The organism is Polaromonas sp. P2_G11, assembly GCF_056403595.1.
The window spans coordinates 624,423-676,232 of sequence record NZ_JBFUFE010000004.1 but is presented as its reverse complement, the minus strand read 5'-3'; the positions used below and the strand labels follow the sequence as shown (position 1 = coordinate 676,232).

48 protein-coding genes, 22 tRNA genes and 1 pseudogene (1 of these 71 cut by a window edge) are annotated in these 51,810 nt (G+C 62.2%); 23 read left to right on the top strand and 48 right to left on the bottom strand.

The features are described 5' to 3' along the window. The 4 genes from AC1DWQ_RS17385 to AC1DWQ_RS17370 all read right to left on the bottom strand — a co-directional run. Positions 1-245, bottom strand: a 245-nt coding sequence (locus tag AC1DWQ_RS17385; protein WP_477650650.1) for a GTP-binding protein, incomplete at its 3' end; no start/stop codon positions are given. Between the two features lie 91 nt (positions 246-336). After that, positions 337-411: transfer RNA gene (locus AC1DWQ_RS17380), tRNA-Thr, on the bottom strand. 64 nt (positions 412-475) lie between these two features. Beyond that, a tRNA-Gly gene (locus AC1DWQ_RS17375) sits at positions 476-549 on the bottom strand. 101 nt (positions 550-650) lie between these two features. Continuing rightward, positions 651-736 (bottom strand) — tRNA-Tyr (locus tag AC1DWQ_RS17370). 342 nt (positions 737-1,078) lie between these two features. On the opposite strand from AC1DWQ_RS17370, the gene AC1DWQ_RS17365 reads away from it, so the two are divergent. Beyond that, positions 1,079-2,194, top strand: coding sequence for a patatin-like phospholipase family protein (locus AC1DWQ_RS17365; RefSeq protein ID WP_457282281.1), 1,116 nt, complete (start codon positions 1,079-1,081; stop codon positions 2,192-2,194). A 78-nt stretch (positions 2,195-2,272) separates the two neighbouring features. On the opposite strand, the gene AC1DWQ_RS17360 is transcribed toward AC1DWQ_RS17365, so the two are convergent. Both AC1DWQ_RS17360 and trpC read right to left on the bottom strand, forming a co-directional pair. Continuing rightward, positions 2,273-3,004: a uracil-DNA glycosylase gene (locus tag AC1DWQ_RS17360; protein WP_477670735.1), complete on the bottom strand. Its 732-nt coding sequence runs from the start codon at positions 3,002-3,004 to the stop codon at positions 2,273-2,275. 11 nt (positions 3,005-3,015) lie between these two features. After that, positions 3,016-3,822, bottom strand: coding sequence for an indole-3-glycerol phosphate synthase TrpC (trpC, locus tag AC1DWQ_RS17355; protein ID WP_477670734.1), 807 nt, complete (start codon positions 3,820-3,822; stop codon positions 3,016-3,018). A gap of 182 nt (positions 3,823-4,004) precedes the next feature. Here trpC and AC1DWQ_RS17350 point away from each other — a divergent pair, with 182 nt between their 5' ends. From AC1DWQ_RS17350 to AC1DWQ_RS17335, 4 genes are all read left to right on the top strand, one after another. Beyond that, positions 4,005-4,784: an inositol monophosphatase family protein gene (locus tag AC1DWQ_RS17350; RefSeq protein WP_477670733.1), complete on the top strand. Its 780-nt coding sequence runs from the start codon at positions 4,005-4,007 to the stop codon at positions 4,782-4,784. A 66-nt stretch (positions 4,785-4,850) separates the two neighbouring features. Continuing rightward, positions 4,851-5,891: an ABC transporter substrate-binding protein gene (locus AC1DWQ_RS17345; protein ID WP_477670732.1), complete on the top strand. Its 1,041-nt coding sequence runs from the start codon at positions 4,851-4,853 to the stop codon at positions 5,889-5,891. A 52-nt stretch (positions 5,892-5,943) separates the two neighbouring features. Continuing rightward, positions 5,944-7,863: an ABC transporter permease gene (locus AC1DWQ_RS17340; protein WP_477670731.1), complete on the top strand. Its 1,920-nt coding sequence runs from the start codon at positions 5,944-5,946 to the stop codon at positions 7,861-7,863. A 57-nt stretch (positions 7,864-7,920) separates the two neighbouring features. Continuing rightward, positions 7,921-8,982, top strand: a complete 1,062-nt coding sequence (locus AC1DWQ_RS17335; protein WP_477670730.1) for an ABC transporter ATP-binding protein — start codon at positions 7,921-7,923, stop codon at positions 8,980-8,982. Positions 8,983-9,015: 33 nt separating this feature from the next. On the opposite strand, the gene trpD is transcribed toward AC1DWQ_RS17335, so the two are convergent. Genes trpD through trpE form a run of 6 tightly spaced genes read right to left on the bottom strand, consistent with a single transcriptional unit; the run spans position 9,016 to position 14,261 of the window. Continuing rightward, entirely contained in the window at positions 9,016-10,056 is a 1,041-nt protein-coding gene (gene trpD / locus AC1DWQ_RS17330; RefSeq protein ID WP_477670729.1) for an anthranilate phosphoribosyltransferase, read from the bottom strand. 42 nt (positions 10,057-10,098) lie between these two features. Continuing rightward, a complete protein-coding gene (locus AC1DWQ_RS17325) occupies positions 10,099-10,749 on the bottom strand; it encodes a LysE family translocator (protein ID WP_477670728.1) in 651 nt (216 codons plus the stop codon). 9 nt (positions 10,750-10,758) lie between these two features. Then, positions 10,759-11,802 carry a low-specificity L-threonine aldolase gene (gene ltaE, locus AC1DWQ_RS17320; protein WP_477670727.1) on the bottom strand — a complete coding sequence of 348 codons (1,044 nt, stop codon included), beginning with the start codon at positions 11,800-11,802 and terminating at the stop codon, positions 10,759-10,761. A 60-nt stretch (positions 11,803-11,862) separates the two neighbouring features. Then, positions 11,863-12,441 (bottom strand): aminodeoxychorismate/anthranilate synthase component II, encoded by a 579-nt coding sequence (locus AC1DWQ_RS17315; RefSeq protein ID WP_477670726.1) that lies wholly within the window; start codon positions 12,439-12,441, stop codon positions 11,863-11,865. A 3-nt stretch (positions 12,442-12,444) separates the two neighbouring features. Continuing rightward, complete coding sequence (locus tag AC1DWQ_RS17310) at positions 12,445-12,765, bottom strand: chorismate mutase (RefSeq protein ID WP_477670725.1); 321 nt, start codon at positions 12,763-12,765, stop codon at positions 12,445-12,447. Further along, on the bottom strand, positions 12,762-14,261 hold the full coding sequence (gene trpE, locus AC1DWQ_RS17305) for an anthranilate synthase component I (protein WP_477670724.1): 1,500 nt from the start codon (positions 14,259-14,261) through the stop codon (positions 12,762-12,764). Before trpE ends, AC1DWQ_RS17310 begins: the two co-directional genes overlap by 4 nt. Positions 14,262-14,705: 444 nt before the next feature. Here trpE and AC1DWQ_RS17300 point away from each other — a divergent pair, with 444 nt between their 5' ends. Beyond that, positions 14,706-15,293, top strand: a complete 588-nt coding sequence (locus tag AC1DWQ_RS17300) for a chalcone isomerase family protein (protein WP_457282294.1) — start codon at positions 14,706-14,708, stop codon at positions 15,291-15,293. Between the two features lie 44 nt (positions 15,294-15,337). Here AC1DWQ_RS17300 and gph read toward each other — a convergent pair whose 3' ends face one another. The 22 genes from gph to AC1DWQ_RS17190 form a co-directional block, all read right to left on the bottom strand. Continuing rightward, a complete protein-coding gene (gph, locus tag AC1DWQ_RS17295; protein WP_477670723.1) occupies positions 15,338-16,048 on the bottom strand; it encodes a phosphoglycolate phosphatase in 711 nt (236 codons plus the stop codon). Between the two features lie 303 nt (positions 16,049-16,351). Beyond that, the gene (locus AC1DWQ_RS17290) at positions 16,352-16,912 is read right to left on the bottom strand and encodes an HNH endonuclease (protein ID WP_477670722.1); all 561 of its coding nucleotides are present in this window, start codon (positions 16,910-16,912) and stop codon (positions 16,352-16,354) included. A 32-nt stretch (positions 16,913-16,944) separates the two neighbouring features. Continuing rightward, a tRNA-Val gene (locus AC1DWQ_RS17285) sits at positions 16,945-17,020 on the bottom strand. Positions 17,021-17,045: 25 nt separating this feature from the next. After that, positions 17,046-17,120: transfer RNA gene (locus tag AC1DWQ_RS17280), tRNA-Lys, on the bottom strand. 7 nt (positions 17,121-17,127) lie between these two features. Next, positions 17,128-17,203 (bottom strand) — tRNA-His (locus tag AC1DWQ_RS17275). Between the two features lie 15 nt (positions 17,204-17,218). Further along, positions 17,219-17,293 (bottom strand) — tRNA-Ile (locus tag AC1DWQ_RS17270). A gap of 12 nt (positions 17,294-17,305) precedes the next feature. Beyond that, positions 17,306-17,381, bottom strand: a tRNA-Asn gene (locus tag AC1DWQ_RS17265). A gap of 27 nt (positions 17,382-17,408) precedes the next feature. After that, positions 17,409-17,606: a hypothetical protein gene (locus AC1DWQ_RS17260; RefSeq protein WP_477670721.1), complete on the bottom strand. Its 198-nt coding sequence runs from the start codon at positions 17,604-17,606 to the stop codon at positions 17,409-17,411. Between the two features lie 35 nt (positions 17,607-17,641). Continuing rightward, positions 17,642-17,720 (bottom strand) — tRNA-Arg (locus AC1DWQ_RS17255). Between the two features lie 14 nt (positions 17,721-17,734). After that, positions 17,735-17,820, bottom strand: a tRNA-Cys gene (locus AC1DWQ_RS17250). Positions 17,821-17,829: 9 nt separating this feature from the next. Further along, positions 17,830-17,906 (bottom strand) — tRNA-Trp (locus AC1DWQ_RS17245). A 75-nt stretch (positions 17,907-17,981) separates the two neighbouring features. Then, positions 17,982-18,066: transfer RNA gene (locus tag AC1DWQ_RS17240), tRNA-Leu, on the bottom strand. 12 nt (positions 18,067-18,078) lie between these two features. Beyond that, positions 18,079-18,156 (bottom strand) — tRNA-Leu (locus tag AC1DWQ_RS17235). A gap of 80 nt (positions 18,157-18,236) precedes the next feature. After that, positions 18,237-18,312: transfer RNA gene (locus AC1DWQ_RS17230), tRNA-Asp, on the bottom strand. 31 nt (positions 18,313-18,343) lie between these two features. Continuing rightward, positions 18,344-18,416: transfer RNA gene (locus AC1DWQ_RS17225), tRNA-Pro, on the bottom strand. Between the two features lie 27 nt (positions 18,417-18,443). Next, positions 18,444-18,523, bottom strand: a tRNA-Arg gene (locus tag AC1DWQ_RS17220). A 25-nt stretch (positions 18,524-18,548) separates the two neighbouring features. Next, a tRNA-Arg gene (locus tag AC1DWQ_RS17215) sits at positions 18,549-18,624 on the bottom strand. A gap of 21 nt (positions 18,625-18,645) precedes the next feature. Next, positions 18,646-18,720 (bottom strand) — tRNA-Ile (locus AC1DWQ_RS17210). Between the two features lie 8 nt (positions 18,721-18,728). Beyond that, a tRNA-Gln gene (locus tag AC1DWQ_RS17205) sits at positions 18,729-18,807 on the bottom strand. Positions 18,808-18,817: 10 nt separating this feature from the next. Further along, a tRNA-Ser gene (locus AC1DWQ_RS17200) sits at positions 18,818-18,908 on the bottom strand. Between the two features lie 129 nt (positions 18,909-19,037). Then, positions 19,038-19,114, bottom strand: a tRNA-Glu gene (locus AC1DWQ_RS17195). 266 nt (positions 19,115-19,380) lie between these two features. Next, positions 19,381-19,456, bottom strand: a tRNA-Gly gene (locus AC1DWQ_RS17190). A 475-nt stretch (positions 19,457-19,931) separates the two neighbouring features. Here AC1DWQ_RS17190 and AC1DWQ_RS17185 point away from each other — a divergent pair. Beyond that, positions 19,932-20,363, top strand: coding sequence for a hypothetical protein (locus AC1DWQ_RS17185; RefSeq protein ID WP_477670720.1), 432 nt, complete (start codon positions 19,932-19,934; stop codon positions 20,361-20,363). Positions 20,364-20,521: 158 nt separating this feature from the next. On the opposite strand, the gene AC1DWQ_RS17180 is transcribed toward AC1DWQ_RS17185, so the two are convergent. From AC1DWQ_RS17180 to rpe, 4 genes are all read right to left on the bottom strand, one after another. Further along, the gene (locus AC1DWQ_RS17180) at positions 20,522-23,050 is read right to left on the bottom strand and encodes a PAS domain S-box protein (protein ID WP_477670719.1); all 2,529 of its coding nucleotides are present in this window, start codon (positions 23,048-23,050) and stop codon (positions 20,522-20,524) included. Between the two features lie 42 nt (positions 23,051-23,092). Beyond that, positions 23,093-23,845, bottom strand: coding sequence for a response regulator (locus tag AC1DWQ_RS17175; RefSeq protein ID WP_477670718.1), 753 nt, complete (start codon positions 23,843-23,845; stop codon positions 23,093-23,095). A 125-nt stretch (positions 23,846-23,970) separates the two neighbouring features. Beyond that, complete coding sequence (locus AC1DWQ_RS17170; protein WP_477670717.1) at positions 23,971-25,551, bottom strand: adenylate/guanylate cyclase domain-containing protein; 1,581 nt, start codon at positions 25,549-25,551, stop codon at positions 23,971-23,973. 97 nt (positions 25,552-25,648) lie between these two features. Beyond that, positions 25,649-26,344, bottom strand: coding sequence for a ribulose-phosphate 3-epimerase (rpe, locus tag AC1DWQ_RS17165; RefSeq protein ID WP_457282302.1), 696 nt, complete (start codon positions 26,342-26,344; stop codon positions 25,649-25,651). A 98-nt stretch (positions 26,345-26,442) separates the two neighbouring features. On the opposite strand from rpe, the gene apaG reads away from it, so the two are divergent. The 5 genes from apaG (at position 26,443) to thiL (ending at position 32,637) form a co-directional block, all read left to right on the top strand. Then, on the top strand, positions 26,443-26,838 hold the full coding sequence (apaG, locus tag AC1DWQ_RS17160; RefSeq protein WP_457282449.1) for a Co2+/Mg2+ efflux protein ApaG: 396 nt from the start codon (positions 26,443-26,445) through the stop codon (positions 26,836-26,838). A gap of 21 nt (positions 26,839-26,859) precedes the next feature. After that, positions 26,860-28,821, top strand: coding sequence for a site-specific recombinase (locus AC1DWQ_RS17155; protein ID WP_457282303.1), 1,962 nt, complete (start codon positions 26,860-26,862; stop codon positions 28,819-28,821). A 399-nt stretch (positions 28,822-29,220) separates the two neighbouring features. After that, complete coding sequence (locus tag AC1DWQ_RS17150) at positions 29,221-30,480, top strand: cation:proton antiporter (protein WP_457282304.1); 1,260 nt, start codon at positions 29,221-29,223, stop codon at positions 30,478-30,480. After that, on the top strand, positions 30,470-31,609 hold the full coding sequence (locus tag AC1DWQ_RS17145) for a YbdK family carboxylate-amine ligase (RefSeq protein WP_477670716.1): 1,140 nt from the start codon (positions 30,470-30,472) through the stop codon (positions 31,607-31,609). Before AC1DWQ_RS17150 ends, AC1DWQ_RS17145 begins: the two co-directional genes overlap by 11 nt. Positions 31,610-31,644: 35 nt before the next feature. Beyond that, positions 31,645-32,637 (top strand): thiamine-phosphate kinase, encoded by a 993-nt coding sequence (gene thiL, locus AC1DWQ_RS17140; RefSeq protein WP_477670715.1) that lies wholly within the window; start codon positions 31,645-31,647, stop codon positions 32,635-32,637. Positions 32,638-32,679: 42 nt separating this feature from the next. Here the strand turns inward: thiL and AC1DWQ_RS17135 are convergent, their stop codons facing one another. Continuing rightward, positions 32,680-32,871, bottom strand: coding sequence for a hypothetical protein (locus AC1DWQ_RS17135; RefSeq protein ID WP_477670714.1), 192 nt, complete (start codon positions 32,869-32,871; stop codon positions 32,680-32,682). A gap of 147 nt (positions 32,872-33,018) precedes the next feature. On the opposite strand from AC1DWQ_RS17135, the gene AC1DWQ_RS17130 reads away from it, so the two are divergent. The 9 genes and pseudogenes from AC1DWQ_RS17130 to gshB all read left to right on the top strand — a co-directional run bounded on the left by AC1DWQ_RS17130 (position 33,019) and on the right by gshB (position 39,963). Then, complete coding sequence (locus AC1DWQ_RS17130; protein ID WP_477670713.1) at positions 33,019-33,933, top strand: LysR family transcriptional regulator; 915 nt, start codon at positions 33,019-33,021, stop codon at positions 33,931-33,933. A 2-nt stretch (positions 33,934-33,935) separates the two neighbouring features. After that, positions 33,936-34,475, top strand: coding sequence for a phosphatidylglycerophosphatase A family protein (locus AC1DWQ_RS17125; protein WP_477670712.1), 540 nt, complete (start codon positions 33,936-33,938; stop codon positions 34,473-34,475). Continuing rightward, positions 34,472-34,987, top strand: coding sequence for a CinA family protein (locus AC1DWQ_RS17120; protein WP_477670711.1), 516 nt, complete (start codon positions 34,472-34,474; stop codon positions 34,985-34,987). The genes AC1DWQ_RS17125 and AC1DWQ_RS17120 overlap by 4 nt, the downstream gene beginning before the upstream one ends. An 85-nt stretch (positions 34,988-35,072) precedes the next feature. Then, positions 35,073-35,564 (top strand): nuclear transport factor 2 family protein, encoded by a 492-nt coding sequence (locus AC1DWQ_RS17115; protein ID WP_477670710.1) that lies wholly within the window; start codon positions 35,073-35,075, stop codon positions 35,562-35,564. 17 nt (positions 35,565-35,581) lie between these two features. Then, complete coding sequence (locus tag AC1DWQ_RS17110; RefSeq protein WP_477670709.1) at positions 35,582-36,514, top strand: alpha/beta fold hydrolase; 933 nt, start codon at positions 35,582-35,584, stop codon at positions 36,512-36,514. Positions 36,515-36,529: 15 nt separating this feature from the next. Next, a complete protein-coding gene (locus AC1DWQ_RS17105) occupies positions 36,530-37,003 on the top strand; it encodes an OsmC family protein (protein ID WP_477670708.1) in 474 nt (157 codons plus the stop codon). Continuing rightward, the gene (locus AC1DWQ_RS17100; RefSeq protein WP_477670707.1) at positions 37,000-37,653 is read left to right on the top strand and encodes a DUF2238 domain-containing protein; all 654 of its coding nucleotides are present in this window, start codon (positions 37,000-37,002) and stop codon (positions 37,651-37,653) included. The genes AC1DWQ_RS17105 and AC1DWQ_RS17100 overlap by 4 nt, the downstream gene beginning before the upstream one ends. Before the next feature lie 100 nt (positions 37,654-37,753). After that, positions 37,754-39,001 (top strand): annotated as a pseudogene (locus tag AC1DWQ_RS17095) (benzoate/H(+) symporter BenE family transporter). Further along, positions 38,998-39,963 carry a glutathione synthase gene (gene gshB / locus AC1DWQ_RS17090; RefSeq protein ID WP_477670706.1) on the top strand — a complete coding sequence of 322 codons (966 nt, stop codon included), beginning with the start codon at positions 38,998-39,000 and terminating at the stop codon, positions 39,961-39,963. The pseudogene AC1DWQ_RS17095 and the gene gshB overlap by 4 nt, the downstream one beginning before the upstream one ends. 30 nt (positions 39,964-39,993) lie before the next feature. On the opposite strand, the gene AC1DWQ_RS17085 is transcribed toward gshB, so the two are convergent. From AC1DWQ_RS17085 to AC1DWQ_RS17075, 3 genes are read right to left on the bottom strand one after another with little or no spacing between them, the layout of a single operon-like run. Next, positions 39,994-40,788 (bottom strand): class II glutamine amidotransferase, encoded by a 795-nt coding sequence (locus AC1DWQ_RS17085; protein ID WP_477670705.1) that lies wholly within the window; start codon positions 40,786-40,788, stop codon positions 39,994-39,996. Position 40,789: 1 nt separating this feature from the next. Continuing rightward, positions 40,790-42,277 carry an MFS transporter gene (locus AC1DWQ_RS17080; protein WP_477670704.1) on the bottom strand — a complete coding sequence of 496 codons (1,488 nt, stop codon included), beginning with the start codon at positions 42,275-42,277 and terminating at the stop codon, positions 40,790-40,792. 17 nt (positions 42,278-42,294) lie between these two features. Beyond that, positions 42,295-42,486 carry a 4-oxalocrotonate tautomerase gene (locus AC1DWQ_RS17075; protein WP_411881369.1) on the bottom strand — a complete coding sequence of 64 codons (192 nt, stop codon included), beginning with the start codon at positions 42,484-42,486 and terminating at the stop codon, positions 42,295-42,297. Positions 42,487-42,767: 281 nt separating this feature from the next. On the opposite strand from AC1DWQ_RS17075, the gene AC1DWQ_RS17070 reads away from it, so the two are divergent. Beyond that, complete coding sequence (locus tag AC1DWQ_RS17070) at positions 42,768-44,156, top strand: zinc-binding metallopeptidase family protein (protein ID WP_477670703.1); 1,389 nt, start codon at positions 42,768-42,770, stop codon at positions 44,154-44,156. A gap of 133 nt (positions 44,157-44,289) precedes the next feature. Continuing rightward, positions 44,290-44,625 (top strand): hypothetical protein, encoded by a 336-nt coding sequence (locus tag AC1DWQ_RS17065; protein WP_457282321.1) that lies wholly within the window; start codon positions 44,290-44,292, stop codon positions 44,623-44,625. 21 nt (positions 44,626-44,646) lie between these two features. Here AC1DWQ_RS17065 and AC1DWQ_RS17060 read toward each other — a convergent pair whose 3' ends face one another. The 6 genes from AC1DWQ_RS17060 to AC1DWQ_RS17035 form a co-directional block, all read right to left on the bottom strand. Then, on the bottom strand, positions 44,647-44,925 hold the full coding sequence (locus AC1DWQ_RS17060; RefSeq protein WP_477670702.1) for a hypothetical protein: 279 nt from the start codon (positions 44,923-44,925) through the stop codon (positions 44,647-44,649). A 29-nt stretch (positions 44,926-44,954) separates the two neighbouring features. Next, on the bottom strand, positions 44,955-45,392 hold the full coding sequence (locus AC1DWQ_RS17055) for an OsmC family protein (protein ID WP_477670701.1): 438 nt from the start codon (positions 45,390-45,392) through the stop codon (positions 44,955-44,957). 187 nt (positions 45,393-45,579) lie between these two features. Beyond that, positions 45,580-46,398: a fused MFS/spermidine synthase gene (locus tag AC1DWQ_RS17050; protein WP_477670700.1), complete on the bottom strand. Its 819-nt coding sequence runs from the start codon at positions 46,396-46,398 to the stop codon at positions 45,580-45,582. A 75-nt stretch (positions 46,399-46,473) separates the two neighbouring features. Next, positions 46,474-49,008, bottom strand: a complete 2,535-nt coding sequence (locus AC1DWQ_RS17045) for a DUF1631 family protein (RefSeq protein ID WP_477670699.1) — start codon at positions 49,006-49,008, stop codon at positions 46,474-46,476. Positions 49,009-49,494: 486 nt separating this feature from the next. Further along, the gene (locus tag AC1DWQ_RS17040) at positions 49,495-51,729 is read right to left on the bottom strand and encodes a malate synthase G (RefSeq protein ID WP_477670698.1); all 2,235 of its coding nucleotides are present in this window, start codon (positions 51,727-51,729) and stop codon (positions 49,495-49,497) included. Positions 51,730-51,805: 76 nt separating this feature from the next. Next, positions 51,806-51,810, bottom strand: the 3' portion of a protein-coding gene (locus tag AC1DWQ_RS17035) for a haloacid dehalogenase type II (RefSeq protein WP_477670697.1). It continues 703 nt past the right edge of the window; only the last 5 of its 708 coding nucleotides appear in the window; its start codon lies beyond the right edge, outside the window; its stop codon occupies positions 51,806-51,808.

The window sequence follows — 51,810 nt, the reverse complement described above, 5'->3', positions numbered from 1 at the left end:
CAGTCGACGTGGGCGTAGTGGCGGTTGGCCGTTTCGTACTCGACGTGGGCGGTGTTGATGGTGATGCCGCGTGCCTTTTCTTCGGGTGCCGCGTCAATTTGGTCGTAGCCCTTGGCTTCGCCGCCGAACTTGGATGCCAGAACGGTCGTGATCGCCGCCGTCAGCGTCGTCTTGCCATGGTCCACGTGGCCAATCGTGCCTACGTTGACGTGCGGCTTGGTCCGCTCAAATTTGCCTTTTGCCATTTTTTCAACTCCAGAAATTTATAAAGAGTTACAAAACCAGTTACCACTACAGCCTGCAACAGCGCCTCGTACGCCGCACCGACTCAAAATTTGGTGCCCTTTGCGGGAATCGGACCCGCGACCTCTCCCTTACCAAGGGAGTGCTCTACCACTGAGCCAAAAGGGCTGAACTCAAAACCAAAATTGCAATCTGGCGCAAGATTCAAAAGCAGAACCATAAAGCAGCTTTATGGAGCGGGAGACGGGAATCGAACCCGCGTCATTAGCTTGGAAGGCTAGGGTTCTACCATTGAACTACTCCCGCGCAGCTCTGCCAATTCAACTCACACCAAAATCACTCACGACCCAAAACACGCTTTACGCGACTTTCTTGCGCCGCCCGCTTGCCAAAATCAAAACAAAATCTGGTGGATGAGGCTGGATTCGAACCAGCGTAGGCGTTAGCCAACAGATTTACAGTCTGCCCCCTTTAGCCACTCGGGCACCCATCCTTCAAGCGAACCTCGGATTATGCCACGGTTTTATGTCGGACGAAATGCCAAGGCATGGCAAAAAGCATTAAAAAAGCTGCCGCATGCCTCGCCAGCGCATCTCCCGACCACACCTTCACCCCGGGATGCCCCTGGGTACCGCGGAAAGCCCCCCGAAAACGCGGCATAACCCGGTCCGGCCCTAATCCCCAGACCCTGCCGCCCTCCCATGGCGGCTGCGGCCAGGCTTCGGGCATGATGTGTCAGCCTTTCATCAATGCCAGAGTGAATCGCATGGATATTGCCGTCCCGGGCACCCTCCCGCGCCACCGGCCAACCTGGATAACGTGAGACCGTCTACTCATGAGCACTGTCACCGTACCCGCACTTCCCTCCTCCCCCGCTGAGCCGTCTTCCCTGCGCCGGGTCAATCTTGCTTTGCAAGGTGGCGGATCACACGGCGCATTCACCTGGGGGGTGCTGGATGCCCTGCTGGCGGACGAGCGCATCGAGTTTGACGGCATCAGCGGCGCCAGCGCCGGGGCGGTCAACGCCGTGGCGCTGGCACACGGATTCGCTACCGCCCAAAAAGACAACTCCCCCGAAAAAACCAACCCGCGGGAGGCGGCACGTGCGTCCCTCAGCCGGGTCTGGCAGGGCGTTGCCGCCATGGGCAGCCTCGGCTCCATGGCTGACAGCATCAGCAAGATGCTCATTGGGGGCTGGGCCGCCAATAAAGTGAGTGCAAACTTAATGAATAGCGCAATGACACAGTGGATGTCACCCTACCAGTCCAATCCGCTGGACATCAACCCTTTGCGCAAACTGCTGGAGGCAGAAATCGACTTTCACGCCATTGCGGCCATGCACACAACCAAGGCCTTCGTATCGGCGACCCATGTCACCACCGGTCGGGCAGAGATCTTTGCCGGCAAGCGCCTGACTTTGCAGGCGGTGATGGCTTCCACCTGCCTGCCCACGCTGTTTCAGGCGGTTGAAATCGATGACCAGCACTATTGGGATGGCGGGTTCTCGAGCAATCCCTCGCTGCTGCCGCTCATCAGTGATTGCAGCAGCCGCGACATCATTGTTGTGCAGATCAACCCCTTGCGGCGCCCCGAGATTCCCCACACGCCTCACGACATCGCGGACCGGGTGAACGAGCTGACCTTCAACGCCAGCCTGCTGTCCCAGATGCGCACCATCGACTTCATCAACCGCCTGCTGGCCGATGGCCGCTTGCAGGAGGGCGAGAAATACAAGAGCCTGCTGCTGCACCGCATCGACGGCGGCGAGGCGCTGGAAAGCCTGCCCTCGTCCAGCAAGATGTCGGCCGACACGGCCATGATCGAAAAACTGTTTGAGATGGGCCAGGGCGCAGCCAAGCGTTGGCTGCGCCGTCATTTTGAGGCGCTGGGCCTGCAAAGCACAGTCAATATCCGGCGCGACTACGTGGGCAGCCTTCCGGCGGAGTTTTAGCCCATCTTCAGAATTTAAGACTTTTCGGCCTTCCGACCAGGCGGGACGAGCGCAAGCAGCTATCAAAACAATAGCAGCCTAGACCTTCGGATGTGCGTCACGCCATTCGCGCGCCTGTGAGAAATGGCCGCAACCGATAAAAGGCAAGGGTGGCCGCATCGCCGACAGCGGCGACGGGTGGTTGGCCACCAGCACCTTGTGGCGCTTCGCATCAATCAATGCCCGCTTGCTCTGGGCATGTGCCCCCCACAGCATGAAGACCACCGGGTGGTCGCCTTCCGCGACCTGGCGGATCAGTGTGTCGGTCAATACTTCCCAGCCCTTGCCGGCGTGGCTGGCCGGCAGCCCTTCCTCAACTGTGAGGCAGGTGTTGAGCAACAGCACCCCATGGGTCGCCCACTTCACCAGGCTGCCGCCGGGCACCGGAAACTGGGGCGGGGGCGTACCCAGGTCGCGTTGCAGCTCCTTGAAGATATTGCGCAGTGAGGGCGGCAGGGCGACGCCGGGGGCGACGGAAAACGCCAGTCCCTCGGCCTGCCCCAACCCATGGTACGGATCCTGGCCGAGGATGACCACGCGCACGTCTTCGGGCGGCGTGAGCTCCAGCGCGCGCAGCGGCTGGGGCGGGAAGATCGTCGCGCCTTCCGCCAGGCGGCCTCGCAAAAAGCCCAGCAACCTCTGGCCGGTCGGACTGCCAAAAAATGCATCGGTAGTCGGCCGCCAGCCGGGCGCCACCGGCCATGCGGCGGGGTCAGCAGTGGTGAGCCGATTGGGCAAGGGCGCCTTCATGGCGTCAAGCAGCTGGTTCATGGCTTTACAGCCTATCTTTTACCGAACAATTGAGCCAGCGCAAGGCCGGGTTCTTCCGCGCGCATGAATGCCTCGCCGACCAGGAATGCATTCACACCTGCCTGGCGCATGCGCTGCACGTCCGCTGGCGTGGCAATGCCCGACTCGGTAATCAGCAGGCGGTCCGCCGGCACCCTGGCCAGCATGCCCAGCGTGGTGTCCAGCGAGACCTCGAAAGTTTTGAGGTTGCGGTTGTTGATGCCGATCAGCGGCGTCTTGAGCTTGAGCGCACGCTCCAGTTCGGCTTCGTCGTGTACCTCGACCAGCACCGCCATGTCCAGCGACATCGCCAGCGCTTCAAGCGATTGCATCTGCGCGTCGTCCAGGCAGGCCGCAATCAACAGAATGCAATCGGCACCCATGACGCGCGCTTCATACACCTGGTAAGGATCCACCATGAAGTCTTTGCGCAGCACCGGCAGACTGCAGGAGGCCCGCGCCTGCTTCAGGTAATCAATGCTGCCCTGGAAGAACTGCTTGTCGGTCAGCACCGAAAGGCAGGCGGCGCTGATCTCGCCATCACCTTCGGCATAGCTTTGCGCGATATCGGCTGGAATGAAGTCGGCGCGCAGCACGCCTTTGGACGGGCTGGCCTTCTTGATTTCGGCAATCACCGCGGGCTGACCCGCTGCGATCTTGGCGCGCAGCGCACCCACAAAGTCACGCGTCAGGACACGCGATTCGGCATCTTCGCGCATCACGTCCAGCGGTTTGCGGCGGATGGCATCGGCAATTTCTTGGCGTTTGATGGCGATGATTTGGTTCAGGATATCGGACATGCCCCGATTTTGGCAGATGCGGCCAGACCTCCCGCAGGAGTCCGCCTTGGCGGTGTTAGCGCAAACCCGCTACAACCGGACGCGTCCCGGCACTAGTATTTCCCTTCGCCCGCTTTGACCGCCCTTGCCTGACCGGGCTCGCGCACAAGGTGTACCTCCATCGGATAGCCATACACCCTCTCATGACCGCACTTACTGATGCCATTGAAGAAATTGTCCGTTCGGCCGGCGCCATGATGCGCAACGCCTTCAACGCGCCGGACAAGCCTGCCTATTCGCTCAAAGGCCGGCAGGACTACCTGACCGTCACCGACGGCGCGGTAGAACAGTATGTGCGCGCGGAGATCGAACGGCGCTTTCCGGGAGATGCCGTGCTGGGGGAAGAAGCAGGAGGAGAAACCGGCGGCGCAGCTCGCCTCTGGATTGTCGACCCGGTGGATGGAACGGCGAATTTCGCCCGGGCCATCCCGCACTTCTGCATTTCCCTGTGCCTCATGGTCAACGGCGAGCTCGAGGCCGGCGCCATCTATGAGCCCATGCACGATGAGCTCTTCATTGCGCAACGCGGCCACGGCGCGTGGTGCAACGGCGTGCGGCTTCAGGTGAGCGAACAGGTCGAGCTGTCCGCCTCTTCCGTCGAAATTGGCTGGTCTCCGCGCCGATCACCGGATTCATACCTCGCGCTGGTCAGCCGGTGCATGCATGCGGGCTGTTCGGTGCGCCGCGCGGGTTCCGGCGCGCTGGGGCTGGCCTATGTGGCCGCCGGGCGATGCGAAGCCTACGCCGAGGCGCATATCAATTCATGGGACGTCGCAGCCGGCCTGCTACTGGTCCGGGAAGCCGGCGGCCGCGTCAACGACTTCTGGGCCGACAACGGCCTGGCCCAGGGAAACCCGGTGCTGGCGACCAACGCCAGACTGGCTTCGGAACTAAGCGTTTTAACGGGTATACCGCTGCGCTGACGGCTGCTAAGGTGGCTTCAACGCCGTACCGCAGGCGCCATTGACGACATAAAGAAGGAGACACAGATGAAACAGTTCACATTCAAATCACTTTTTCCAGGATTGGTTCTGGCGGCCGCGGCCTGCGCCATGTCGTCCCCCGCCCGCGCAGCCGAAGAACTGGTGGTTTACTGCAACGTCCAGGAAGAATGGTGCCGGCCCATGGTGACGGCCTTCGAAAAGGCCACCGGCATCAAGGTGTCGATGACACGCAAGAGCTCGGGCGAAACTTACGCCCAGATCAAGGCTGAAGCAGCCAACCCGCGCGGTGACGTGTGGTGGGGTGGCACGGGCGACCCTCATCTTCAGGCCGCCGAGGAAGGTTTGACCGAGCCCTACAAGTCGCCGAAGCTGGCTGATCTGCACCCTTGGGCCGTGAAGCAAGCCGAGGCCTCCAAGTACCGCACGGTCGGCGTTTATGCAGGCGCCCTGGGGTTCAGCTTCAATACCGTCGAGCTGGCCAAACGCAAATTGCCCGAACCCAAATGCTGGGCCGACCTGATCAAGCCGGAGTTCAAGGGCGAAGTCCAGGTCGCCAACCCCAACTCGTCCGGCACCTCCTACACGCTGCTCGCCACCCTCGTGCAAATCATGGGCGAAGACAAGGCCTTCGACTACCTGAAGGCCCTTCATCGCAACATCAACCAATACACCAAGTCGGGCGCTGCGCCAGCCCGTGCGGCAGCCACCGGCGAAAGCATGATCGGCATCACCTTTCTGCACGACGCCGTCACGCACGCCGTGGCAGGCGCTCCACTGAAGGTGGTCGCACCGTGCGAGGGTACGGGCTACGAGATCGGCAGCATGAGCATCATCAAGGGTGCCAAAAATCTGGCCAACGCCAAAAAATGGTACGACTGGGCCCTGACACCTGAAGCGCAGGACATTGCCACGGTCGCGCATTCGTACCAGAACCCCTCCAATAAAAAAGCATCCTTGCCGCCACAGGCGCCCAAGCTGGCCGACGTCAAACTGATCGACTACAACTTCGCCAAGTACGGCGCTTCGGCCGAACGCTCGCGCCTGCTGGGCAAATGGGACAAGGACATCGGGGCACTGCCCAAGTGAGTGCTGAACACATCCCGCAATTCCATTGCTCACTGATGAATCACGTCACACCTTGACTACACCCATTGCAGTGATGGCAGCCGCCCCACGCGTGCGGGCTGATCCGCTGAGCTGGCTGCTGGCAGCACTGGGCATTGCAGCGGGCGTGCTTCTGATGCCGTGGACCCAGAGCTCAGCTTACGTTGCCGGCGGGTGCGTGCTGGCCGCCGTCGCAAGCGTGCTGGCAACACGTGCCGGCGCATTCAAGAGCGATGCCGCCATTTCCGGCATCGTCTGCATCCTGTCGCTGCTGCTGGCCATTTTTGTCATCTACCCGATCGGGCGCATGCTGCTGGCGGCTTTCGTGGACGAGCGGGGCAACTGGCTGATCCAGACCGCCGCCGCCCGGTTTTTCAGCGAAGACATCTGGGGCACGGGCTGCATCGCCGGCAACGTCAGATGCGGCGTGGCCATCAACTCCATCGTTCTGGCCACCCTCGCCGGCATCGGAAGCACGCTTTTCGGTTTCGCGCTGGCCCTGCTGGCCGAGCGGGGCGGCAGGCGTTTTCGCGGCAGCCTTCGCGTGCTCTCCATCCTGCCGGTCGTCACGCCGCCTTTTGTCATCGGCCTGGCCATCATCATCCTGTTCGGCCGAACCGGCATCGTGACTCAGCTGATGAGCGACTGGTTCGGCATTGCCCGGTCGCGCTGGATCTATGGCCTGCCCGGCGTACTGCTGGCGCAAGTGGTGTGCTTTACGCCCCTGGCTTTCCTGTTGATCAGCGGTGCGCTGCGCCTCGTCAGCCCGACGCTTGAAGAAGCGGGCCAGGTGCTGAGGGGTTCGCCATGGCATGTGTTCCGCACCGTGACCTGGCCTCTGGTGCGCCCTGCCATTGCCAATGCCTTCCTGCTGGGTTTTGTGGAAAGCCTGGCGGACTTCGCCAATCCGCTGGTGCTCTCGGGAAATTTCGAGGTACTGTCGACGAAAATTTTCTTCGCCATTGCCGGCGCGCAGCACGATGCATCACGCGCGGCTATCCTCGCCGTCACGCTGCTGCTGCTGACGGTCGGCATCTTTGCACTGCAACAGCGCTGGATCGGCAAGGCCTCCTACACATCCGTGAGCGGAAAAGGCGACAGTGGCCTGCCCGCCGCGCTGCCCACAGGCGTCAAGTGGGGCGCACTGGCGCTGGTCCTTCCCTGGGGCGTGCTGACGGTGCTGTCGTACGGCATCATCCTGATCGGCGGCGTAGTCAAGGACATCGGAAGGTTCGACCTGACACCTTCGCTGCAGCACTTCGAGACTGGCTTTGGCCTGAGTTGGGGCGCAGGTGGCCTGGTGTTTTCGGGCTCGGCGTGGAACAGCCTCTTCACCACGCTCGGCGTCGCGGCTGTTGCCGCACCTCTTACCACCGCGCTGGGCTTGCTGGGAGGCTATGTCGTAAGCCGCCACGTCTTCAAGGGCCGGCGCGCCTTCGAATTCCTGACCATGGTGAACTTCGCCGTGCCCGGCACCGTGATCGGTGTTGCCTACATCGTCGCCTTCAACGTGCCGCCGCTTGAATTCACCGGCACCTTCGCCATCATCGTGCTGTGTCTGGTGTTTCGCAACATGCCGGTGGGTGTGCGGGCCACGGTCTCGGCCCTGTCGCAGCTCGATCGTTCGCTCGACGAAGCCTCCGCCACGCTGCGCGCGAGCACATCGCGCACGTTCGCGCGGGTCATCCTTCCGCTGCTGCGTCCCGCCATCATTGCCAGCCTTGTGTTCAGTTTTACGCACGCCATCACGGCCGTCAGCGCAGTGATCTTCCTGGCGACCGCCCAGCACAACCTTTCGACGGTCTATATCGCGGGGCGTGTCGAAGTCGGCGAGTACGCGCTCGCCATTGCCTATTCGTCGGTGCTTATCGTGATCATGCTGGCCTGCGTCCTGCTCATCCAGCGTTTCATCGGCAATGCGGAGCTGGGGCGGCGCGCGGTGTCCACCGCCTGAGCCTCTGGGTCATCGTCACATCTTTTTCGTTTCACTTTTTTTTAAGCAGGCCCTGCCATGAACCCGTCCCCCGCCGCAGTGGAGTTTCAAGGCGTCGTCAAGCGTTTCGGCAAGGTGGTTGCGCTGCATCCACTTGACCTCACCATCGACAAGGCAGAGCTGGTGACCCTGCTGGGGCCTTCCGGTTGCGGCAAGACAACACTGCTGCGGCTGATCGCAGGCCTCGAGCTACCTTCCGAGGGCGTGATCCGCATCGATGGCCGGGACGTCACCGGCAGGTCGGCGAACCAGCGCGACGTGAGCCTGGTTTTCCAGTCTTATGCGTTGTTCCCGCACATGAGCGCGCTGGAGAACGTGTGCTACGGCCTGCTCGCCTCCGGCATGAAGAAACCGCAGGCCGTGGCGTTGGCAAAAACCAAAATGGACCTGCTCGGCATTGCCGACTACGCCGATCGGCTCTCGTCGGAGCTGTCCGGTGGGCAGCAGCAGCGCGTGGCAGTGGCACGGTCACTGGTGCTGGAGCCGGCCGTGCTGATGTTTGACGAACCCTTGTCGAACCTGGATGCCAAACTGCGCCGCAAGGTACGCCAGGATATCCGCGACCTTCAGCAGAACCTGCAACTCACCGTGGTTTACGTCACGCACGACCAGGAAGAGGCGCTGGCGGTGTCAGACCGCATTGTGGTCATGCAAAAGGGACGCATTGCGACGATGGGCGCGCCGCGCGATTTGTACGAGGCGCCCGTCTCAAGTTTTGTGGCGGACTTCATCGGCGACGCCAACCTGATCAACGGCGAGCTGGTCACAGTGCAAGGCCAGCATTTCTTCCGCGCCGACCAGGTTGATGTGCGGGTTGTCCCGCCGCCAGGCATGCCGGACGGCGCCGTGGCCCTGGCCATACGCCCACACCGCATCCGTATCGGCGAACTGGAAGCAAGCACACTGACAGGAAAAGTCCTGCGGCAGGCTTACCTGGGTAGCCGGATCGAAAGCGTGGTGCTCACGCCGCTGGGTGAACTGCTGGTGTTCAGTGACGCCCTGCTGAGCGTGGCCGAGCCAGGCAGCACGGTCGGCCTGCATTTTGCCGCAACCGACGCGCGCGTGACCGCACGGGAATAGATAGCTGCGCAGCCATGCGCCGCCGGCAAGCCGTCAGGCGAGCTTCTGGCTGTGGCTGACCAGCTGATCGAGCTTGGCCCTGGCCGCGCCCGACTCCAGCGCAGCGCGGGCCAGCACGATGCCAGCCTTCATGGAATCGGCCACATTGGCGGCATACAGCGCCGCCCCGGCGTTCAGGACCACAATGTCGCGCGCAGCACCCGGCTGGTTGTCGAGTACACCCTGCAGCATGGCCTTCGACTGCTCGGGCGTTTCCACGCGCAACGCGCGATTGCTGGCCATAGGCATGTCGAAGTCTTCAGGGTGGATTTCGTATTCGGTGATTTCGCCGTTCTTGAGCTCGCCGACCACAGTAGCCGCGCCCAGGCTGACCTCGTCCATGCCGTCCTTGCCGTAGACCACCAGCGCGTGCTCGGCACCCAGGCGCTGCAAAGCGCGGACCTGGATACCAACCAGGTCCGAATGAAACACGCCCATCAGGATGTTGGGTGCACTGGCCGGGTTGGTCAAGGGGCCCAGGATATTGAAGATGGTGCGCACGCCGAGTTCCTTGCGGATGGGCGCAACGTTCTTCATGGCAGGATGGTGGTTGGGTGCGAACATGAAGCCCACACCGACCTCGTCGATGCACTTCGCAATGGCTTCGGGCGACAGGCCGATATGGATGCCCAGCGACTCGATCACGTCGGCGCTGCCCGACTTGCTGCTGACACTGCGCCCGCCGTGCTTGCTGACCTTGGCGCCGGCTGCCGCCGCCACAAACATGGAACAGGTCGAGATGTTGAAGGTGTGCGAGCCGTCACCACCGGTGCCGACGATGTCGACCAGATGGGTTTTGTCGGCCACATTGACCTTGGTCGAAAACTCGCGCATCACCTGCGCGGCGGCCGTGATCTCGCCGATGGTTTCTTTCTTCACGCGCAGGCCGGTGATGAGCGCAGCCATCATGACGGGCGACATCTCGCCGCTCATGATCAGCCGCATGATGTGCAGCATCTCGTCGTGGAAGATTTCGCGGTGCTCGATGGTGCGCTGCAGGGCTTCTTGCGGCGTGATCTTGTGGGTGTTGGGCATGACGCGTCTCGCTTCTTCGTTCTGGAGCTATATAGAACCGGTTCAGTTGGCCGGATGATCGGTAAAGGCCAGCTTGAGGCCGAATGCGATGAACATGGCGCCGGCCGCGCGGTCCAGCCAGTGCATGCCGCGCTGCACGGCATCGCGCCGGGCCATCCAGGCAGCCGCCAGGGCCCAGCCCGAATTGACCGGGATGGCGTTCAAATTGAACAGCACGCCCAACAACACAAAGGCCAGGGCCTTGTTGTCAGTGCCGGGCGCGATGAACTGCGGCACGAAGGCCAGGAAAAAAATCGCCACCTTGGGGTTCAGCACATTGGTCCAGAAGCCTCCCATGAAGACGGCTTTCAGGCGCCGCTCCGGCTGGGCGGCAGCCGCCGCGGCGAGGTCGGTGGTGGCCTGCGGCGCCCTGGAAAACAAAATTTTCGCGCCTATCCACAGCAGGTACGCCGCGCCTATCCACTTAAGCACGGTAAATGCCGTGGCCGAAGTCGCAAGCAAGGCACCGACGCCCACGGCCGCCGCGAAGATGTGGACGAAGCAACCAGCCGTAATGCCGAGGCCGGCAACAATGCCGGCGCGCGCGCCCGAGCGCAGTGAATTGGTCACGATATAAAGCACGTCCGGGCCCGGCGTCAGGTTCAGCAGCCAGCCAGCCGCGATGAAAATCAACAGGTGTTGAAAGTCAGGCATGGCGTACTCCTAATGGTTGAAGAATTGCCGGATGGCGGCCACAGCGCGGTCTACGCCGGCGGTGTCCACATCCAGGTGCGTGACAAAACGCAGGCGGTACATGCCGGTGTTGGCATCTATGCCGTGCGCAGCCAGGCTGGCCAGCAGCGCGTTCATGCGCTCTCGCGTGCCACCCACAACATCGGCAAAGACGATATTGGTATCGGGCGCCACCACCTGCAGTTCCGGAATGCCAGCGAGCCCGTCGGCCAGACGGCGGGCCAGTGCATGGTCTTGCGCCAGCCGGTCGACGTGGTGGTCCAGCGCGTAAGAAGCCGCGGCCGCCAGCAGGCCGGCCTGGCGCATCGCGCCGCCGGCCATCTTGCGCACGCGGTGCGCGCGGGCAATGAACTCCTTGGAGCCGCACAGGGCCGAGCCCACCGGGGCGCCCAGCCCCTTGCTGAAGCAGATCGACACCGAATCAAAACACTGGGCGATGCGGCGGGCTTCCGCTTTCACCTCACCGCCGGTCTGCTCAGCCTGGGCCGTGGCGGCATTGAAAAGGCGCGCGCCGTCCAAGTGCCGTGACAAGCCCTTGCTTTTGGCCAGTGTGGTCGCCTGCTCGACATAAGCCATCGGCAGCAACTTGCCGCCCAGCGTGTTTTCCAGCGCAAGCAAGCGGGTGCGCGCGAAATGCGCGTCGTCGGGTTTGATCGCGGCTTCAATGTCGGCCAGGGCCAGCGTGCCGTCGGGCTGGTGGTTCAGCGGCTGCGGCTGCACACTGCCGAACACCGCCGCGCCGCCGCCTTCCCAGCGGTAACAATGCGCCAGCTGGCCGACGATGTATTCGTCACCGCGCTGGCAGTGGCTCAAGATCGCGCAGAGATTGCTTTGCGTGCCTGTGGGCACAAACAGGGCCGCTTCAAAGCCCAGCAGGCCGGCGATTTTTTCCTGCAGCGCGTTGACGCTGGGGTCGTCGCCAAAAACGTCGTCCCCCAGTGGCGCCGCTTGCATGGCCTCACGCATGGCTTGCGTGGGCCGGGTGACGGTGTCGCTTCTCAAATCAATAGTCATTTCGGCCTCCAGCCCTTTTAAAATCTGCGTCAGCAGCTATAAAAACAATAGCAACGCAGGTCATGCTGTTTGCTCCAGGAAGTTCTTCAGCATGGCGTGGCCGTGCTCGGTGAGGATGGATTCCGGATGGAACTGCACACCCTGGATCGGCAACTCCGTGTGGCGCACACCCATGATCTCGCCGTCGTCGGTTCGCGCCGTGACAGTCAGCACGTCGGGGCATGAAGACTTTTCGATGGCCAGAGAGTGGTAGCGGTTCACCACAAACTGCTCGGGTAGCCCGGCGAACACGCCCTGCTGCGTGGTGGTGATGACACTGGTCTTGCCGTGCATGAGCTGCTGCGCGCGCACGATTTTGCCGCCGAAGGCCTCGCCAATGGCCTGGTGGCCCAGGCACACACCCAGAATCGGCAGCTTGCCGGCAAAGTGCTGGATGGCCGCGACGGAAATGCCGGCCACCGCCGGCGAGCAGGGGCCAGGCGACACCACCAGCAGGTCTGGCGCGCGCTCGGCGATACCGGCTACCGTGATTTCGTCGTTCCGAAAAACTTCCACCTCCGCTCCCAGCTCGCCAAAATACTGGACGATGTTGTAGGTGAAGCTGTCGTAGTTGTCGATCATCAAGAGTTTGTGCTTCATGATTCAGGTCTCCTGGCGCAGGCGTGTGAATTCGCCGCGCTCAAAGTCAATGGATGCGGCAATCATGGCGCGGTAAGCAGCCTCCACGATGGCCTCGGGGGCGCCGGCTTTGCGGGCCTGTGCGCGCACGCGCTCGATGATGAAATCGATGCGAGCCTGGTCGTACACCTGATCCGCGTTCTGCTTGATGCTCGCCGCCTGTGCCACATAAGCGCTGCGCTCGGCGATCAGCGGCACGATGCGCTCGTCCAGCGCGTCGATGTTGCGGCGCACGTCGGCCATGCTGTGGCAATGCTCGATGCCTGCGTGGGTTGGCTGGCTCATTCCAGGCCCTCCTCGACTAGCTCGGATGCCCGCAGCAGCGCGCGCGCCTTGGCTTCGGTTTCTTTCCATTCAAGTTCAGCCACCGAATCGGCCACCACACCGGCCGCCGCCTGCACATACAGCATCTGGTCCTTGATAATGCCGGTGCGGATCGCAATGGCGACATCCATGTCGCCGGCATAGCTGAGGTAACCGCAGGCGCCGCCGTAGAGGCCCCGCTTGGTCGGCTCAAGCTGGTCGATCAGCTCCATGGCATGGACCTTGGGCGCGCCGGTGAGCGTGCCGGCCGGGAAGGTGGCCTTGAGCACGTCCATGCTCGACATGCCGTCAAGCAGCGTGCCCTCCACATTGCTGACGATGTGCATCACGTGGCTGTAGCGCTCGACCGCGAAGGCTTCGGTGACTTTCACCGTGCCGGTTTTGGCGATGCGGCCAATATCGTTGCGCGCCAGGTCAATCAGCATCACGTGCTCGGCACGCTCTTTGGGGTCGTTCACCAGTTCGTGCTCCACGGCCTTGTCGGCCTCCGGCGAAGAGGCTCGGGGCCGCGTGCCCGCCAACGGCCGGATGGTGATTTTCTGCCCGTCGTCGATTTTTTCCTGGCGCACCAGAATTTCGGGAGATGCACCCACAACATGGAAGTCTCCGAAGTGGTAGTAGTACATGTAAGGCGAGGGGTTCAGTGAACGCAGTGCGCGGTACAGGCTCAGCGGCGACTCGGTGTAGCGCTTCTTGATGCGCTGGCCGACCTGCACCTGCATGAAGTCGCCCGCCTCGATCAGCCGCTTGGCGCGTTCCACGGCGGCAATGTAGTCTGCCTTGGCAAAATCGCGCTCGGCCGGATAACTCTGCGACGGTTTCACCACCGGCGCGCTGACGGAATACTTCAGCTGGTCCTTGAGCTCGCGCAGGCGCTTTTTGGCATTGGCATACGCCTCCGGCCTCGCCGGGTCGGCATAAACAATCAGGTAAAGCTTGCCCGACAGGTTGTCGATCACGGCGAGCTCTTCACACTGCAGCAACAGGATGTCGGGGCAGCCCAGCGTGTCCGGCGGACAGGAGGCTTCGAGTTTCTTTTCGACGTAACGCACGGTGTCGTAGCCGAAGTACCCCGCCAGGCCGCCGCAAAAGCGCGGCAGGCCGGGCCGCAGGGCGACCTTGAAACGCTTTTGGTAGTCGCTGATGAAGTCCAGCGGATTGGCTTTGGAGGTTTCCACAACCTTGCCGTCCGTCACCACTTCGGTCAGGGTATCTGGCCCAAAACCGGATGCCCGCACCAGCGTGCGCGCGGGAAGGCCGATAAAACTGTAGCGGCCGAACCGCTCGCCCCCCACGACCGATTCCAGCAGGAAGCTGAACTTGCCGCCGTCTCTGGAATGCGCAAGCTTGAGATAAAGGGAAAGAGGTGTTTCGAGGTCGGCAAACGCCTCGACCATCAAGGGAATGCGGTTGTAGCCCTGGCCGGCCAGGCTTTTAAATTCGAGTTCTGTGATCACGGATGAGTCCTTCGCAAGGAGGCAACGCGCTCAAAGGCGTAGCCACCTGTCATTCAAAATACCCCGAAGCATGGGGCCGGGATGCTCCGGCAGGGCCGGAGCGCATCAAGGGGGTGTCGCAAAAACCGCGGCAGATACACGGGCAAGTGGCAGTGTGCCAGCCCGCGTGCGCCTCAGGCGTGCGAGAAATGACAGGTACGCCAGGGCCAGGCTCCCCGGCCTGCACAACCTGTCTGAATGACGCGATGAATGAACATGAAGGACAAAGTGTAGCAAACAGCGGCCCATCAGGGCCTCCAGGCCAGCGCAGTTGGCAAAGTTACAACAACTGGTAGTAATGCTTATCTCGCAAACCCTCTTGTAAGGGAGGGTAGCCGCACCCAAAATGAACCCATAAAAAAAAGAACGCTCGTTCTATTTTCCCTATTATCTGGAGATAAATTCATGACTTTGACAACGCGATGCATGGCTGGCTTGGCCGGTTTGGTACTGTCGTTCAGCGCCCTGGCCGACCCTATGGAAGTTTCAGGCATCAAGCTCGATGACCCGGTCGAGGTGAGCGGCGCCAAGCTCCACCTGAACGGCGCAGGCGTTCGCTATAAAGCGGTTTTCAAGGTCTATGTCGGCGCGCTCTATCTCGGGAAAAAAGCAGTGACTCCTGAAGAGGTCTACGCGGCCCCAGGTCCCAAACGGGTCAGCATCACGCTGCTGCGCGAAATTGATTCGAACGAGCTCGGCAAGAGCTTCACCAAAGCCTTTGAAGAAAACACGCCAAAAAACGAGATGTCCAAGCTGATTCCCGGGCTGATCAAGATGGGACAGATATTCGCCAGCCAGAAAAAATTGGTGGCCGGGGACAACTTCACCATTGACTGGATCCCCGGCACCGGCACCATCATCACGGTCAAAGGCAAACCGCAAGGCGATCCATTCAAGGAAGCAGAGTTCTTCACCGCACTTCTGCGCATCTGGCTGGGCCCGCAACCGGCCGACTGGAAACTGAAGGACGCGATGCTCGGCAAACCCGCCTGAAGCGGCGCAAGTCACACTCTCTCAACGGGGCGCAAGCCCCGTTGTCATTTCTGGAGCCGCAGCTCCGCCAGCGAGTCAATGAAGCCATCGGCGTCCACAGCGCGAACCGGCTCGCCATGGTTATACCCATACGTCACCAGCAACACCGGACAGCCCGCGGCCCGGGCGGCCCGGGCATCGTTGCTGGAGTCGCCGATCATCAGCGTGCGGGCAGGCGAAGTGCCGAGGCATTCGCAGGTTCTCAGCAAGGGCAGCGGATCTGGCTTTTTGCGCTCGAATGAATCCCCGCCAAAAACCTGGGTAAAAAAGCCGTCGAGGCCTTTGAGCTTGAGCAGTTCGCGGGCAAACGCCAGGGGTTTGTTGGTCAGGCAGGCAAGCCGCAGTCCGTCCTGCTGCAACACATGCAAGCCTTCCAGGACACCCGGATAAACCGCAGAGTGCCGGCCATTGATGCGGGTGTAATGCCGTTGGTAAGCGACGTAGGCCGCATCGTAAAGCGCTATTAAATCGATAGCTGCCAGCGCAATGCCCATCTTCTCCTGGACATATTTCAGCGTGGTCCTGACGAGATGCTCCGAGCCTTTTCCAACCATGCGCTCCACTGCTGCAGCATCAAGCGCAAACGCCGGCAGGTGGCCCGGCAGCATTTCGGCCAGCATCAGGTTGAGGGCAGCCACAAAGTCGCCCAGGGTATCGACCATGGTGCCGTCCAGGTCGATGATGGCAGCGTCAAAACGGTCGTTGTCAAAAATCATTAGGGTTCAATACAAGGCAGTAACGCTCAAAACAGATAGCAGCCCGAACTGATGATACGGATGAGTCATTCCTGGCACAGGAATTCTCCCCAAGACCAGTCACCGCCAGTACCTCATCGGGTTGATCTTAAAGGCAGATAGCCTGTTGTCTTCTGCAGCCGTGAGTCCGGGCCGATCCTGCCATATGGCGGCGGCCGTGGGCCGCGCACAGGCATGCTGGACAGCATGCCGATGATCCAGGGAACTATCAGGAATAAAAAAGCGGCGCACCACTTTCGCGACGCGCCGCTTCGGCTGCTGAACTCAATTCAGCCTGGATTCCTTGGGCAGCCGGGCGGCCAGCCACTCATGGACGTCGGCCCGTACATTGCGGCCGCGCAGCAGGAAGTCTTCCCACAGCGACGGAACGTAAGGCAAGTAGACCAGCGGCATTCCAGCCTGCTCGGGGGTGCGGGCGCCTTTGCGTGCGTTGCACGACCGGCATGCACTGACCAGGTTGGTCCAGCTGTAGGCTCCACCCTTGCTGTCGGGAATGATGTGCTCGGCTTCGAGATCTTTTTCGAGGAAGATCTGAGCGCAGTAGGCGCAGGTGCAGCGGTCCCGGCGCAACAGCTTGGGTTTCGACACGGCCGGCGTGACCTCAAACAGGTTGCGCCGCGGCGAACCGCGCAGGGCAATGATGGGCTGAATGACCATCAGCGATTGCCGGCCACGCGCCACATTCCACCCACCGCGAAGCGTGGCGAGGGGGCTGTCACCCTCCTCCCACGCCACAGTACCGGTGGCATAGTGCAACGCCGCATCTTCAGCCGTGATCCAGGCCTGGGGCGTCCCCTGGATGTCGAGCTGCAGAACGTGATGCATCGTGGCCTCCTGTAAGGTGAAATGAATGAATTTGGTAGCTCTTGAGAGGATCGAACTCCCGACCATCGCCTTGTAAGGGCGCTGCTCTACCTGCTGAGCTAAAGAGCTGAACAACGAAGCGCTGAATGGCGAATGGTGCGGACAGAGAATTTCGAAATCTCGACCTACCGGTTAAAAGCCGGTTGCTCTGCCTCTGAGCTATGCCCGCATTGGAGTGGGGTGCAAGACCGGACTCGAACCGGTGACCCGCGGGGTCACATCCCGCTGCGCTGCCAACTGCGCCACTTGCACCGAAAAAAAAGAAACTGGTAGCCGCAGCCGGCATCGAACCAGCGACCTGTGCCTTATCAAGGCACTGCTCTACCACTGAGCTATGCGGCTATGAAAAAAAATTGGCTCCACGACCTGGGGTCGAACCAGGGACGACGCGATTAACAGTCGCGCGCTCTACCAGCTGAGCTATCGTGGAATAAGGGAGGCGGGAAATCAGGTGGGCTCACCACTCGCCGCATTCGCGGACACGCTGATCCAGGTCACGGTCATCTTGTGCATGCCCTCGCTTCTCCAAGGCATGACGATGCCGCGCGCTGCCGGCGGCGGCGATACCGCGCAGCAGGGCACGAACAATGCGGTTGCGGGGTGTGGTCGTCCGTTTGGCCATCCTCCTGGAGGCCGCTGTGTTTCTGGCTGTCATGGCAAATCTCCTTGAGGTTGGTTGAACGGGGAATGTGGCGCGCCTGGGCCGATTCGAACGGCCGACAAACTGGGGTAGAAGCCCAGCGCTCTTTCCTGGCTGAGCTACAGGCGCTGAAAGCAATGAGATGGAGGCGGTGGTCAGATTCGAACTGACGCGTGCTGACGCAGGCGGATTTGCAATCCGCTCCCTTCGACCACTGGGGTACACCGCCGGAAATCGCTGGCGGGCGCGAGAAGAATCGAACTTCTAACCTTCGGCTTTGGAGGCCGCTACTCTGCCTGGTTGAGCTACACACCCGTAGGAAACGTGAGTCCGGAGCCGCAGGACGGTTTTGATGCCGGCACCTTCGACCTTTCGAAAAATCTAAAAAAATGGTGCCCCAGGCCGGCATCGAACCGGCATGCCCGAAAGCGCTGGCTTCTAAGGCCAGTGTGTCTTCCCATTCCACCACCGGGGCTGAAAACTGTTCTGGTACTCAAGGGGAGACTCGAACTCCCAAAAGACCTGGTTTTGAAGCAGGCGCGTCTTCCGATTCCGCCACTTGAGCATTTATCTGGTGTCCAGCCCGGATTCGATCCGGCGCAAGGGGTTATCGATCCATCGACCGAGGTAGCACGGCATGAATGGTGGCGGCCTGTACGGGAATCGAACCCGTGACCACATCCTGGACAGGGAAGTGCTCTACCAGCTGAGCTAACAGACCAAAAGAATGAAGAAGACCGGAATGAAGATGCTCCATGTAGCAGGTCTCGAACCTGCGACCTCATGCTCCCAAAGCACGCGCGCTACCAACTGCGCCACACACGGCTTGAATCGAGCTGAATGAAAACTGAATGGCCTCGCGTGAAAGATTTGAACTTCCGACCCTCTGCTTCGTAGGCAGATGCTCTGATTCCGGACTGAGCTAACGCGAGAAAAATCTATTTGGGTTATTGCTGCTGCACGCAGGCAGACTCGAACTGCCAGCCTCGACCTTCGGAGGGTCGCGCTCTGAGTCCCGCTGAGCTATGCGCGCAAATGGCTTGGGTGATGCAGGTGGTGGTTGCAGTTGGGACCGAGCCAACGACCGGCGGGTTATGAGCCCGCTGCTCTACCACTGAGCTATGCAACCCGAAAAAATGGCAGGCCGTGATGGATTCGAACCACCGAAATGTCGGGATCAAAACCCGATGCCTTGGACCAGCTTGGCGAACGGCCCATCAAAGAGATGGCGGAAGATAGGGGATTCGAACCCATGAGCCCACTTTCATGGGCTCTCGCTTAGCAAGCGAGTGCCTTGAACCTCTCGGCCAATCTTCCAAAAATTCCCGGTTACGAGTTCCGGTGCCACCCTATCTTTGAGGCCGGTTTCCGCACTACGCTCTTGCGAGCACTGCGCTTCTTTACTGAACAGCTGCCAGCCAATTACCTGGCTGCCAGCGCTGGAATTGGCGTCACGTAGGGGATTCGAACCCCTGTCTACAAGAATGAAAATCTTGTGTCCTGAGCCACTAGACGAACGTGACAAATACCCTGGCGCCCACGGTCGCGATTTGAACGGCCGACCTGCTGCTTACAAGGCGACTGCCTTACCGCTCCATCGACTGAGCTACGCGGGCTAAAAACTGAATCCATTTCGGCTGTACCTGCATGTGAGCGGCCGGCATGAAGCCGAACCGGGGTCTCCCACTGCACTGCATTTCCGGGGCCATGAACCCCGGCTGCCAGCACACACGCCACCAGACCGTCTCCTCGGTCTCGCGCAGGTGACGTGAAACAGGCACACCCGAAATGGAGCGGACAGACGGCTTCGAACCGACGACATTGAGCCTGGAAGGCTCACGCTCTACCTACTGAGCTATGTCCGCAATTTTTGCGGAACTCGCTGCCATCCAGTGTTTGGCTGCTGTCCCGCTGCAAATTTTTAAAGACTCCCGCGCTTGAAGCGCATCGACGGCACGATCACCGTCAGGGAAAAACAAAAAGGCCCGGTTCCTTGCGGATACCGGGCCTCTGGGTGTCAGAGATTTAGAAGGTACGCTCAGGCGTCTCCTTCTCCCGGTTGTGTGGAATCCTCGTGGTTCTGCTTGGACATGGCGGTCCGCAAAATGGACAACGCAAAAGAACTCAGCCCACGACATTGGCCCAGATGAACGTCACGGCGACGCACGGCAGCACCACCCCAGACGGAGGGGTTGTTTCTTGCGTTGGCGGCTATCGGTTTCATGATGAGTGTGTGGAAAGGGTTGATGCCAAAGTAGCGATGAAAGGTAATGTAAAATCTTTTTACACCATCGTCAACGGGTCGATGCAAAATAATCTGGATTGTTGCAACCACGTCACATGGACTCCGAGAACGTCAATAGAAACCGGCGCAACAACCTGCTGATCATCATTCGGGAGTTCAGCGAGAAGGAGTTGGCCACCGGCGAATCACCTGTCGGCATGTTGGGCCGCATCGCCAGACAACTTGGCCTCAGCGCAGGGGGACTGAGCCAGTTCAAGGGTGACGCAAAGGGCACCGCGCGGAACATCGGCGATGCAGCAGCCGCGCAGATCGAGAGCAAGTCCGGAAAGCCAAAAGGCTGGATGGATACGGATCACGGCGGAGACGCAATCAATCCTGCAGAAAACGCTTTTATCGAACTCGCCCGCATTGCCTGGCGGACGACGGATGCCAAGGGCCGGCGGCTGCTGATGCAGCTTGCGAAGCGGGGCTTTGGTGGGCAGACTGGAGATGATCTCTCTCTCATGGCCAAGCCCGGTGACAAATGACGAATTTCTGCCGGACCAGATACTGAGGGGTGAGGACTGCAACAACACCGGCGGAACCTCATCTCCGCAAAATCTGCATTAACCGCTCAAAGCCTCGATTTGCAGGTACTTATTTCCTCATTCCAGATCGCAGTCCAGACGGCACAGCGCCGGTGCCATCAAAGAACGCCCCCGCGTTTCCCGTTGGAGCGGCTTTTGATGGCGCGCTTGATGCACTTCAGCAAGCGCTGCTCATCCAGCGGCTTTTCAAGCCACTCCGAGACGCCGAGCGACTGGTTTTCGGCATGCTGCCGGGCCTCTGCAGCGATAACCGACAAGACCAGCACCGGTAGCGTGGCGGTGCGCTTGTTGGCGCGCAGCTCACGAACAACGGTGAGGCCGTTTTCATAAGGCAGCTTGATATCCATCGTCATGGCGGCATACGTCTCCATCTTGAGGTAGTCGCGTGCCTGGTCCGCGGTATGCGCCATGTCCGCGTCGTACCCGCCCTTGTCCATGATCATGCCGATAAGCTTGGCGACATCCGGGTCGTCCTCGCACACCAGCACGCGGGGACGTGCATACAGCCCCACCGGTGCGGTGACAGGGGGTGCTTCGCGCCATTCGGGCAAATCAAAGTAAAACGTGGTTCCCGCATTGCTCTCGGTCGTGAAACCGATGTTGCCTTCCATGCGCTCAAGAATGGCTTTGGAAATGCTCAGGCCAAGTCCGGTCCCGCCTTTCTGGCGGGTGTCGGAGGAGTCGGCCTGCGAGAACTTCTGGAAAATGCGCTGCCGGAATTCGTCGGGAATCCCGGGGCCCTTATCGGAGATCTCCACCCGGGCGCGACGGCCACGCTTGCGCACAGTCACATCGACCGTCCCCTCCGGAGGAGAAAACTTGATGGCATTGGACAACAGGTTGGTCACCACCTGGATCAACCGGTCGCTGTCAACACAGACCTGCAGGGAATTTTCGGCTTTATGCAGGGCCAGCTTGACGCCATGCTGGGCGGCAAAGCCCTCGTTGTCTGCCAGGGCCCGCTCCAGCAATGGCTCAAGCTCCTGCGCCTGCAGCTCGAAACGCATCTTCCCTGATTCGATTTTCTCGCTGTCGAGAATGTCATTGATCAGCCGGATCAGCCGCTCGCAATTGCTTTGGGCAATACCTACGAGGTTTTTGGCTTTTTCCGGAATTTCGCCGGCCACACCGCCCCATACCAGTCCCAATGACCCGCGTATTGACGTCAGCGGCGTGCGCAGCTCATGGCTGACGGTTGAAACAAATTCGGTTTTCATGCGGTCGATACGCTTGAGCTCGGTGACGTCCGTTCCCAGCGATGAAAACCCGATAACCATGTCCTGCTCGTCCCCTTCACCATATCTGGGAAAGTAGTTCATGACGTACTCGCGGCGGTCGCCGCCGGCTGTCACATACTCGAACTCATGACGCACCGAGTAACCGGAAAGTGCTTCGCGTACATGCACCCTGACCTGGTCATACAGCTCAGCCCCCAGCACTTCCTGCATCGGCCGGTTCTCGATTTGTTCGGCTTTCAACCCAAACGCTTCTTCGTAGGCGCGGTTATGGAATTGAAAGCGCTGCTCTCCGTCGATATAGGCAATCAGGGCCGGAACGGTATCGGTCAGCTGGCGTAATTGCTCCTCGCTGTTGCGAAGGGCTTCAGTGATGCGCACGCTCTCGGAGATGTCATGAATGATGGCCGTGAAAAGCCGCTTTCCGCTCACATTGACATCGCCAAAGGACACATTGACGGGGAATTCGGTCCCGTCGTGGCGCTGGCCCAGGATCTTCACGTCCCACTCCCGGAAGCCGCGCTGGCGGCCGCCCAGCCCGGAGAAAAAGGCACTGAACCCCATGCGGTACCGCGTTGGCAGCAGCATGGTGACTTCCTGGCCAACCAGGTCTTCGAGCCGGTAACCAAAAAGATGACGCGCTGCGCTGTTCGCGTGGACGATCAAGCCTTCCCCCGTCGCCGTGACCAGCCCTTCGGCCATGCTCTCGGTCACGGCCCGGCTCATGGCTTCGCTGTCCAAAAGCTGCGTCTCAGCACGGCGGCGCTTTTCCTGCGTCCGGAGAATCCTCTGGATCGCCCAGCCAAATATGCTGAGCGACAGCAGTCCGCCCATAAGGATCAGCTGCTTGACGGTTTGGGCGGTCTGGCGGGTTTCGGCCTTGGTGCGTTCAAGGGCTGATTCTTCACCCCCCTTGATACGGCCAACCAGGATCTCGATTTCATCATGGAGCTGGCGGTTCAGGGGGCCACCCACGAGGGCTATAGCGGCTTCCAGGCCGGATTGCTGGCGTGCCGTGACGGTCTGTTCCATCACGCCGACCGTTCGCGTGATCGCATCTTTCAGTGCAAGCCAATCTGCAGTGGAGGTCACAACATCCTGGCTGGTCCGCATGCTTTCGAGCGCCTGCTGGATCTGTGCAAGGGACTGCCGGTAGTCAGCCAGGTCGCTGGAGGCATTGGTCAGCAAATAACGCCGCTGCAGGGATTCCGTCGCCTTGAATCCAGAAACCACGCGCTGGAGAACGAGCGCCTTTTCCCGCGCTTCGCTTTCACTCTGCGCATCGCTGATCAGCGAATTGATGGTGACATAGGATGCCGCAATACTCAGGGCGATCAGCACCATTCCGGCACACAGGGCCACGTTGGTGCTTGAGCGAAAGGGCATTTTCATGGCGCTTGGAGCTTCTTCAGGCCTGTTCGCCGCAAAGGCGCGCTATTGGGTGCCCAGCACGGTACGGACTGCCTGAATCAGTGATTCCGTCTCTACAGGCTTGGTGACATACCCGTCGGCACCACCCGCCAGGCCCTTCAGCACGGACTCCCGCGTTGCCTTGGCGGTCAGCATGATGACCGGAACGTCCTTGAGCACGGGATGGGAGCGAATCCGCAGCAGGATGTCGAAGCCGTCCGCATCCGGAAGCATCACGTCCAGAAGCACCAGATCGGGAATCGGCTGCTTGCGAAATTCCGCCACGATTTCGGCACGGGAACCGGCCGTGCGAACGTCGAACCCCTCGAACGTCAGATAACTTTGCAGGAATTTGGCGAGGTGCTCCTCGTCGTCCACGATAACGACTGACAGGCGCTCGCCAGCTGCGCGGGCACGGGGTGCTCCGCGTTTGCGCGCAATACGCACATAGTAATTGGACTTCTTGAGCGTGGCCGCACAGGAGTCGGCTTCCGCGCCCGCCGCTGTCAGGGCCAACGGGCTGAGGTGGAGTTGAAGCGAGGCCGCAAACGGATCGGGCTGAACCATTTCCACAAGCCCCTTGGCATAGAGCAGATCGAGCGTGCCGTCTACTGTGGCACTGCCTGCTTCACCCATGCTCTGCCGGATCTGCGCAACCGTCAGAATGCCATCAAGGCGCACCAGCAATTCAATCTCAGGCTGCGAAATCGAAGTGGCGGCACTGCGCAGTTCCTGTTGACCTTTGGGTGTAACCGCATATACGTTGTTTGGATGCACTGTGGATGTCCTTTCGCGGGTAACGGGTAACAGTCGTGGCATGAGCCTGAATGCATTCTGATTCTAGTGGCTTGCGATGTAAGGAAACGATACACCTGCAGGCCCGGCCCCTCATGGATCGCTCGCTAAGGGCCTGTGGGGGCCGGATCCGTCGGTGGTAACCCTGACTGCAGCGCGGCAATCAGCTCGCCCAGGGATAACTCCAGTTTCCCCAACAATTCATCCAGACTTTTGCGCGGCAGGCCCTCATTGATGGCCTGCTCAAGCGCAGCCGCATCCGCCGGCACGCTAATGGCGCCGATCTGGGCCGAAACGCCCCGCAGGGAATGGCTGAGCAGTTCGGCATTCTTCAGGTCGCCCGCATCCAGCGCTTCGCGAATGTGCCGGGGAGTATCCCGTCGGCCGTCGAGGTAGCGGCGCAGCATCGACAGGTAGAACCCCTTCATCCCCATTGCGCGGGTCAGGCCGACGCTGAGATCCAGGCCGGCAATGCTCTCAGGCAACGTGGCGTCTGCGGCATCCGCCATGGGAATTCCCGTACCCGGCGTTTTGACGGTATCCCGCGGCGGCGGCTGCAACGTTGGCGGGGTCGCTGTCGCAACAGCCTGCGGCAAGCGCGCCGGTTTCAGCACAGCATAAACCGGAATGGGCTCCGCAAATCCCTTGGCCGTGACGGCAGGCCGCGCTTCGGCCTGGATTTCCGCCTGGACCAGTGCATGGGTTTCACGGGAGATCAGCATCTGGCCGGGCTCTGCGGCCTGCTCAAGCCGCGCGGCAAGGTTCACCTCCCGGCCAATGATGGTGTAGTCCATGCGCAGCTTGCTGCCGAAATTTCCGACATCGCAAAACCCGGAATGAATGCCGATGCGTATTTCAAACGCCTTGTCGATGCCCATCGTTTTCCACCGCACCTGGAGCTCGTCAAGCCGCACCAGCATGGCCACCGCCATCCGGACGCACTGCACGGCATCCTGCTGCCGGCCAAGGGTGTGCGGGTCCCCGAAAAAAATCACGATGGCATCGCCAATGAATTTGTCCAGCGTGGCGCCATAGTCGGCCGCGATTTGCGACATCTCTTCAAAATAGCTGTTCAGCAGGAACGTAACTTCTTCGGGCTGCCATTTACCGGTCGATTCGGTGAAGTTCTTGATGTCCGAAAAAAACACCGTAAGCCATTTGCGCTGCGTCTCGATTTCGGCCTGGCGCGACCCGTCAAAGAGGGACTGGTAGACCTGCGGTGCCAGGTAACGCGACAGTTGTTCTGACAGGGTCTTCAGGCGCTTGGCATTCGCGCTGCGTTCAAGATGCATCCTGACGCGCGCCAACAGGATGGGCGGGCTGACGGGCTTGGTGATGTAGTCGGTGGCCCCCAGGTCCAGCCCATATTGCTCCTCCTCCACGCTGGCAAGCGCCGTCAGGAAGATCACCGGGATATCAGCCGTGCGCGGATCGCCTGCCAGTTGCCGCATCACCTCGTAGCCGTCCATGCCGGGCATCATCACATCCAGCAGGATGATCTCTGGGCGTACCCCCGAAATTGCCGCCTGCAGGCCCTCCTCGCCCGACGCAGCGGCAGTCACCTCATACCGGTCCTGCAGCAGCGTCGCGAGGAAATAACGTATGTCCTCGGTATCGTCCACCACCAGGATGCGGGCCCTCCGCGCGGAGGGCGCCTCACCAACCAGCGGCTTCACAGGTTCAGTCATGATGCGGCTCTTCCATGAATGCCGGGCCAGTTGCGGCCCTACCGGTTTTCGGGCAGAGAGATATGGGAGACAGGGGTCTGCATCGTTGCAGTCTGCCTTATTTCACCAGCTCCACCCGCATGGCGTCAATCACCGCCCTGTAGTCGGGTTTCCCGAAAATCGCACTGCCCGCGACAAAGGTATCGGCACCGGCCGATGCCACGCGCGCGATATTGTCGGTCTTGATGCCCCCATCGACTTCCAGGCGAATGTCTTTTCCCGAAGCGTCAATGCGTTTTCTCGCATCTTCTATTTTGCGCAGCGCGGAGTCAATAAAGCTTTGTCCGCCAAAGCCGGGATTGACGCTCATGATCAGGATGAGATCAATATCCTCAATCACCCAGTCCAGCACATCCAGCGGAGAAGCCGGATTGAACACCAGCCCCGCCTTGCAGCCTTTTGCCTTGATGGCCTGCACGCTGCGGTGCACGTGGCCCGACGCCTCGGGATGAAAACTGATGAAGTCGGCGCCTGCATCGGCAAAGGCTGCAGCCAGCGCATCGACGGGCTGCACCATCAGGTGCACATCCACCGGCACGGCCGTGCCATCGGCTTTTTTTGCATGGGGCTTGAGCGCCTGGCAAATCATCGGTCCAAACGTCAGGTTGGGCACATAGTGGTTGTCCATAACGTCGAAGTGGATCCAGTCGGCTCCCGCGGCAATCACGGCCTTGATCTCGTCACCCAGGCGGGCGAAGTCGGCGGACAAAATGGAGGGGGCGATCCGGTAGGTGGGCGGCGTGTTTTTAGGCATGGCAGGGATTGTCGCAGCAAGCCGCCGCCGCGTCATGCCCGCACGCATGACAGGCTCCCTGGCAGGCGGTTAACATGGGCGCCAACCGTTTACCTGCCATGCCCAAATACCAGTTCTCCTGCGAAGTCGTTCCGCAATACCAGCCTGACCAGTCGGCCCCGGAAGACCACATCTACGGGTTTTCCTACACCGTCACGGTGACCAACACCGGGGACGTGACCGCCCAGCTGATTTCCCGCCACTGGATCATCAGCGACGCCAACGGTCACAACGAGGAGGTCAAAGGGCTTGGCGTTGTGGGCCACCAGCCGCTGCTCAAGCCGGGTGAGTCCTTCCAGTACACCAGCGGATCACGCCTGCGCACGCCCACCGGCACCATGCACGGCAGCTATTTTTGTGTGGCCGAAGATGGCGAACGTTTTGACGTACCCATTGCCATGTTCGTTCTGGAAGCACACAACGGCAGCGCCCCGCACGGCCGGGTGCTGCACTGAACGGATGGGTTTGACCGGCTGATGAAGGATCTTGCTTCCCTCCTGAAGGCGCTCGACCCCGACGCCGACCTGGCCCAGCGCCATGTCTGGCTGATCAAGCTTTTCGAGTGGATTCGCGGCGACCAGACTTCCGTGCCTGCGGCCGTGTCACGGGTACAGGCGTTGATGGACGCCGTGGAGATGCAGCCCGAAGTGCGCACACGGCTGCAAGCCTGGTGGCAAACGCTGATGCAGACCGTTGACATCACCACCTTGCTGGCCGACTTCGGCTTTGCTCCGCGCACGGCGTTTGTCAGCGAGCTGGCCGAACGCCTGCGTCGCAAGCTGCTTCCCGGAACACCCGAAACCACCGATGCTTCGGAGCTTTTCCCGCTGGTCGCTCCCACGCGCTTCGATGCCCAGTGGATGGGCGCACTGGAAGATGCCCAGATCAGCCGCCTGACGCAGCTGCTGTCGGCCAGCCCAAAGCTGGATGCACTGCACTGGCAATACAGCCTGATGGACGCCCTGACGTATTGCACTGCGCAGATTCGCGCCACCGGTTTTGCGCCGGAGCTGCGGCTGCGCATGAACCGCGCCACGCCACACGCCCGGGCCTTCCATGCCCTGCCCGCTGATATTGACGAGCTGCGCAACGCGTTCTTCAAGCCTGACCGGAACGAAGCCCAGCTGCAATCCGCCATCGCACAGTACCGTGAGCGACTGGACGCCTGCCGCCAGGCCGTCAACAGCATTTACGTGCACCTTGAAGACCACGGCATCTCCGTCGGCATGGTGTTTCGCCTGCGCCAGTTACGCGAACGCATCCTGCGCGTGCGCGAACTGCTGGACGCCCTGCTTTCGGCCAAACCCGGCATGGCTGCGCTGAAACTGCTGACGCGCCGCGTCATCACGGCGCAGGAGAGCAAAAGCATAGGCGCGCTGATCAGCGCCAACTCCACGCTGCTGTCGGCCAAGATGGCTGAGCGCAGCGCAGAGACCGGGGAAACCTACATCACCCGTACCCGCGAGGAATACCGCGAAATGCTGGGCAAGGCCATGGGCGGCGGAGCGATCACCGCTTTCACCACGCTCCTGAAATTCATGGTCGTCGCCGTTGGTCTTTCTGCCTTCTGGGGCGGCTTCTGGTCCAGCGTCGTCTATGCCGGCAGCTTTGTTGTCATCCAGCTGCTGCATTTCACATTGGCCACCAAACAGCCTGCCATGACCGCACCGGCGATGGCGGCCAAGCTCAAGGACATCGGTTCGGTCGATACGACCGGCCCCATTGAAGCGTTTGTCGACGAGGTGACACACCTGGTGCGTTCGCAAGTTGCGGCGGTGTGCGGCAATGTATTCATGGTCGTTCCGGCCGTGCTGCTCGTCAACACGCTGATCCAGGTCGTTCTGGGCCGGCCCATGATCAGCGTCGCCGACGCGCACCACGTGCTGGAAACCCTCACCGTGATGGGCCCCGCCCTGCTGTGGGCCGGGTTCACCGGCGGCATCCTGTTCGCAGCCAGCATGATCGGGGGCTGGACCGAGAACTGGTTTGTACTGCATCATCTTGACTCGGCGATGCGCCACAACCCGCGCATCACTTCCGTGCTGGGCGGCGAGCGCGCTGCGCGCTGGTCCGGCTTCATGCGCGACAACATTTCGGGTTTCGCGTCCAACATCGCACTGGGTTTCATGCTCGGCCTCATACCGGCCTTCACCGGTTTCTTCGGGCTTGAACTCCAGGCCCGCCACGTCACCCTGTCAACCGGACAACTGGCGGCGGCCGGCGCCTCTCTCGGGCTCGAAGCATTCCGGCACTGGCAAATCTGGTCCTGCATCCTTGCCATTCCCCTGATAGGCGCGCTCAACCTCGGTGTGAGTTTTTACCTGGCGTTTCGTCTGGCCCTGCAGGCGCACAACGTGAGCAACCTGGACCGGGCCCGCATACGCATCGCCATCTGGGCACGCCTGCGCAGCCACCCGCGCAGCTTCTTCATGCCCTAAACAAGCAGCCCCCCCGTCCAGGCTCACTGCGTGTAGCCTGTTCCCCCCTCGAGGGGGCGGCGCCTGCGGTCTGGCAAAGCCAGTCCCGCGGCACCTCTGGTAGTGCCCACTGAATTCTTCGAGCAAGCAGGGGCCGCGGAACCGGCTTTGCCGGGCCGCAGGCGCCGTCCCCTGCAAGGGGAAAAGGGCTACACGCAGTGAGCCCGATAGGGGTGTGCTTCATGTTCAGGTCTTGTCCTACAGGTCCCGCCGCGAGGCGCCTGTAAATTAATGCAACGTTTCTTTTCAGGAACACCACCGGGCTTCATGCCGCCAAGGCTGGCCACTCAACGCGCAACATGCCGCAGACACAGGGCATGCTTGTAGAAGAAGTCCTGACGACAGTGGAGACAACCCCGTATGAACGAAATTCTGGCCATATGGGCTGAGTGGATCAAGCCGTCGGCAGGTTTGCCGACCGTGCAATGGTCCATTCTGCTGGCGGTAGCGGCTGCTGCCGGCCACCTCGCCAACCGCTACACAGGCCTGCCCAAGGTCATCGGCTATTCACTCGTCGGCGGGCTGGCCGGACTGGCCGGTTTTACCGGCGCCGTGTGGCCATTGCAGGGCACCGGGCTTTTCCTGCTGGAGCTGGGCGTTGCCGTGGTGCTGTTTGAAGCGGGCGGGCGCATTCCGCTGCGCTGGTTTCGCCACAACCCCATGGTGCTGGTGCAAAGCCTGGCTGAATCTGCCCTCACCTATGTTTTTGTCCACTGGGCCCTGAGCAAGCTGGGCGTGCGCGAGATCGTTGCGGAGTCGCTCGCGCTGCTGGCCATGGCCGCATCACCGGCCGTTCTCTCGCGTGTGGCGATCGACACAGGTGCCGCCGGACCGGTGACGGAACGCGCCCTGGTGCTGTCAACGCTGGGCACCCTGTATGCCCTCACGCTGTGCAGCGCCCGCGCCGGCCTGATGCCGCGGGGCGAAGCCGCGCTGTCAAGCCCGCTCTACGCAGTGCTGGTGGTGCTGGGCCTGTCCGTCGTGGTCGGCGCTGTGCTCGCCCTCACATTGCGCATCGCCTTGCGGGTGATGAGCCCCACCAGCGAGAACACCGCCATCCTGCTGCTGGCACTGATCGCCACAGGCGCGGCGCTTGCAGCCCACTTCGGCGGCTCGGCGCCGCTGGCGGCCCTGCTGGGCGGCATGCTGCTCAAGCAACTGAACCCGCGCCCCTGGTCATGGCCGCGGCAGATGGGCACTGCCTCGTCGATGCTGACCATGTTGATGTTTGTGCTGGTCTCCGTGGTCGCCGCGCAAGCAGACTGGAGCGGGCCTGTTGCCGGGCTCGTCATCGGCATGGTCGTGGCCCGCATGGTTGCCAAGATTGCCGGTGTCGCCATCGGTAACGTGGGCAGCGGCGCCAGCTGGAAGCAGGCCCTCTGGGTCGGCTGCGCGATGTCGCCGATGTCATCGGTGGCGCTGCTGCTGGTTTCACAGTTTGCGGCGGCCTCGGGCGCCACGGGGCGTCAGATTGCCAGCGTGGCCCTGCCTGCAATCTTGCTGATGGAAGTGCTGGGTGCCGTGCTCGCCACCGTGGCCATCTACCGCTCGGGCGAAAGCTCCAAACCCTGGGCGCCGCTCACACGCAGCCCTTCAACAGGACCTGTTCATGAGTCTTGAACCTTTCCAGAAGTCCGCAGCCCTCTCGCTGGGTGTCGAGCTTGAACTGCAGCTCGTCAATACCCACGACTATGACCTCGCGCCGTATGCCGAAGACATGCTGCGCCTGATGGCCAAAATTCCGCTACCCGGCGCCGTGGTGCCGGAGATGACGTCCAGCATGATCGAGATCTCGACCGGCGTGTGCCATAACGCCTCGGAGGTGCTGGGCCAGCTTTCGCAGATTCGCGACGCGCTCGTCAAGAGCGCCGACAAGCTCAACATTGCGGTGGTGGGCGGCGGCACGCATCCGTTTCAGCAATGGCACGAGCGCCGCATTTACGACAAACCGCGCTTTCGCGAACTGTCGGAGCTGTACGGCTACCTTTCCAAGCAGTTCACGATCTTCGGCCAGCACGTGCACGTGGGCTGCCCCGACGCCGACAGTGCCCTGCTGACGCTGCACCGCATGTCGCGCTATATCCCGCACTTCATTGCCCTGTCGGCATCTTCGCCTTACGTGCAGGGGCAAGACACAGCGTTTGATTCGGCGCGCCTCAACTCCGTGTTTGCCTTCCCGCTATCGGGCCGTGCACCGTTTGCCCTGACGTGGGACGACTTCACCGTGTACTTCGACAAGATGACGCGCACCGGCGTGGTCAAGAGCATGAAGGACTTTTACTGGGACATCCGGCCCAAGCCGGAGTTCGGCACCATCGAGATCCGCGTGTTCGACACCCCGATGACCGTGGAGCGTGCCACCGCGCTGGCCGGCTTTGTGCAGTCACTGGCCTCCTGGTTCATGCACGAACAGCCCTTCATGCCGGTCGAGGACGACTACCTGGTCTACACCTACAACCGCTTCCAGGCCTGCCGCTTCGGGCTGGACGCAGTCTATGTCGACCCGGCCACGGGCGGGCACATGCCGCTGCGCGAGCACATCCTGCTGACCATGGCACAGATTGAACGCCATGCCACCGGCATGGGTGCCGGTGCGTCGCTGCACCTGCTGCGCAACAGCGTGGAGCGTGCCGACAATGACGCCCGCTGGCTGCGCGAAAAGCAGGGCGAGGAACACCTGCTGGCCGAAGTCATACGCCAGGCGGCCGACCGTTTCCGCGGTGGCGTCACGCACCAACAACATCCCTGATCCGGCTTTGCCGGATACCCTTGTATGCTCGGCATATGGGTGAATTTGACCTGATCGCACGCTATTTCACGCGTCCCGCCGGCCGGGCCGTCCTGGGTGTCGGTGACGACTGTGCATTGCTGCAGCCCGCGCCCGGCACACAACTGGCCATCTCCAGCGACATGCTGGTCGAGGGCCGGCATTTCTTTGCAGATGTAGATCCTTTTACCTTGGGCCACAAGGCGCTGGCCGTCAACCTCAGCGACCTCGCCGCCTGCGGCGCCCAGCCCCTGGCATTCACACTGGCCCTGGCCTTGCCCCTTATCGACGACGCCTGGCTGGCCGCGTTTTCGCAAGGCCTGCTGTCGCTGGCCGATGCGCACGGCTGCGAACTGGTGGGCGGCGACACCACCCAGGGGCCGCTCAACATCTGCATCACGGTGTTCGGCGAAGTGCCTGTGGTCGGCGGCAAGAGCCAGGCATTGCTGCGCTCCGGCGCAAAGCCCGGCGACGACATCTATGTCAGCGGCACGCTGGGTGACGCCCGGCTTGCCCTGGAGGCGCTGCGCGGCGCCCTGGCCCTGCCTCCAGGCGTCCTTGCACAGACCCGCCAGCGGCTCGAACAACCCACGCCGCGCGTCGCCCTCGGCCTGGCCCTGCGGGATGTTGCCTCTGGAGCCATCGACGTGAGCGACGGCCTGCTGGGTGACTTGCAACACATCCTCAAGGCATCCGGCGCCGGCGCTACCATCGACACCTCGCTTACTATCAATTTGATAGCTGTCCGCGCTTGTCCTGATTGGGCCGAAGGCACAATTCCCCATGAAAAGCAGCTGGAATGCGTACTGGCAGGCGGGGATGATTATGAGCTCGCCTTCACCGCGCCGCCCTCCGCGCGTGAGGCCGTACGGGCAGCTTCACGGCTTGCCGCAACGCCCGTCACCCGCATCGGGAAAATCGACTCCCAGCCAGGCCTTCGACTGATTGATGCACAAGGAAAAGCTGTTTCGCAGCACTTCTCCTCGTTTGATCACTTTGTCGGGAAATAGACAAGGAAAGACAGCGCGTTTGTGCGCCGGCACCGGCGTGGTTCAGGTCCCCGTCTGTTTGCGCAGCCGGGCGTGGCGCGCCAGACTCTGTACAAACCGGGTTGCTGCCCGCAGGGCGGCCGGCGCGGCCCCGTTGCCGAAATTCTCCACGGCCTCGCGGCGTAGTTGCCTCGCACGCTGCCCGGCCAGATCGATCAGGCGGTTGTGCTCGTCAAGCGAAAGGGTGCGGCTCATGATGTTTTCCTTTTCTGTCCCCGGGGTTTGCGGGGGGTGAAAGCACTGTAGGAAAAGCACGGCCCGCCGGAAACGGCATGGTCCGCAAATGGGTCTTGCGCTGGCTGCAAAGCCGCCCGCAGGCCCTGTACTGGTTACCATTGACCCATGCGCAACCTTGGCTTCGACGACATGCTCCTCTTTGCCCGCGTGGCCGAGCTGGGCACCCTCTCGGCCGTTGCCCGCGAACGCGACGTACCGGTCAGCCAGGTTTCGCGCAGCCTGAGCCGCATCGAAAAAGCCTGCGGTACGCGCCTGATCCATCGCTCCACGCACGGTTTGGCGCCCACCGCCGAGGGCGAAACCTTTCTGCAGTACTGCCGCCGCATCGTGGGAACGCTCGACGAGCTGGAAGGCGAATTTGCCAGCCAGTCGCGGCAAGCCACCGGCTGGGTGCGTGTGGCGGCCAGCACGGTGGTCGCCCAGTACCTGCTGGCGCCCAGTTTTGACAGCCTGCACCGGCGCCATCCGCAGCTGTGCGTGGACCTCCAGGTGGAAGACCGGCTGGTGGACATGGCGCGGGACGGCATCGACATCGCGATTCGCACCGGCACACCGGTGACCGACACGGTCGTTGCCCGGCAAATCGGTGCGCTGGGGCGGCGGCTGTATGCTGCGCCGGGCTACCTTCAGGCTTACGGAACACCCCGGCACCCCGACGAACTGCATAACCACCGGCTGATCACCAACAGCGGCGTGCCCATGCTCAACCACTGGCCTTTCGTGATTGACGGGAAACCCAGCGTGATCGTGCCCAAGGCATCCTGGCGCTCCGACAATACCGGCATGACCGCCACGCTCACGCTGCAGGGCCTGGGTATTTCACGTTGCGCCACGCTGGTCGCCGAACCGCTGGCGCGCCAAGGCTTGCTCGTTCCGGTGCTTGCGGACTTTGTCGACGAACAACCCAGCCCGATTTACGCCGTTACGCTCACCAACCGCCACCGCCTGCCCAAAATCAAGGCCTGTATCGACCATTGGGCCGAGTGGCTGGAAAAAACCAGCGCGGCCCCAGCCTCATGACCATGACATCCGAATTCACCCCCCCACCAGAAGCCCCCAGCCCGGCGCGGTTCCGGCCCAATGTCCGGTTCCTGCTGTCGCATCCTGCGCATTTCATCGCCCTCGGTTTCGGCTCGGGCCTGAGCCCGGTGGCGCCCGGCACGGCCGGCACACTCTGGGCCTGGCTGGCTTTTCTGGTGCTGCAGCAGTGGCTGTCGCCGGCCGACATGGGCTGGCTGATTGCCGCCTCTACCCTGATTGGCTGGTGGGCCTGCACCGTCACCGCGAAGGCCATGAACGTGCTCGACCCCGGCAACATCGTCTGGGACGAAGTGGTGGCCTTCTGGCTGGTGTTGTGGCTGGTCATGCCGGCGGGCTTCGAAGCGCAGCTCGCCGCGTTTTTGCTGTTTCGCTTTTTTGACGCCGTGAAGCCCGGCCCGGTGGCATGGGCTGATCAGGCTTTCAAGGGCTTTAGCTGGCGCGGCGGCTTCGGGATTTTGTTTGACGACTTCGTGGCGGCGTTCTGCGCCCTGCTGGTGATCGCCTTCTGGAGATTCTGGTGAGCAGCACATTGCTATCAAAAGAGGAGCTGCTTGCGCCCGTCTCTATTGCCTTGGTGGTCGATTTATTGCTCAAAAAGGGCTGGATGCTCGCCACGGCCGAAAGCTGCACCGGCGGCATGATCTCGGCGGCGTGCACCGACCTGGCGGGCTCCAGCGCCTGGTTCGAGCGCGGCTTTGTCACCTATTCCAACGAAGCGAAAAACGAACTGCTGGGTGTCGACGCTGCGCTGATTGCCGTGCACGGCGCTGTCAGCGAGGAAGTGGCCCGTGCGATGGCTTCCGGCGCCCTGGGCCACTCCCGTGCACAGGTGTCGGTGGCGGTCACCGGGGTGGCCGGCCCGACGGGCGGCAGTGCCGCCAAACCCGTCGGTACGGTATGGTTTGGTTTTGCGCTTCCCGGCCGGCTGGTGTCTGAAGTCCGGCGCTTTGACGGCGACCGGGCCGCGGTGCGCAGCGCCACGGTGCAGCATGCGCTGCAGCGGCTGCTGCAATTGCTGCGCGAAGCCGGCTGACGCGTGAGCGACGCCGGCACAAACCGAAGCGCTATAGAGTCGCGAAGCCACGAGGCCACCCGAAAACAACCACCCAGGAGACACCATGCACCCCAACCAGGCCACCCTCGAGAAGTTTTACAGCGCTTTTACACGGCTGGATTCCGACACCATGGCGACCTGCTACGCCCCGGACGCCGCTTTCGACGACGCGGCGTTTTCGCTGCGGGGGCACCGCGAGGTCACCGGCATGTGGCACATGCTGTGCGACGCCACAAAAGCCAAGGGCATGGATGTATGGAAGCTCACCTACAGCGGGCTGGAAGCCGGCGCGAGCACGGGAAAGTCGCACTGGGATGCCTACTACCGCTTCAGCGCCACCGGGCGCATGGTGCACAACAGCATTGACGGTGCGTTTGAATTCAATGAACAGGGCCTGATCACGCGGCACCGTGATCACTTTGATTTCTGGACCTGGTCGCGGCAGGCGCTGGGCGCGCCCGGCCTGCTGCTGGGCTGGACGCCCTTCCTGCGCAACAAGGTGCGCGCGCAGGCGGCAGCAAATCTGCAAAAATACTTGGCCCAACGCAAGAGTTGATCCAAACGGGAGTTTTCATGTCCTGGTTTGACGGTTTTGAATCACGCAGCTTTGAGGTCAACGGCGCGTCCATCAACGCGCGGTTTTCCCGGGTCGTGCCGGGCGATCCGCTGCGCCCGGCCCTGTTGCTGCTGCATGGTTTCCCGCAGTCGCATGTGATGTGGCACCGCGTGGCGCAACGCCTGGCAAAACACTACTTCCTGGTCATGCCCGATTTGCGGGGTTACGGAGACTCTTCCAAAACCGCAGGCCTGCCCGACCACAGCAACTACAGCAAACGCAACATGGCGCACGACATGGTCGGGGTGATGGATGCCCTGGGTGTGGACCGCTTTTACCTCAGCGGCCACGACCGCGGCGGGCGTGTGGCGCACCGGCTGGCGCTGGACTATGCGGCACGCGTGCAAAAACTCTGCATCATCGACATCGCCCCCACACTGGACATGTATGAAGGCCGCAGCATGACGGAGCCCTACATGGCGTTTGCGCGTGCCTACTACCACTGGTTCCATATGTTGCAGCCGGCGCCGCTGCCCGAAATCATGATGGGCGCCAACCATCCCGAAACCGCCAAAGCCTACCTGCACGCCAAGCTAGGCGGCTGGGGCAGCGCGGGGCTCAATTACATCGAACCTCAGGCCCTGGCCGAATATGAACGCTGCTTTTGCAACGCCGAAGCGCTGCATGCGGCCTGCGAAGACTACCGGGCAAGCGCCGGGATTGACCTGGACCACGACCGCGAAAGCCGCGCGCAGCACCTGAAGGTGGTCTGCGATTTGCTGCTCCTGTGGGGCGAACGCGGTGTGGTGCACCGGATGTTCGATCCGCTGGCGCTGTGGGAGGCGCAATGCAGCGGCGAGGTCTCGGGCCATGCCATGGCGGCGGGCCATTTCATCCCCGAGGAACAGCCCGTGGCGACGGCCACCGCGCTGCACAACTTCTTTCGCTGACTTCAAGGGGCGGCCATGTCGACTTACACGGCAGAGGTTTTGTGGGAAATCAATGGCGGCGATTTCCCGGGAAACCGCTACAGCCGCAGGCACCTGATCCGCTTCGACGGAGGCCTCGAAGTGCCGGGCTCTTCTTCACCGCATGTAGTGCCCCTGCCGATGTCGGACGCGTCAGCCATGGACCCGGAAGAGGCATTCGTCGCCTCGCTGTCGAGCTGCCACATGCTGTGGTTTTTGTCGATCGCGGCCAAACGCAAGTTTTCCGTGACACGCTACTTTGATGCGGCCAGTGGTGTGATGGAAAAGAACGCGGAAGGAAAAGTCGCCATGACCACCGTCACCTTGCGGCCTGACGTGGCGTTTGCCGGTGAACGCATGCCGACACGCGCCGAGATCGACAAGCTGCACCACGAGGCCCACGACGCCTGCTTCATCGCGAACTCGGTGAAAACCGATGTGCGCTGCGAGCCTGTGTATGGCGACGCATGACTGACCGCAGGCCGTTGCTGATCGCTCTCGGCCTGCTGGTACTGGCCGCGCTGGTGTGGTCGGGGATGGCGCCGTATGACCGGGGCACCTGGATGCTCGAGGTGGCGCCCGCCGTCATCGCCGCACCGGTACTGCTGGCCACGGGCCGGCGCTACCCGCTGACGACCTTGCTGTACGTGCTGATTGCGCTGCACATGCTGGTGCTGATCATGGGTGGCGCCTACACCTATGCCAGGGTGCCGCCGGGTTTCTGGCTGCAGGACTTGTTTCACCTGGGCCGCAACCCTTACGACAAGATCGGCCACTTCATGCAGGGGCTGGTGCCTGCGATGGTGGCACGCGAGGTATTGCTGCAGCGCGGCTACCTGGGCAGCCGCCGCATGGCAGGGTTTCTGTCAGTGTGCGTGGCCATGGCCATCAGCGCGGTGTATGAACTGGTGGAGTGGTGGGCCGCCTTGGCGCTGGGTCAGGGCGCGGATGAATTTCTGGGAACCCAGGGGGATCCCTGGGACACGCAGTCGGACATGTTCATGGCCTTGATCGGAGCTGCGGTGGCGATCACGCTGCTGGGCCGGTGGCATGACCGGCAAATGCGCAAGCTGTCGGGTTTGCAGGAACTTTGGCCGCAGGGCAATTGGGCTGGGCGCTAGTCGCTATTGAATTCATAGCAATCGGGTGGAATCCATCTGGAAGGCAGCTCTTCCTCTTGCGACCTCATGCCCTGCGTGCCAACCCTGCCAGAATCCCCCCATGCAATTTTTCAAAGACCTCAACCTCGCCGCCTTCACCGCGGGCTTCGTCGCAGTCCTGGTCGGCTTCACCAGCTCGGTTGCCATCGTCTTTCAGGCAGCCCTTGCCTTCAACGCCACGCCTGCCGAGATTGCCTCGTGGATGTGGGCGCTCGGCATCGGCATGGGTTTGTGCTCTCTTGTGCCGTCGTTGTGGTTGAAAAAGCCGGTGATGGTGGCCTGGTCCACACCGGGTGCCGCCGTGCTGGCTACTGCAGGGCTGGCTGGCGGTTTCTCGATGGGAGAGGCGGTTGCGGCATTTATGGTCAGCGCGGCGCTCATCACCTTGTTCGGCATCACCGGCTGGTTTGAAAAAGTCATGAACCGCATTCCTGTGGCCATCGCCTCCGCGTTGCTGGCGGGTGTGCTTGCGCGCTTCGGCATCCAGGCCTTTGCGGCAGCTCAAACGGCTTTGCCTTTGGTGCTGCTGATGCTGGCGATCTACTTATTGGGCAAGCGGTTGATGCCGCGCTATGCGGTAGTGCTGACGCTGGTCGGAGCCATTGTGTTTGTCGCTGCGCGCGGGCAACTGGCGTGGTCTGGGGTCGCTTTTTCGTTGGCGATGCCGGTGTTCGTGATGCCGAAGTTCACACTGGCCGCCATTGTCAGCCTGGCCATTCCGCTGTTTGTGGTGACCATGGCTTCGCAGAATCTGCCGGGCGTGGCAGCCATCCACGCCGCCGGTTATGGGCCGGACAGTCCGGACGGCGGCATTCCGGTGTCAAAAATCATCACGCTGAGCGGCCTGACCACGCTGGTGCTGGCGCCTTTTGGCGCGTTTGCCCTCAACCTGAGCGCCATCACGGCGGCCATCTGCATGGGCCGGGAAGCGCATGAGGACCCCGCCAGGCGGTACACCGCGACCGTATGCTGCGGCGCGATCTACATCGTGATCGGCATATTCGGCGCAGCGATCACCGGCCTGCTGACAGCTTTCCCAAAAGAGCTGGTCGTGGCCATTGCCGGGCTGGCGCTGCTGGGTACCATCGGCAACGGCCTGGCCGCGGCGGTGAAGGAGGAATCGCACCGGTAAGCGGCGCTTATCACTTTTCTCGTCACCTTGTCGGGCGTCGTAATAGCCGGTGTGGGCTCGGCCTTTTGGGGTGTCGTCGCGGGCGCGATTGCGCTCTTTGTACAACAATACGGCCAACAGCGCCGGGAAGCCCGCTCCGGGGCGGCGCCAAACCCTGGGACACGTTCCACACCATGAATCTTCTTTTTGTTGCCGATCCGCTCGAGTCATTCAAGATTTACAAGGACACCACCTTTGCCATGATGCGGGAGGCGCAGCGGCGCGGGCACCGCGTCAGCGCTTGTGAGCCGGCCGACATGAGCTGGGAGACCGGTGCGAAAGTCACAGCCCAGGTGCGCCACATCACGCTGACAGGCGACGCAGATGTGTGGTTCACGGCCGATGCCGCCCGGCCCGACGGCCGCGAAGCCATTGCGGGTTTTGATGCGGCGGTCATGCGCAAGGACCCGCCTTTTGACAGCGAATACTTTTACAGCACGCACCTGCTGGAGCAGGCCGAGCGCGAAGGCGCCAGGGTCTTCAACAAGCCTGCCGCCTTGCGCGACCATCCTGAAAAGCTTGCCATCCTCGAGTTTGCGCAATTCAGCGGCCCGACGCTGGTCACGCGAAGTGCGGCCGACATCAAGCGCTTTCATGCCGAGCACAAGGACATCATCCTCAAACCGCTGGATGGCATGGGCGGCATGGGCATCTTCCGCGTGAAGGAAGACGGCCTGAATCTGGGCAGCATCACCGAAACACTGAACAGGAACGGCGCCGAAAGCGTGATGGTGCAGAAATTTTTGCCCGAGATCGTCAAGGGCGACAAGCGCGTGCTGGTCATCGGGGGAAAACCGGTTCCTTTCAGCCTGGCGCGCATTCCCCAAGGCAGCGAAGTGCGCGGCAATCTGGCGGCCGGCGGCGTGGGTGTGGCGCAGCCGCTCTCAAAGCGGGATTTTGAAATTGCCGAAGCGCTGGGCCCGGTGCTGGCCGCGCGCGGCCTGCTGCTGGCCGGCGTCGACGTGATCGGCGACTATGTGACCGAGATCAATGTGACCAGCCCGACCTGCTTCCAGGAAATCCACGACCAGGCCGGTTTTGACGTGGCGGCCATGTTCATTGACGCACTGGAGTCGGCCCTCACGACAGCCGGCGCCTGACGGCCTGATCGCACAAGCGGGCAGCAGCTGTCAGGCGGCGATGAGTGCGCCGCCTTCAAACACCTTGAGTTCCCCGGGCGCAAATGAGGTCCAGTTTTCATTGGTAGTGAGCGGCGCCGTGACCACCACGGCGACGCGGTCGGTCGGCCTGGTGTGCTCGGCAAAATTCACGCTCACATCCTCGTCGCTCAGCGTGGCATGCGCAAAGGGGTGCTTGCGCTCTACGTAATAGAGGTTGGTGGACGCGTGCGCCCACAAGGCCTGGCCGTTGCTGAGCAAAAAGTTGAAGGTGCCGTGGGTGGCGATGTGCGCCGCAAGCTCACGCAGCGTGATGCTCAGCTCCTGCACGCTGGGAACGCCCGCGTGAGACTTGGCCATCTCCTGCATGATCCAGCAAAAAGCGCGCTCACTGTCAGTGGTGCCGACGGGCCGGAAGCTGCCGTGCAGGCGGGGCGAAAAATCTTTCAGGTCGCCGTTGTGGGCAAACACCCAGTAGCGGCCCCACAGCTCGCGCACAAAGGGGTGGCAGTTCTCCAGCGCGACACGTCCCTGCGTGGCCTTGCGGATGTGTGAGATGACGTTGCGGCTTTTGATCGGGTAGCGGCTGATCAGCTCGGCCACCGGTGAACTGCAGGCCGGCTGGTGGTCGACAAAATGGCGCAGGCCGCGGTCGCTGCCGCCGGCCACGCTGTCGTCGCCCTCAAAAAAAGCGATGCCCCAGCCGTCGGCATGGTGGTCGGTGTGGCCGCCCCGCTGCGCGAAGCCCCTGAAACTGAAGGTCACATCCGTTGGCGCATTGCAGTTCATGCCGAGAAGTTGGCACATGTCAGTCCGCTTCCTGCTTGTTATTCGGTAAGTTGTCAGGCTGGGCGGGAGCCGGCACGCGAAGCTGCCATGCGGCCACCACGGCCAGTATGCAAAGGGCGGCCAGCATCAGGAAGGCTTCATTGAAAGCAGCCAGCCGCGCCGGGCTGCTGGTGGCGTTGGCCAGCGAATCGCCATGGGCCGCAAGCCGCCACTCCAGCACGATGCCGCACAGGCTCACACCGATCGCGCCGCCCAGCATGCGCAGGAAGTTGATGGCACTTGCGCCCTGCGATAACAGATGCTCATGCAGGGGCCGGAGCGACCCGAGGTTGAGCGAAGGCAGGATAAAACCCAGCCCGATACGCCCCAGCGTGGCCCACATCACCAGCATCCAGAGCCCCGAAGCCAGGTTCACCGTGAGCATCAATGCAAACGAGGCTGCCAGCAAAGCCAGCCCCGTGCTGACCAGCAGCCAGGTCGGGTGTTTGTCCGCCAGCCGGCCCACGCCCGCAATCGTGGCCGCCAACACCAGGCCCGCAGGCAACAGGATGGTGCCGACGTGCGAAGCCGAGAGATTCAAGCCCAGCTGCAGGTACACCGGCAGCAGGTAGGTGGAGCCAAACAGCGCGGTGCCGTAGATGAAAGCCACGATGCTGCCCATGGCAAAAGGCCGGTAGCCAAAGAGCGCCAGGTTCATCAGCGGTGCACCACCCGAAGCCGCCAGGCGGCGTTGCCACCAGATGAATGCGGCCAGCGCCGCCAGCGCGGCGCCCAGCAATACAAAGGCATGCGCGCGCCCGGCGCCGTGCAGCTCGACCATGCCGTTGAGCAGGCACAGCGTGCCCACCGCGCCCAGCAGCAGGCCGCGCCAGTCGATCATCGCGCCGTTGCGGTTGGGCTCCACGCCACCCGGGGCGGTGTCGGGCACGTAGCGGTAAGCCATCCACAGGGATACCAGGCACAGCGGCACCACCATGAAAAAAATCGAGCGCCAGCCAAACAGGTCGACCAGCACACCGCCCACGCTGGGGCCCAGCGCCGGCGCCAGCACCACGCCCATGCCGAAGAGGCCGCTGGCGCGCCCCTGCTCGTGTGGCCCGAAAGCCCGCATGATGATGATCGCGGGAATCGGTTGCACCACACCGGCCGCCAGGCCCTCGGCCACGCGCGAACCCAGCACCAGCCCAAAGCTGTTGGCCAGACCGCCCACAATGCCGCCGGCCATGAGCAGCATCATGGTGCCCACATAGGTGCGGCGATAGCCGTAGCGCGAAAGCAGCCAGGGCGTGGTCAGCATGGAGACCGTCATGGCCACCATAAAGCCCGAACTCACCCACTGCGCGCGCTCCTGCCCCAGCGTGAAGTAATGGCTCATGTCGGGAATCGCCACGTTCACGATGGTCGACGACATGATGGAAGCCATCGTGCCGATCATGACGGACAGCAGCAGCAACCACCGGTAACGCGGACCGTGGCGCGCCTGCAGGCCGGCAAGGGATGCGGGCATGGCCCGGGTGTCCGTCGTCAGTCTCTCGGCTCGGACCAGAGCTTACCGCCGGTCGCCCAGTTTTCGCGCTTGATGTCGGTGATCAGGATGTCCACCGAGTCGGGCTGGCCGCCGAGAATTTCGACGCTGACACGGGTAATGGCCTCGACGAGCTTTTTCTTCTGCTCGATGGTCCGGCCTTCCATCATTTCGACGTGGTAAGTGGGCATGGTGTCCTCTGGGGTGTTGTGGTTGATGCGGGGTTGAACACAGGGTTTTACGGGTGTCCGGTCAACTGGCCCGCAAACATGTCTGATACCCGATGATAGAAGCAAGAGGCCGGCCTTGTTTTGTCGGCCTCCACTGACAGCATGACAGGTGCTGGCGCCGGGCCCGAGAGGCTTCGCCGGGGCTATCCTGTACCCTTGGGTTCTCCTGCCGGGTGGGTGTCGTCCGGCCAGGTGCTTTTCGCTTCGGCCTTGCGGGCCCACCATTCATTCGGGCAAGCCACTTGTTTTTCACCACGCCATCCAGATCCACCGATCAACCCCTGCCTTTGCTGGCCGGCCGCAACTACCGTTGCCACTGCGGGCAGCCCGTTTTTTTTCGCAACAGCAAGTGCCTGGCCTGCGGCACGCCGCTGGGTTATGACTGTGAGCGCGGCCTGCTGCTGCCGTTGATGCCCGGGCCGCAAGAGGGCACCTGGCAGGAATGGCAGGCCGCCAGCGCACTGGCCGGCGCGCCGCCCGACGACGTGCAGCCGCCTTCGCTCGAGGAAATCCCCGGCCAGGAATCTGCGCCCGGCGCTGCGCCTGCCGCACCCGTTGAGGAAGCCGAGGCGACGCAGGCACCGCCCGCCCAGCCTGCCGAAAATGGCGAACCTCTTTACAGGCGATGCCTCAATCTCTCAACCCCAGCCTCCTGCAACTGGCTGGTGCCGGTGGAAGACCCCGCAGACATGTGCCGGGCCTGCCGCCTCAACCGCACCATTCCGGACCTGACGGACCCAGCCCTGCCCGACAACGGTTACCTGTGGGGGCTGGTCGAGCTGGCCAAGCGCCGGCTGGTGTCCGCACTGATCCTGCTCGGGCTGCCGGTGGCGTCCCGCATGAGTGAGGACACCGAGCGCGGCCTGATGTTCGACTTCCTGCGTTCGCCGGTGAACGGCCCGCACATCATGACGGGCCACAACACCGGCCTCATCACGCTCAACGTGGACGAGGCCGACGACGCCAAGCGCGAGGCGGTGCGCAAGGCCATGCGCGAACCCTATCGCACGCTGCTTGGGCATTTCCGCCATGAAGTGGGTCACTACTACTGGGACCGCCTGCTCGCCGGCACTGCCTGGATGGACGGCTTTCACGCACTCTTCGGCGACGAAACCCTGGACTACAAGGCCAGCCTGCAGCGCAACTACGACGAAGGCCCGCCCGCGGACTGGCCGCTGCATTACGTGAGCGCGTACGCCAGTACTCACCCCTGGGAGGACTGGGCCGAGTGCTGGGCGCATTACCTGCACATGCGCGATGCGATCGACACCGCTTTAAGTTTCGGCCTGAGCGTCGATCACTTCGACCTGGAGTTCACGCCGTTCACGATAGATGCGCTGTATCAACCGGATCACCCGGATGCCGAACAGTTCCTCACCTTCCTGAACCACTGGACGCGGCTGACCACCATGCTCAACGAGATGTCGCGCAGCATGGGCCAGCCCGATTTCTATCCCTTCATCCTGCCGACGGAAGCGGTCGCCAAGCTGCACTTCATTCACCTGGTGGTGTCGTCGGGCAGCTGGCTGCAGGAGCAGGCCCCGGATGAGGCACAGACGCAGATCCAGAGCCCAACAGAGGAAGAGGAAGAAAATGGAGAAATGAAGGAATCGCAGCAGCAGCAAGGCTAGCGCGTGATTTTCAGGTAGAAAGAAGTTGCAGACCAATAAGGATGGGCGCAAGCAGCTATTTTTTTGATAGCACCTGAATGGATCGCGATGCGTTAAAGTCGGCACAACGCACACCCTTCACGACCGCCCATTCATGCCCACCCGACCCAGAGGCCATCACTACAGCGTCTATGTGATCGAGCTTGGGCCCGAGGTGTGGAACGTGGCACGCTTTCGCCGCGCCAATCCGGACTACCAGCTGGGCAAGCCTTTTGTGTATGTGGGTATGACCGGGCTGGACCCGGATGTGCGTTTTGACAAACACAAGGCCGGCATTCAGTCCAACCGTTTCGCCCGTGATTTCGGCGTGCGGCTTTTACCCAAGCTGTACGAGATGTACAACCCCATGCCCTACGACGCCGCGCGCGACATGGAAGTCGAACTGGGTATTGCCCTGCGCGAAGCAGGTTACGGTGTATGGCAAGCCTGAGCGGGGCCGCACCGGAGCCGGCTATTCAAGTGCGCTCACGGCCACGCCGTGCTGCTTCGAAAACGCCTGGAGTGTTGCGGCGACCTGGGGGTCCAGGAGGGTGGTCGTCAATTCAATGATCTTGTTGCCGTCACCCTTGTGGCTATCGCTCACCGTCACGGTGGCCGAAGGATCATCGGCGGCAAACAGCTTCTGCAGCGAAGGGCCCAGCGACCCCATCAGGCCGTCGCGCTCATCCTGAGCAGCACCTGACTGCGCAGCATACTGAACCTCAAAAGAAAAATTTGTCCTGGGATTCATGTCGGGTGTCTTTCTGGGTGCCGGAAAAGCTACCGGCGTAATGTGGCCGCGAGGGTGATTTCGGGAACGCTGGCCAAGGCCCTGGAGAGCGGGCAGGCCTTTTTGGCGCCTTCGGCGAGTTCCTGGAATTTCGCTTCATCGATATCCGGAATCACGGCCTCCAGGGTCAGCGCAATGCGGTCGATGAGGAAGCCATCGCCCTGGGGCACCAGGCGGACCTTGGCGCGGGTGTCCACCGAGCTGGTGCCGAACCCGGCCTTGTCGCAGGCAAAGGAAAACGCCATGGTGAAACAGGCTGCATGCGCGGCGCCCAGCAACTCTTCAGGATTGGTGCCGCTGCGGTCGTCCTCAAAGCGGCTGCCAAAGCCGTAGGGATACGCCTTGAGTGCAGCGGTGTCGGTGCTGATCTGGCCCTGGCCCTTTTTGCCTCGGCCTTCCCAGTGAACGGATGCGGTTTTTTCGGTCATGGGGTTCTCCAGGTTTGTGCGCGTGCAGGGTATATCCGTGCAGGGCAGTGAAATGAAATGAAATGAAATGAAATGTTGAGCGTTCCAGCGTGCCCGCCTTTTTTGTGGCTGGCCGTCGGACAGCGCCGCACGTCGGGGTAAGGCCTTCCCGCCGTGGCCGGAGCTGGTGTGAGCCGGGATGCACCGGTCAGGCGTCGTCTGCGCCCGGGTCTTTCATGTGCCATGTGATCCGCCCAAACTCGGCCCTGAGCTGGGCCCGGCCCTCGTCGTCTGCCAGTGCGGAAAGAGCTTGTGCCACCGAGAGCTTGCGTGCAGAAACGGGCTTCCCGCGGTAGGCAAACACGATGCTGTTGGTTTTTTCCTGGGCAAGAATTTCCACGGAATTGCCGTCGAAACTGCGCGCAATGCGGCCCGCCAGCAGCGGATAGTCCGGGTCATCGTAGTGCAGGTTCACCACCAGTACGCCGCCCGGCGACAGCGCGGCAAAACAGTCGTCATAAAAGCGCTGCGAACAAAGGGCCGGCGGTTGCCCCTGGTGGTCAAACCCGTCGATCAGCAGCACGTCGAACCGGGGGGTACCGGCCTGCAGAAAATCGGCCCCGTCAGCGGCGATGACGCGGAACCGCGCATCATCGTCGGGCACGCGGAATTCGCGCCGCAGCGCCACCACCTGAGGGTTGATCTCCAGCACAGTCATCTGGCTGGACGGCAGCTGCCGATGGCAGAACTTGGCCAGGGAGCCGCCCCCGAGGCCGATCATTCCGATGTGCAGGGGCGCGGGCCGAAAGAGCAGGAAACCCATCATCGTCAGCGTGTAGTCCACTTCCAGGCGCCAGGGGCTGTGCATCAGCATGCGGCTTTGCAGTTCACCCATCGTGAAGTGAAGCGACCGGGTGTTTCCGTCGTCATGCACAAACGGCTGGGCATGCGCTGGGGGCGGCAGTTCAGCCGGGCCCGCGGGTACAGGATCGGCAGGAAGTTGCGTGAGGTCGGGCCAGGAGGTCATGGGATTTAAGCTGTGCGGGATGGTTCCACCATCAAGCCGGCGGCGGCAGGTTTGCCACCCCGCTCGGGACCCGCCTCAGACCGGCTGGGATTCGGGCTGCGTCGTGGTGGCGACTTCCGAAGCGACCGCATCCAGGGCCTGCGCCACCACACCCTGGCTGTCGACCGGCCTGAGCAGGCGTTCGCGGATCAGCCGTTCGCAGCTGCGCTTGGTCATCGAGTGGGGCTGGCCGCCGTGGCTCACGAACATGAACAGCGTGCCCTTCGTGCTGGCCCAGATCAGCTGGGCTCGCAGCCAGCGGCGCCTGGAGTACATATCCACCCAGTGGCCGGAGCGCAGGCTGAGCAACAGGCGCTCGGCTTCGCTTTGGGCCATGGCCGGTACTGCATTTGCGGAGGCTGCCGCCGCGGCAAGGTATTCCGGATGGCTGGAGTCGGGCTCATTTGCCGCATGCATGGGTTCTATCGGTGGCGGTTCGTCTTCCTCGATCGGAGCAAGTTCTCCAGGCACGGTCGGCAGGGTGTCTTCAAACCCTGCGGCGTCCAGATCGTCGCGCGCAAGCCAGGGGTGCGCGGCGGCCTTGGCAAGGCGCTGTTCAGGCGTGGCCGAATCTTCTTCGGGCTCCAGCGGTACGGCGCCCGATTCTTCGGCGTCACGCCGGCTTTTCAGGCGGCGCAGTTTGAGCACGGGCCGGTGCAGCATCATCAGGCCTTCGAAGAAAGGCTCACTTTCGCGCGGGTCCTGCCCCAGCAGCTCCAACCCCTCATGCAGCTTGCCCAAAAGGCTGGGAATCATCTCAATCAGTTTGGCCGGGCGTTTCAGGGTGACTTCCCGCTTGACGCTCCAGAGCAGGTCAGGCACCACCGAACCGAAGCCCATCGGATCAACCTGGTTGCGTGTATCGGAGAGTCTGGCGTGCGCCATAGCCAGCGCCCAGGGGCCGAACAGGAAGTCCAGCACCAGGCCCGGCACCTTGTCCAGGTCCGAGCGCGTGCTCAGCTCAAAGGCGATCTGGTCCGCCTGCGTCTGGCGCTCTTCGGCGAAACGCAGGGCCTGCAGCACGTTGTTGCGGTTTTCCGCTTCGAACTGGTCCTGCTCGTCCCACCCGTATTCGAGTTCGGCCAGTGCCATCGCGAAAGGCTGGGCATCTTCGATCGTCAGGCTGTTCAGCCCGTTGAAAGCGCGCGTGACCGGCTCAAAAAACGCCAGGAACTCAGGGCTGAATTCGTCGTTGTATTTGAAGCTGCGCTGCGCCACGCGCTCCATGACGCGGCGCCCGGCGTGGCCTTCGTCGCTGAAAAAGCGCGGGTCCACCATGGCCAGACGCAGCAGCGCAGGCTCCAGCGCCACGATGGCTTCCCGCACCGGCACCAGCAGGCGCGGGTCTTGCGCGACCTGTTTGACCAGCTTGCGCACCACTTCCAGGCCCAGCACCTGACCGACCTGCTTGGCCTCTTTCTTCAGCTGGGTCCGGACGATGGCGCGCTCGCGGGGCCGGGCGTACGAGCCCCAAACCTGCGGGCTGAGCTGGCTGCGCTCATCGACCATCCGCTGCGGACGGTCTACCGCCGGCAGGTTTTGGTATTCATGTGAGGGCGCGGCTTGCGACTCAGCCAACGGCGCGCCGGAAGAGTCGGGCGCTTCCTGCAGGGCGACCAGCTCTTCCTCGACCGTTTCGTAATAGGACGGCGCCAGCCCGTGATGGGCGTTGCTGCCGCCATGGAACAGGAAATCCTGGAACAACTCATCCCGGATCTCATAGTTGGAGAGGTCGGCATATTGCGGGGGCGGCTGGTGGCGGCCGGATTCGACGGAGCCCCCACCGTTTCCGCCCTCACCGCCTCCGGTACCGGCGCCCGACCCGGAACCTGCGCCGCCGGTACCCCTGGCCCTGCTGGGGGCTGCACTCGCAGGGGTCTGCAATACGCGGTAGCTGGCGCCCTGTACGTTGGCAAGTTCCAGCTGGTTAACCAGGCGTTCGTAGACCTGCCCGAGTTCGCGCCCCAGAGGCTCGGCAAGATACCTGAGCCACAGCGAAACGATGGCCGGGCCCGCATTGCTTGCGGTGATCATTTCGCGCAGGGTCTGCGCAAACACTTCAGGGCGCAGCGGATTGAGCTCCGGGCGCACATTCGGCAGCCCCTGCACTGTGCTGATCAGTTTGTTGAGTTCGGCGAGGACGTGGTCGACCGCCGGCAGCACCAGCTGGAGCAGCCGTGACGATTCAATGGCCTGGGACACATCGTCGTCGTCGACGAGGGCGAAGCTGGCATAAGACAGGGCGGCGAAGGTGCTGGATGCGGCTGCGGCTGAAGCAGCGAGCTGGTCTGGAGATGCTGCCGGCGTGCGCACCGCCTGCACCGCAACAGCCACATTCGCCTTGAAATGCACCAGCAGGTCTGCCGGGTATTGCACGACCCAGACGGGCTTGTTTTGTTGAAGTCCCCGCCAGGCCGCCGCGAGTTCGTCGCGCTCGGCCACTTTTGGGCTTTGTGACTCGGCAATCTGCAGCCCCGCCACGGCGTCATCAATGCACCGTTCCAGCGCAGGCCGGGCTGCTTTGGCAGCCGCCTGAAGACAGGATTGAAGGACGTCAGGTTGCGAAGCCATCGAGGAGTTCGGGAAAATTGGTATTAATCACATTTGCCGGCCGGCTTGCAACCGATCTGTGGCCGGAGAGGGGGGAGACGCTAGCGTAAGGGCCAACCGCGATTTCATTGAAGTACTTGCAAAGTGTTTCACTTGGTTTCCAACGCATACATATGAATTACAGGGTTTTTGACACGGAACGGTCCGTAACCAGCCTTTAAATCCCGCGAATGGCGATGAGCGGCCGGTTTTGCAAGATCGGCGGCCCTTTGTAAAGGTCAGTTTGGCGCAACACCTCCGCAAGCTCAGGGGTTATCAACGCCTGACCGGCTGTCATTCGCCATGGGGGCGCACCGGCGCCAGCGGGTCGAACCCGGATTTTCAAGAGTATTTGGCCTGCAGGCCAATAACAGCTTGCGCCAACAGCTATCAATTCAGTAGCAAATTGACTCTGTCAGGCACAGGCTGCAGCAGGCGCAAGCCCCCGTCCGCACCCCTGCCGCAGACTTAACGGCACAAGCCGGCTTTTACCTTCAGCCGCCAGGCGTGCAGCAGCGGCTCGGTGTAGCCACTGGGTTGCTCCAGGCCCTTGAAGACCAGGTCGCACGCCGCCTTGTAGGCCGCCGACGTCTCGAAGTTGCCCGCCATTTTTTTGTAGAGGGGGTCGCCGGCGTTCTGGCCGTCGACCACGGCGGCCATCCGTTCAAAGGTTTCCTTGACCTGCGCTTTCGTGACCACGCCGTGCAGCAGCCAGTTGGCGATGTGCTGACTGGAAATGCGCAGCGTGGCGCGGTCTTCCATCAGGCCAACGTTGTGGATGTCGGGCACCTTGGAGCAACCCACACCCTGGTCGATCCAGCGGACCACATAGCCGAGGATGCCCTGGGCGTTGTTGTCCAGCTCCTGCTGCTTCTCGGCAGGCGTCCATTGGGCGTCGGGCGAGACCGGCACCAGCAGCAGCTCGGGCAGCAGGCGGGCGATTTCGGACTTCAGGTCGACCGTCTTCTCGATGTCTTTTTGCACCGCCGCCACATTGACCTGGTGGTAGTGCAGCGCGTGCAGCGTGGCGGCCGTGGGCGACGGGACCCAGGCCGTGTTGGCGCCGGCCTGCGGGTGCGAGATTTTGGCCTTGAGCATGTCGGCCATCAAGTCGGGCATGGCCCACATGCCCTTGCCGATCTGGGCGCGGCCGCGCAGGCCGCAGGCCAGGCCGACCAGCACGTTGCTGCGTTCGTAGGCGCTGAGCCACGGGCTGATTTTCATGTTGCCCTTGCGGATCATCGGGCCGGCCTGCATGGCCGTGTGCATTTCGTCGCCGGTGCGGTCCAGGAAGCCGGTGTTGATGAAGGCCACGCGGCTGGAAGCGGCGGCGATGCAGGCCTTGAGGTTGACGCTGGTGCGGCGCTCTTCGTCCATGATGCCGAGCTTGACCGTGCTGCCCGGCAGGCCGAGCATCTTTTCGACGCGGCTGAAGAGTTCGGCGGCGAATGCCACTTCAGCGGGGCCGTGCATCTTGGGCTTGACGATGTAGACCGAGCCCTTGCGCGAGTTCCTGATGCCGGCCTTGCCCTTGCGCTTGAGGTCGTGGATGGCGATCGTGGTCGTGACCATGGCGTCCAGGATGCCTTCCGGAATTTCCTTCGTGCTGCCATCCGCGGCGGTGTACAGCACGGCCGGGTTGGTCATCAGGTGGCCCACATTGCGCACGAACATCAGCGAACGGCCATGCAGTACCACTGCTTTACCCCTGGGTCCTTTCGGTGAGGTGTATTCACGGTCCGGGTTCAGGCCGCGGGTGAAGGTCTTGCCGTCCTTGGTCACGCTTTCAGTCAGCGTACCCTGCAAGATGCCCAGCCAGTTGCGATAGGCCAGCACCTTGTCGTCGGCGTCCACCACGGCCACCGAGTCTTCCAGGTCCATGATGGTCGACAGCGCAGCCTCTATCACCAGGTCGCTCACGCCGGCCGGATCCGTCTTGCCGATGGGCGTGCCGCGGTCAATGCGGACGTCGATGTGCAGGCCGTTGTGCTGCAGCAGCACCGACGACGGCGCGGAGGCCTTGCCCTGGTAGCCGATGAACTGGCTCGCATCTTCCAGCGCCGTTGTCTTGCCGCCTTTTAGCGTGACGACGAGCTTGCCGCCCTTGACCGCATAGGTGGTCGAATCGATGTGCGAGCCCTTTTTCAGCGGCGCGGTGCGGTCCAGCACATAACGCGCGTATTCGATCACCCTGGCGCCGCGCACGGGGTTGTAGCCTTTGCCTTTGGTGGCGCCGTCTTCCTCGGAAAGGGCGTCGGTGCCATAGAGCGCGTCATAAAGGCTGCCCCAGCGCGCGTTGGCGGCATTAAGCGCATAGCGCGCGTTCAGGATGGGCACCACAAGTTGCGGGCCGGCCTGTTTGGCGAGTTCAGCGTCCACGTTGGCGGTGGTGATGGTGACCTTCTTCGGCGAAGGCACGAGGTAGCCGGTTTTTTCGAGGAAGGCGCGGTAAGCCTTCATGTCTGCGATGGGGCCGGGGTTGGCCTTGTGCCAGGCGTCCATCTCGCACTGCAGGCGGTCGCGCTCTGCCAGCAAGGAGAGGTTCTTGGGCGCCAGATCGGCCACGATGGCATCAAAGCCCTTCCAGAAAGCGCCGCTGGCCACACCGGTGCCGGGCAACACCTCGTCTTCGATGAAACGGTAAAGCCCGGTGGCGACCTGCAGGCGGTGGCTGGAGGTGCGTGTGTTGGTTGTAGTGTTCATGGTGCGGTCCCTTTTCTCAAAAGCATCAGAAGAATCAAAAAAACTAAAAGACAAAAAATAGAACGAGCCTGCGAAATCAGT

Coding starts and splice junctions, on each gene's coding strand:
- AC1DWQ_RS17155 (WP_457282303.1), top strand. CDS start 26,860: ATGAAGGATCTTGCTTCCCTCCTGAAGGCGCTCGACCCCGACGCCGAC.
- AC1DWQ_RS17325 (WP_477670728.1), bottom strand. CDS start 10,749: ATGCCTGACTTTCAACACCTGTTGATTTTCATCGCGGCTGGCTGGCTG.
- trpD (WP_477670729.1), bottom strand. CDS start 10,056: ATGCCCAACACCCACAAGATCACGCCGCAAGAAGCCCTGCAGCGCACC.
- AC1DWQ_RS17260 (WP_477670721.1), bottom strand. CDS start 17,606: ATGACAGCCAGAAACACAGCGGCCTCCAGGAGGATGGCCAAACGGACG.
- AC1DWQ_RS17100 (WP_477670707.1), top strand. CDS start 37,000: ATGACTGACCGCAGGCCGTTGCTGATCGCTCTCGGCCTGCTGGTACTG.
- AC1DWQ_RS17060 (WP_477670702.1), bottom strand. CDS start 44,925: ATGAATCCCAGGACAAATTTTTCTTTTGAGGTTCAGTATGCTGCGCAG.
- rpe (WP_457282302.1), bottom strand. CDS start 26,344: ATGCCTAAAAACACGCCGCCCACCTACCGGATCGCCCCCTCCATTTTG.
- AC1DWQ_RS17050 (WP_477670700.1), bottom strand. CDS start 46,398: ATGACCTCCTGGCCCGACCTCACGCAACTTCCTGCCGATCCTGTACCC.
- AC1DWQ_RS17360 (WP_477670735.1), bottom strand. CDS start 3,004: ATGAACCAGCTGCTTGACGCCATGAAGGCGCCCTTGCCCAATCGGCTC.
- AC1DWQ_RS17180 (WP_477670719.1), bottom strand. CDS start 23,050: ATGAAAATGCCCTTTCGCTCAAGCACCAACGTGGCCCTGTGTGCCGGA.
- AC1DWQ_RS17115 (WP_477670710.1), top strand. CDS start 35,073: ATGCACCCCAACCAGGCCACCCTCGAGAAGTTTTACAGCGCTTTTACA.
- gph (WP_477670723.1), bottom strand. CDS start 16,048: ATGATTTTTGACAACGACCGTTTTGACGCTGCCATCATCGACCTGGAC.
- AC1DWQ_RS17345 (WP_477670732.1), top strand. CDS start 4,851: ATGAAACAGTTCACATTCAAATCACTTTTTCCAGGATTGGTTCTGGCG.
- AC1DWQ_RS17310 (WP_477670725.1), bottom strand. CDS start 12,765: ATGAGCCAGCCAACCCACGCAGGCATCGAGCATTGCCACAGCATGGCC.
- AC1DWQ_RS17365 (WP_457282281.1), top strand. CDS start 1,079: ATGAGCACTGTCACCGTACCCGCACTTCCCTCCTCCCCCGCTGAGCCG.
- AC1DWQ_RS17290 (WP_477670722.1), bottom strand. CDS start 16,912: ATGCATCACGTTCTGCAGCTCGACATCCAGGGGACGCCCCAGGCCTGG.
- trpC (WP_477670734.1), bottom strand. CDS start 3,822: ATGTCCGATATCCTGAACCAAATCATCGCCATCAAACGCCAAGAAATT.
- AC1DWQ_RS17335 (WP_477670730.1), top strand. CDS start 7,921: ATGAACCCGTCCCCCGCCGCAGTGGAGTTTCAAGGCGTCGTCAAGCGT.
- AC1DWQ_RS17075 (WP_411881369.1), bottom strand. CDS start 42,486: ATGCCCACTTACCACGTCGAAATGATGGAAGGCCGGACCATCGAGCAG.
- AC1DWQ_RS17110 (WP_477670709.1), top strand. CDS start 35,582: ATGTCCTGGTTTGACGGTTTTGAATCACGCAGCTTTGAGGTCAACGGC.
- thiL (WP_477670715.1), top strand. CDS start 31,645: ATGGGTGAATTTGACCTGATCGCACGCTATTTCACGCGTCCCGCCGGC.
- AC1DWQ_RS17125 (WP_477670712.1), top strand. CDS start 33,936: ATGACATCCGAATTCACCCCCCCACCAGAAGCCCCCAGCCCGGCGCGG.
- AC1DWQ_RS17080 (WP_477670704.1), bottom strand. CDS start 42,277: ATGCCCGCATCCCTTGCCGGCCTGCAGGCGCGCCACGGTCCGCGTTAC.
- AC1DWQ_RS17085 (WP_477670705.1), bottom strand. CDS start 40,788: ATGTGCCAACTTCTCGGCATGAACTGCAATGCGCCAACGGATGTGACC.
- AC1DWQ_RS17350 (WP_477670733.1), top strand. CDS start 4,005: ATGACCGCACTTACTGATGCCATTGAAGAAATTGTCCGTTCGGCCGGC.
- AC1DWQ_RS17315 (WP_477670726.1), bottom strand. CDS start 12,441: ATGAAGCACAAACTCTTGATGATCGACAACTACGACAGCTTCACCTAC.
- gshB (WP_477670706.1), top strand. CDS start 38,998: ATGAATCTTCTTTTTGTTGCCGATCCGCTCGAGTCATTCAAGATTTAC.
- AC1DWQ_RS17130 (WP_477670713.1), top strand. CDS start 33,019: ATGCGCAACCTTGGCTTCGACGACATGCTCCTCTTTGCCCGCGTGGCC.
- AC1DWQ_RS17045 (WP_477670699.1), bottom strand. CDS start 49,008: ATGGCTTCGCAACCTGACGTCCTTCAATCCTGTCTTCAGGCGGCTGCC.
- AC1DWQ_RS17300 (WP_457282294.1), top strand. CDS start 14,706: ATGACTTTGACAACGCGATGCATGGCTGGCTTGGCCGGTTTGGTACTG.
- AC1DWQ_RS17135 (WP_477670714.1), bottom strand. CDS start 32,871: ATGAGCCGCACCCTTTCGCTTGACGAGCACAACCGCCTGATCGATCTG.
- AC1DWQ_RS17185 (WP_477670720.1), top strand. CDS start 19,932: ATGGACTCCGAGAACGTCAATAGAAACCGGCGCAACAACCTGCTGATC.
- AC1DWQ_RS17150 (WP_457282304.1), top strand. CDS start 29,221: ATGAACGAAATTCTGGCCATATGGGCTGAGTGGATCAAGCCGTCGGCA.
- AC1DWQ_RS17145 (WP_477670716.1), top strand. CDS start 30,470: ATGAGTCTTGAACCTTTCCAGAAGTCCGCAGCCCTCTCGCTGGGTGTC.
- AC1DWQ_RS17040 (WP_477670698.1), bottom strand. CDS start 51,729: ATGAACACTACAACCAACACACGCACCTCCAGCCACCGCCTGCAGGTC.
- ltaE (WP_477670727.1), bottom strand. CDS start 11,802: ATGACTATTGATTTGAGAAGCGACACCGTCACCCGGCCCACGCAAGCC.
- AC1DWQ_RS17105 (WP_477670708.1), top strand. CDS start 36,530: ATGTCGACTTACACGGCAGAGGTTTTGTGGGAAATCAATGGCGGCGAT.
- AC1DWQ_RS17065 (WP_457282321.1), top strand. CDS start 44,290: ATGCCCACCCGACCCAGAGGCCATCACTACAGCGTCTATGTGATCGAG.
- AC1DWQ_RS17055 (WP_477670701.1), bottom strand. CDS start 45,392: ATGACCGAAAAAACCGCATCCGTTCACTGGGAAGGCCGAGGCAAAAAG.
- apaG (WP_457282449.1), top strand. CDS start 26,443: ATGCCCAAATACCAGTTCTCCTGCGAAGTCGTTCCGCAATACCAGCCT.
- AC1DWQ_RS17170 (WP_477670717.1), bottom strand. CDS start 25,551: ATGACTGAACCTGTGAAGCCGCTGGTTGGTGAGGCGCCCTCCGCGCGG.